General features: G+C 54.6%; 35 protein-coding genes. 1 reads left to right on the top strand and 34 read right to left on the bottom strand.

Features of this window, described 5'->3' with window-relative positions:
• On the bottom strand, positions 1-154 hold a 154-nt coding region (locus VMN77_09605), incomplete at its 3' end, for an endonuclease/exonuclease/phosphatase family protein (protein HTN44034.1).
• Between the two features lie 502 nt (positions 155-656).
• On the opposite strand from VMN77_09605, the gene VMN77_09600 reads away from it, so the two are divergent.
• Positions 657-1223, top strand: a complete 567-nt coding sequence (locus tag VMN77_09600; GenBank protein HTN44033.1) for a YqhA family protein — start codon at positions 657-659, stop codon at positions 1221-1223.
• Between the two features lie 75 nt (positions 1224-1298).
• Here VMN77_09600 and VMN77_09595 read toward each other — a convergent pair whose 3' ends face one another.
• The 33 genes from VMN77_09595 to VMN77_09435 all read right to left on the bottom strand — a co-directional run bounded on the left by VMN77_09595 (position 1299) and on the right by VMN77_09435 (position 40622).
• The gene (locus tag VMN77_09595) at positions 1299-1601 is read right to left on the bottom strand and encodes a hypothetical protein (GenBank protein HTN44032.1); all 303 of its coding nucleotides are present in this window, start codon (positions 1599-1601) and stop codon (positions 1299-1301) included.
• Positions 1602-1769: 168 nt separating this feature from the next.
• Entirely contained in the window at positions 1770-4064 is a 2295-nt protein-coding gene (locus VMN77_09590; protein ID HTN44031.1) for a hypothetical protein, read from the bottom strand.
• Positions 4065-5218: 1154 nt separating this feature from the next.
• The gene (gene purF / locus VMN77_09585) at positions 5219-6625 is read right to left on the bottom strand and encodes an amidophosphoribosyltransferase (protein ID HTN44030.1); all 1407 of its coding nucleotides are present in this window, start codon (positions 6623-6625) and stop codon (positions 5219-5221) included.
• 3 nt (positions 6626-6628) lie between these two features.
• The gene (gene purL, locus VMN77_09580; GenBank protein HTN44029.1) at positions 6629-8899 is read right to left on the bottom strand and encodes a phosphoribosylformylglycinamidine synthase subunit PurL; all 2271 of its coding nucleotides are present in this window, start codon (positions 8897-8899) and stop codon (positions 6629-6631) included.
• Positions 8896-9597: a phosphoribosylformylglycinamidine synthase subunit PurQ gene (purQ, locus tag VMN77_09575; protein ID HTN44028.1), complete on the bottom strand. Its 702-nt coding sequence runs from the start codon at positions 9595-9597 to the stop codon at positions 8896-8898. The genes purL and purQ overlap by 4 nt, the downstream gene beginning before the upstream one ends.
• A gap of 222 nt (positions 9598-9819) precedes the next feature.
• Positions 9820-10200, bottom strand: coding sequence for a response regulator (locus VMN77_09570; GenBank protein HTN44027.1), 381 nt, complete (start codon positions 10198-10200; stop codon positions 9820-9822).
• A gap of 16 nt (positions 10201-10216) precedes the next feature.
• Positions 10217-11059: a GAF domain-containing protein gene (locus VMN77_09565; GenBank protein HTN44026.1), complete on the bottom strand. Its 843-nt coding sequence runs from the start codon at positions 11057-11059 to the stop codon at positions 10217-10219.
• A 66-nt stretch (positions 11060-11125) separates the two neighbouring features.
• A complete protein-coding gene (locus VMN77_09560) occupies positions 11126-12178 on the bottom strand; it encodes a chemotaxis response regulator protein-glutamate methylesterase (protein ID HTN44025.1) in 1053 nt (350 codons plus the stop codon).
• 13 nt (positions 12179-12191) lie between these two features.
• Entirely contained in the window at positions 12192-13058 is an 867-nt protein-coding gene (locus VMN77_09555; protein HTN44024.1) for a CheR family methyltransferase, read from the bottom strand.
• A 20-nt stretch (positions 13059-13078) separates the two neighbouring features.
• On the bottom strand, positions 13079-15088 hold the full coding sequence (locus tag VMN77_09550; protein ID HTN44023.1) for a HEAT repeat domain-containing protein: 2010 nt from the start codon (positions 15086-15088) through the stop codon (positions 13079-13081).
• 14 nt (positions 15089-15102) lie between these two features.
• Positions 15103-16161 (bottom strand): response regulator, encoded by a 1059-nt coding sequence (locus tag VMN77_09545; protein ID HTN44022.1) that lies wholly within the window; start codon positions 16159-16161, stop codon positions 15103-15105.
• Positions 16162-16281: 120 nt separating this feature from the next.
• Positions 16282-18564, bottom strand: a complete 2283-nt coding sequence (locus tag VMN77_09540) for a HAMP domain-containing methyl-accepting chemotaxis protein (GenBank protein HTN44021.1) — start codon at positions 18562-18564, stop codon at positions 16282-16284.
• Between the two features lie 3 nt (positions 18565-18567).
• Complete coding sequence (locus VMN77_09535; protein HTN44020.1) at positions 18568-19053, bottom strand: chemotaxis protein CheW; 486 nt, start codon at positions 19051-19053, stop codon at positions 18568-18570.
• Positions 19054-21192 (bottom strand): methyl-accepting chemotaxis protein, encoded by a 2139-nt coding sequence (locus tag VMN77_09530; GenBank protein HTN44019.1) that lies wholly within the window; start codon positions 21190-21192, stop codon positions 19054-19056.
• 98 nt (positions 21193-21290) lie between these two features.
• Positions 21291-21746: a chemotaxis protein CheW gene (locus VMN77_09525; GenBank protein HTN44018.1), complete on the bottom strand. Its 456-nt coding sequence runs from the start codon at positions 21744-21746 to the stop codon at positions 21291-21293.
• Positions 21747-22026: 280 nt separating this feature from the next.
• Positions 22027-22956, bottom strand: coding sequence for a diguanylate cyclase (locus VMN77_09520; protein ID HTN44017.1), 930 nt, complete (start codon positions 22954-22956; stop codon positions 22027-22029).
• A gap of 75 nt (positions 22957-23031) precedes the next feature.
• Positions 23032-23298 (bottom strand): MerR family transcriptional regulator, encoded by a 267-nt coding sequence (locus tag VMN77_09515; GenBank protein ID HTN44016.1) that lies wholly within the window; start codon positions 23296-23298, stop codon positions 23032-23034.
• Between the two features lie 119 nt (positions 23299-23417).
• A complete protein-coding gene (locus VMN77_09510) occupies positions 23418-23873 on the bottom strand; it encodes a hypothetical protein (GenBank protein HTN44015.1) in 456 nt (151 codons plus the stop codon).
• Positions 23874-23953: 80 nt separating this feature from the next.
• On the bottom strand, positions 23954-24916 hold the full coding sequence (locus VMN77_09505; GenBank protein HTN44014.1) for a hypothetical protein: 963 nt from the start codon (positions 24914-24916) through the stop codon (positions 23954-23956).
• A gap of 366 nt (positions 24917-25282) precedes the next feature.
• Positions 25283-27337 (bottom strand): chemotaxis protein CheA, encoded by a 2055-nt coding sequence (locus VMN77_09500; GenBank protein HTN44013.1) that lies wholly within the window; start codon positions 27335-27337, stop codon positions 25283-25285.
• A gap of 21 nt (positions 27338-27358) precedes the next feature.
• Positions 27359-27730, bottom strand: a complete 372-nt coding sequence (locus tag VMN77_09495) for a response regulator (protein ID HTN44012.1) — start codon at positions 27728-27730, stop codon at positions 27359-27361.
• A 40-nt stretch (positions 27731-27770) separates the two neighbouring features.
• Complete coding sequence (locus VMN77_09490; protein ID HTN44011.1) at positions 27771-29024, bottom strand: DUF4388 domain-containing protein; 1254 nt, start codon at positions 29022-29024, stop codon at positions 27771-27773.
• Positions 29025-29030: 6 nt separating this feature from the next.
• Positions 29031-29273 (bottom strand): phosphoribosylformylglycinamidine synthase subunit PurS, encoded by a 243-nt coding sequence (purS, locus tag VMN77_09485; protein ID HTN44010.1) that lies wholly within the window; start codon positions 29271-29273, stop codon positions 29031-29033.
• A 55-nt stretch (positions 29274-29328) separates the two neighbouring features.
• The gene (purB, locus tag VMN77_09480) at positions 29329-30621 is read right to left on the bottom strand and encodes an adenylosuccinate lyase (protein HTN44009.1); all 1293 of its coding nucleotides are present in this window, start codon (positions 30619-30621) and stop codon (positions 29329-29331) included.
• A complete protein-coding gene (locus VMN77_09475) occupies positions 30618-31127 on the bottom strand; it encodes a M17 family peptidase N-terminal domain-containing protein (protein ID HTN44008.1) in 510 nt (169 codons plus the stop codon). Before VMN77_09475 ends, purB begins: the two co-directional genes overlap by 4 nt.
• 21 nt (positions 31128-31148) lie before the next feature.
• Positions 31149-31568: a transcription antitermination factor NusB gene (gene nusB, locus VMN77_09470; GenBank protein ID HTN44007.1), complete on the bottom strand. Its 420-nt coding sequence runs from the start codon at positions 31566-31568 to the stop codon at positions 31149-31151.
• A 137-nt stretch (positions 31569-31705) separates the two neighbouring features.
• Positions 31706-32173: a 6,7-dimethyl-8-ribityllumazine synthase gene (gene ribH, locus VMN77_09465; protein HTN44006.1), complete on the bottom strand. Its 468-nt coding sequence runs from the start codon at positions 32171-32173 to the stop codon at positions 31706-31708.
• Positions 32174-32203: 30 nt separating this feature from the next.
• A complete protein-coding gene (locus VMN77_09460) occupies positions 32204-33433 on the bottom strand; it encodes a bifunctional 3,4-dihydroxy-2-butanone-4-phosphate synthase/GTP cyclohydrolase II (protein HTN44005.1) in 1230 nt (409 codons plus the stop codon).
• A 173-nt stretch (positions 33434-33606) separates the two neighbouring features.
• Positions 33607-35016 (bottom strand): type I glutamate--ammonia ligase, encoded by a 1410-nt coding sequence (gene glnA / locus VMN77_09455; GenBank protein ID HTN44004.1) that lies wholly within the window; start codon positions 35014-35016, stop codon positions 33607-33609.
• A 105-nt stretch (positions 35017-35121) separates the two neighbouring features.
• A complete protein-coding gene (gene glnD, locus VMN77_09450; GenBank protein ID HTN44003.1) occupies positions 35122-37746 on the bottom strand; it encodes a [protein-PII] uridylyltransferase in 2625 nt (874 codons plus the stop codon).
• Between the two features lie 161 nt (positions 37747-37907).
• Positions 37908-38246 (bottom strand): P-II family nitrogen regulator, encoded by a 339-nt coding sequence (locus tag VMN77_09445; GenBank protein ID HTN44002.1) that lies wholly within the window; start codon positions 38244-38246, stop codon positions 37908-37910.
• A gap of 114 nt (positions 38247-38360) precedes the next feature.
• Entirely contained in the window at positions 38361-39767 is a 1407-nt protein-coding gene (locus VMN77_09440) for an ammonium transporter (protein HTN44001.1), read from the bottom strand.
• Positions 39768-39794: 27 nt separating this feature from the next.
• Complete coding sequence (locus VMN77_09435; protein HTN44000.1) at positions 39795-40622, bottom strand: hypothetical protein; 828 nt, start codon at positions 40620-40622, stop codon at positions 39795-39797.
• Between the last annotated feature and the right edge of the window lie 76 nt (positions 40623-40698).

Here is a 40698-nt window from a genome sequence, read left to right as displayed (position 1 = left end):
CATCGATGCCCGATAAGGCCTCAAGGACCTGTTTGTCCTGAGCTTTGGTTTCCTGAAGGCAGAACATGTCCGCGTTCATGGCCTCGATGGAAGCCGGAAAATCCTTTTTCATGGCTGCACGAATGCCGTTCACATTCCAGGAAACAACACGCATCGATCAGACCCCCATTCCCTCTTTGGTTTCATAAAGCTCCGGACGGATCCTAGCCAGGATTTCCTCCTAAAACCCATATATCTATATATAATGATACAGATCGAATATAATCCAAAATTTGGCTTCCAGGATAAAGGCTGGGACGGGTTCTGAAATGGAGTTCTCAACTTCACGGCGGGCGGCCCTCCGGTAGCGGTGCGACGGAAAATCGGTAGACCTCGTTCACAAAAATCATTGTGCCCCCGGCGCGGGCGACGAAACCGAGATCGAGTATAACGAGTTTGAAAATGTGCGTCAAGCGAGGTTCGAAAATGTGTGATGCATGTGTCTTCCGTCGTAATCGACGGCGTGATGAAAGGAACGCTACAATCGCCGAAAGGACGCACTGGAGATGGCCAAAAAAACCGCTGGGTTTTCATTATGTTAACCCAATAAAAACGACCCCCGTCCGATGTATACTATGAGGTGGAATAAGCGATAATACCTGCGAAAGGAGGTCGTTATGGCTAACGGAAAATCGAGTACACTGGGACTGAAGCACGTTTTCGAGGGCGTGGTCTGGCAGAGCCGCCTAATCATCGTTTTGGCTGTCGTCGCCAGCCTTGTCACCGCCATGCTCACGTCGTTCATGGCTGCGGGGAATGTCTTCAACCTGGCCTATGGCTGGCTGCACCAGTTGTTTTCGGGAGGATCCTTTCTGGGGACGGATACCGACTTCCACGCCACGCTGGTGGCCCAAGCCATCGGCGGCGTCACCGATTTCCTGCTGTCCATGCTCCTCTTCATCCTCGCGTGGGGCTTGTACGAGCTGTTCATCAGCAAGCTGGGTCCTTCGGACGCATTAACCCCCCGCAGCTCAAACATCCTGGTGATCCGGACCTTGGACGATCTGAAAGACCGCATGGTCAAGGTGGTTATGCTGATCCTGGTCGTCCTATTCCTCGATCACGCGACGCACGCGACACTCCAAGACACCACGGGCTTCTTCTTTCTCGGAGGGGGTATTCTCATGGTGGCGCTGGCGCTCTATCTGAGCAACCGATCTGACGCGGAATCGGAGAAGAAATAGAGATCGAAATACAGGGGCGGATCCCACGATGGGGATCCGCCCCTGTTTATTTCATTCGACTAAAATTATTCCTCCCTACAGTCCTGACTGCGCTTGCGCGGCTTGGTTCGTCAACTGGCTGGCGGCCGCCGGAGCCAGCATATCCCCGCTCAGGCTGCTGACCTCCTGGGCGAAAGCCGTAAGAAGCTGGCGGGCGGTGGCATTATTTCCTTGATCGGCCATCGTTCCCGCAGTTTGAAGCGTATCAATCAGATCGCTTGCTACCGCTTCATTGAAGATCTGATTAGATTGCAAAAGCTGATTGACCGAGGCCACGAGATCGTCGATCGGTGCGTAGGCCCGCGCCGTCGAGGGTCCCAGGCTGCAGATCATAAGCACAAAAAGACCGATTGCCAAAGGTGCCGAGTGTAATCTTAAGATCCTATCCATTGTATCTCTCTCCTTTCCGTCATCCGAACGGACTACGGCGTAATACAAACTTCCCTATCCGAAGCGGTTATTCAAGGCCGGGAAACCGCTTGAAGGAGCAGCCCGATGGCTGCAATTTTAATGGGCAAACTCAAATGCACGGTTGTTGCCGTAATCGACCACCCAGACGTCACCCAATGTATCGATCGCCACACTGCTCGGGAGGCAGAAGGTGCCGGCGCCGAGACCCCCCTTGTTGCATTGGCTCGTGGTGAATCCCGTCTGGCCGAAGACCCGATCCGCCGTGGCGTCGGTCGTCAGGGGGGTGTTGTATTCGAGCACCCGGTTGTTTGAGCGATCGACGACGTACAAGTTTCCGTTGCCATCCACCACCAAGCCCATCGGATTATAAAGCGTGATGGCCGAAGGCGTGATGCTTCCCCGGTTTCCGGCCGTCGCGGTGAAATTGGCCTGGCCAAAGACCCGGTTGGCCGCCATCCCGGTGCCCAGGGACGCATTATATTCCAGGACACGATTGTTTCCGAAATCGGCCACGTAAAGATTGCCGTTCGCATCCAACGTCACGGCGTACGGCTGCTTCAGGCCGGCGGCGCCGGTCCCGGCCGCCAGGGTGGTGAAATTCGCCTGCCCGATGACCAGATCGGCCACCGCATCCGTGGTCAATGGGGTATTGTACTCCGCCACCCGGTTGTTTCCAAAATCGGCCACGAACACATTGTCCGACGCATCCAGCGCGATCCCGGTGGGAACGCAGAGGCTGGTGGCGCTCGCGACCGATGAGCTTGGATTGCTGCAGCCGCCGGAGGTCAAATTGGGCTGCCCGATCACTTGATCCGCGACCGTGTCGGTGGTGAACGGCGTAAAGTAGATTGCGACCCGTCCGTTGCTCTGATCCACGACATACAGGTTCCCGGCGCTGTCCACCGCAATTCCCCTAGGACCGCACAGCGTCGATGCGGTGGGCGGACCGGCCTGGTTGCAGGAGTTGGAGGTGAAGTCCGGCTGTCCGAACACGATTTCGGCGGGGGCGCCGCTGGTCAGGGCGGACTCATTGGCCCAGCCCAGCACCCGGTTGTTGCTGAAGTCGGAGATATAGACATGGTTCGGAAACACGCTTCGATCGATCGCCACGGCAAAGGGAAGATTGCAGCCGACCGCGTTGGTGGAGGAAAGCCCGGCGTCGGGATTTTTGCTCGTAAAGTTTGTCTGGCAGAGAACCAGGTCCGCGATGGCATCGGAAGGCGGCCCCGGAAGGTCAAACTTGGCGGTGCAGCTCTTGTTCCCGTTCATCAAAACCGAGCCGGTGCCGCATTCCACCGCATCGGGACCGGTCCAACCGATAAAGTACGAGCCGATATCGGCGATGGCCGAGACAGTAGCGATCTGGCCGTAATTGTAGGTGCCGGTCCCATTCACGGTACCGGAGCCGGATCCTGTCGTTGTTATGGTCAACGTGAATGTATCGATAGTGAAATTTGCGGTGCAGCTCTTGTCGGCGTTCATCAAAACGGAGCCGCTGCCGCATTCCGCAGCGTTCGGACCGGTCCATCCGGTAAACGTGGAGCCGGTGTTGGCGGAAGCCGAGACGGTGGCGGTTTGATTATAGTTGTACGTCCCCGCGCCGTTGACGGTGCCGGAGCCGGTGCCCGCCGTGGTCAGCGCGAGCGTGTAAGTATTGAGGGTGAAGTTGGCGGTGCAGCTCTTGTCGGCGTTCATCAAAACGGAACCGCTGCCGCATTCCGCAGCGTTCGGACCGGTCCATCCGGTAAACGTAGAGCCGGTGTTGGCGGTTGCTGAAACCGTCGCGGTCTGGCCGGAGTTATAGGTCCCCGCGCCCGTCGTCGTCCCCGATCCGGTTCCCGCGGCATTGATCGTCAGGGTGTAGGTGTTGAGGGTAAAGGTCGCCGTGCAGCTCTTATCAGAATTGATGGTCACATGACCTGATCCGTCACAGTCTCCCGTCCAGCCCGAAAAGGTGGACCCCGCGTCAGGTGTCGCCGTCAGTGCAACAACCGTCCCGTTATCATAAGTCTTGGTGCAAACTAATCCACAGTTAATTCCCGGAGGACTGCTTGTGACGGTACCGCTCCCTGTGCCAAACCTAGAGACGCTCAAGGTATAGAGGGCCTCGGCATTCAAGCCCGCCAAGGAGAACTCAAAATTTTGTCCGTTGGGAATTGTGTATCCGGGTTCCGGTGCGGTAAATGTGATGTAATCCGCATATTCGTCACTATGAGGCGGCGTCGGGACAGGAAGGGCAAGCACGCCGTTCGTCGAGCCTGGAACTTGACCGGCATCGGCCAGGAAGGCGACCCAGTCCCCATCGACCTCATTTACGGTAAACTTGTAAGCGCCTCTTTCCAGATATCCATTTTCATTAAAGAGGTTTGTGATATTGAGCTCGCTAAGCATGTGCTTTATATAATGCCAATTCCCAGGTCCTCCCGGGTCGTCGGCGTTCAGGAATCTCACGACCAGGAACTCGGGTCTTTCAATCTCATCGATTTCGCCGGTTTTGACACCGAATCCATCGTGATATCCATTATCATCTACCGATTTCCAATACAGGGGCGCCGGAGTATCGACCAACGGATTTAATATCCCATCTTTGGGGTCGGCATCCTTCCAACCTTCAATCCTAATCTTGACGTCGCCCACCGTTTTCTCGCAAGAAGTTTGAGAGTCGCAATCACTGAAGAGCGGGTCCGTAAAATTGATGGAAGCAGCCAGAGCGGGGACGGCTGGCATATAGGCAGCCAAGATCAACAGAAATCCGAACGGCTTACATAATTTTAGTGATTTTCTGAACATGGCACCCCCCCGCTGTTGTTTGAAAAGCATTCTTCTGGATTCGTAATGAAAAATCGTAGCTCCGTAATTAAGTTCAGCAATAATTAATTAAGGTCCAAAAAATGCACAAGCCTTCCCACGCGCGTCAGCACGAAGGAAGGCTTCCGATAGGCTTGCCCGTTATCTTATCGCCAGTCACAACAGAACGGGATTTGCCCATTCATGAGCCCCGGCCCCCCGGCTGGGCTATTGAATCCGATTCAAGTAAAACCTTTATTTAATCGCCGGCCACCCTCCTTTTCAATAACGTCCTGACATTATAAGAACTTGCCTCAGCGGTATAGATTTTAGCTCAAAATTCGGGCAACGGCTATCTGTATGTGCTTTTTTTGACCATTTGTCAACTACACAAAAGTAGGTTTTTTAGGGTATATCGCCAATCTGTATACTCTTTTTGAAAGCATCACTTAAAGCACAAAAGCCTTCTTCCGGGGCTCGGCACGGAAGAAGGCTCGCTAGGTTTTCCCGTTATACTTAACCGCCATGTAGGGGGCATGGACAATATCCTAATAAGAAACCGGGACGATATCGACCCCGGCCAATCACGGGAGGCCCTATTTCCCGTGATAAAGGTATCGATTTCTTATTTAAGTGTTCTTCGAGTGTGTCTATATTTGAAAATCGACTGGAGTATAAACATATCCCGATGATTAATGTCAACTACCCAAAAGTGGTGTTTTGAGGTCCTTGAACCGGAGGGGAGACCGCGGGAATACTTATTGGGCCTTGGGATCGAACAGTCCGATCTGAACCGTTTCTTCCTGGGTGAAGGGAATCGGATATTTTCCGCTGAAGCAGGCGGTGCAGTAGCGGTTGGTCTTGTGCGGCACGGCATCCAGCATCCCCTCCAGGCTGAGATAGGCCAGGCTGTCGGCCGTGATGTAGGCCCGGATCTCCTCGATGCTATGGCTGTAGGCGATCAGCTCCGAGCGGGTCGGCGTGTCGATACCGTAGTAGCAAGGCGAAATGATCGGCGGCGAGCTGATCCGCAGATGGACCTCGCGCGCGCCCGCCTGACGGATCATTTTGATGATCTTCCGGCTGGTCGTTCCCCGGACGATCGAATCGTCCACGACCACGACGCGCTTTCCCTTTAAGACGTCCTGAACGGCGTTCAGCTTGATTTTGACACCGAAGTGACGGATCGCCTGCTCCGGCTCGATGAAGGTCCGGCCGACGTAGTGGTTTCGGATCAATCCGTTTTCGTATCGGAGATTCCCGGCCTCGGCGTAGCCCAGCGCGGCCGGGACGCCCGAATCCGGGACCGGGATTACAATATCGGCCGGAACCGCCGTCTCCCGGGCCAGATGCCGTCCCAAATTTTTCCGTATCTCGTAAACAGGGTGATCGAATACCCGGCTGTCCGGGCGCGAGAAATAAACATATTCGAACACGCAGTGGGCCGGCTCGGTTTTCGGAAAGGGTTTGTAAGAGGTGATCCCGTTTTCATTGATCAGGACCAGCTCGCCCGGTTCGATGTCGCGGAGAAACTCGGCATCGATCAGGTCGAACGCGCAGGTCTCGGAGGCCAGTACCCAGGCGTCCTTCACCCGGCCGAGCGAAAGCGGACGCAGACCGTAGGGATCCCGCGCCCCGATCAGCCCGTGGTCCGTTAGGATCACCAGCGAGAAGGCTCCCTTCACGCGGAGGAGCGCCTCGGTCAGCCGGCCCATCAGGTCCTTCTCCTTGGACTGTGCGATGAGATGGATGATCACTTCGCTGTCGGAGGTGGACTGAAAGATCGCGCCGTAGGCCTCGAGCTCGTCCCTCAGGAAGGCGGCGTTCGTCAGGTTGCCGTTGTGGGCGAGGGCCAGCGTCCCGAGCGCGAAATTGACCATGATCGGCTGGACGTTTTTCAGGCTGTTTTCCCCCGCCGTGGAGTACCGGTTGTGGCCGATGGCCATGGAACCCTTCAGGCGGTCCAGCCGTTCCTTGTTGAAAAGATCCGAGACCAGGCCGATTCCCTTTTCCTGGTAGAAGGCCTTGCCGTCGGAGGATACGATCCCGGTCGCTTCCTGGCCGCGATGCTGCAGGGCATACAGGCCGAGATAGGTCATATTCGCCGCGTCCTTCGAACCGGCGATTCCGAAGACTCCGCATTCTTCGTGAAATTTATCGAACATAAATCAGCGTTCCGTCTGCCCTTCCTGGAAATACGACTCGATTGTCCCTTCCCAGGCCGTTCGCATTTCTTCGAGCGGGAGGTCGATCAAAGGGCGGCTGTCTCCCTCCGCGCGGATTGTCAGGCGTTGTCCCTCAACCCGCCCGATCACGGCCATGGACACCCCGTGCTCCGCGCAGCGCTGCTCGAGTTCCGGAAGGCGGTCTTCGGCCACGGTGACGATGATTCTGGACTGGGATTCTCCGAAGAGATGGGCGTCCCGGCGGATCGGAAGATCCGGAAGAACCACCGTCGCCCCCCACGATGATCCGGAGGCCCTTTCAGACGCCGTTTCCGACATCATGACCGCCTCGGCCAGCGCAATTGCCAGCCCGCCTTCGGAGCAGTCATGGGCTGATTTGATTATACCAGCCTCGATCCCGTCTAAACAACATTTTTGTACCGCCTTCTCGGCGGACAGGTCCAACAACGGCGGGAGACCTCCCTCGCGGGAATGAATCCGGCTGAGGTATTCCGTGCCGCCGAGCTCTTCCTTGGTCTGCCCCAGGAGGACCACCCGGTCGCCTTCGTCCCGGAATCCCGGCCGGACCGTCCGCTCGACCTCTTCGATCAATCCCACCACGCCGACAATCGGCGTGGGATAGATTCCCAGGCCGTTGGTCTCGTTGTAGAAGCTCACGTTACCGCTCACCACCGGAATTTCCAGTTCCCGACAGGCATCCGCGATGCCTTCCACCGACAACGCGAACTGCCACATCACCTCCGGCCGTTCGGGGTTCGCGAAATTTAGGCAATCGGTCAGCCCGATCGGGCGGCCGCCAGCGCAGACGATGTTCCGGGCCGCCTCGCAGACCGCGATAACCCCTCCCCGATATGGATTGAGGACGCCGTAGCGGCTGTTGCCGTCCACGGTCAAGGCCAGCGCCTTCCGGGTTCCCTTGATCCGGACGACGGCCGCTTCAAAACCCGGCCGAATTACCGTGTTGGTGCGAACCATGTGGTCGTACTGACGGTAGACCCACCGTTTGTTCGCGATCGTCGGCGATTGCAGCAATTTCATAAGCACGGCGCCGAAATCCGAGGGCTGTGGAAGCAGCTCCAGGTTGATGCCCTGGAGGGCGTCGAGATACGGCGGGATCTGCATCGGCCGTTCATAGACGGGAGCGTCGTCGGTAAGGGCGCGGATCGGGATATCGGCGACGGTTCGCCCTTCTTCCTTGATGACCAGCCGCCGTGTGTCCGTCACACGTCCGATGGCGGCCGCGTCCAGGTCCCACCTCTCGCAGATGCTGAGGATTTCCTTTTCGAGTCCGGGCTTGGCGACCAGGAGCATCCGTTCCTGGGATTCAGAAAGCATGACCTCATAAGGAGTCATTCCCTCCTCGCGCCGCGGGACGCGGGACAGTTCCAGCTCGATGCCCGTTCCCCCTCTGCTGGCCATTTCGACCGATGAACTGGTGAGTCCGGCCGCGCCCATGTCCTGGATCCCGACGATCAGCTCCCCCTTCATGATCTCCAGACAGGCTTCCAGCAACAATTTCTCGGTGAACGGATCGCCGACCTGGACCGTCGGGCGCCGGTCTTCGATTGATTCATCGAAGCTTTCCGAGGCCATAGTCGCCCCGTGGATTCCGTCGCGACCGGTTTTGGAGCCGATATAGATTACCGTGTTTCCGACGCCCCGGGCCGACGCCCGGAAGATCCGATCCTTGTGGGCGATGCCCAGGCAGAAAACATTGACGAGCGGATTCTGATTATAGATCTCATTGAAGTAGATCTCGCCCCCGACGGTGGGAATTCCCATGCAGTTTCCGTAGCCGGCGATTCCGGAAACCACGCCCTCAAGAAGGTAACGGTTTTTCGGGCTTTCCAGAGGCCCCAATCGAAGGGAATTTAAAAGCGCAACCGGCCGCGCTCCCATGGTGAAGATGTCCCGCAGTATCCCGCCGACGCCGGTCGCGGCGCCCTGGTAGGGTTCGATGTACGAGGGATGGTTGTGACTTTCGATCTTGAATACGGCGACGAGGCCGTCGCCGATGTCCACGGCGCCCGCGTTTTCACCGGGACCCTGTACGACGCGCGTCCCGGTTGTGGGAAGCTTTTTCAGATGGACCTTCGAACTCTTATAGCTGCAGTGCTCGCTCCACATGACCGAGAACAGACCCAACTCAAGCCGATTAGGTTCCCGGCCCAACAGAGAAAGGATTTTTTGATACTCCTCCCGGGTCAAACCATGCTGTTCCACCCCCTCCGGAGGAATGACCCGACCGCTCATGGGCGCCCCACAGTGTGGTATTCCAGAATGGATTGGAATATGGATTTTCCATCGGTGTTGCCGTCGAGGCCCTCGGAGCACCGCTCCGGATGCGGCATCATCCCCAGGACGTTGCCGGCCCGGTTGCAGATGCCGGCGATTCCGTCCAGCGAACCGTTGGGATTGGCCTCATCGGTGATCCGTCCGTCGGCCGAGCAGTAACGAAACACAATCTGGCGATGTTCGACCAGGGCCCGGTGGGTTTCCGGGTCGGCATAGTAATTGCCCTCGGCATGAGCGATCGGGAGCCGGAGCACCCGGCCGGGCGCGATTGATCCCGTGAACGGGGTTTGGGCGTTTTCGAGGCGAACGAAGACGTCTTTGCAGATAAATTTCAGCGAACGGTTTCGAAGCATGGCCCCGGGCAGCAGTCCGGCCTCCAAAAGGATCTGGAACCCGTTGCAGATTCCCAGGACCGGACTCCCGGCCCGGGCGAAATCCCGCACGCTTTTCATCACGGGGGAATATTGGGCGATCGCCCCCGTACGAAGATAGTCGCCATAGGAAAACCCCCCCGGGATCACGAGGGCGTCATAGGCATTGAGGGATGTTTCTTTGTGCCAGATGAAATCGGCCGTTTGGCCGAGGAGGTGCTTGAGGACATGATAGCAGTCATGGTCGCAGTTCGAACCCGGAAAGACCAAAATTCCAAACCGCATGATCGCTCCAGAACCTATTGATGGGGGCTCATGCCGGAAACTGGGGAATCCGGACGCCTCACCCACCCGGCGGCGTCCGTCCCTCGGCGCTCCTCACTCCTCGCGCCCCGAACCCCCCGATGCTCCCACACCCCGCGCTCGGACGGGCCAAGCCCGAACCTCGCTTTCATTGGCCAAGGCGGATCAAGTCTTCCCCTCTCGCTCGCGCGGCGCGCGGGGTGCTTAATCCCCGATTTTCAACAATTCCTTTACGGTTTTGAGCAGTTCATTAGTCTGGATGGGTTTTGGAAGATACGCATTGGCGCCGAGGTTCATTCCTTTTTCTTTATCCGCTTCGGTGCCTTCCGTGCTGACGATGATCACCGGGGTCTGTTGGTGATTGGGGTCTTTTCGCACGATGCTGAGCAGTTTTAGCCCGTCCATGAGGGGCATGTTGATATCGGCCACGATCAGGCTGAATTTGTTTTCCGAAAGCTTCTTGAGGGCTTCCACGCCGTTTCCGGCCTCCACGATTCGGGCGCCGCGGAGTCGCTTCAAGCTGAACGAGATCAACTGGCGCATCGTGGGGGAATCTTCAACCACCAGGAAATTATAGTCGGCCATTCCGCGCTCTCCGTCTTTATTTGCCTTTGCCGCTTAGAAGGTCGATGAAGCCCTGGATCGTCGAGAGCTTCCGTTCCGATACCGAGTAAAGCTTGGAACTGAAGATCGCCGTGGCCGCGTGTCCGGCGAGCATGGAAAACAGTTCGTAGTCGACCCGGTTAAGTTTTTTACTTTTCTGCTCGAGCAATGAAAAAATGGCCAGAATGCCGATAATCCGATCTTTGATCTTCAGCGGGATGCAGACGATCGGATCCAGGTCGTGAGCGGGCTTGAATCCCTCTACGTCGGGCTGGAAATAACTCTCCCCCGTCTTTGCGACGTCGCCGATTACCCCATCTCCAACCTTGATTTTTCGAAAGCGTTTTTCATCCACGCTTTCGGCCACGACCGCAGTCAGTTCGTTCATCACTTCATCGAGAACCAAGATCGCGAAGCGGTCGGCTCCGACCAGGTTGATTACGATCTCCTGAAGGATCCGGAGCACTTCATTGAAATCGAGCGTGGAGTGCAGCTGATAGCTGGCCACATAGAGGTTCGCCAGATTGTTGTTTTCTTCCTCGACCTCGACATATTTTTCCGCGAAATCCTTATTCTCGGCTTCCACTTCCTTAAAACGATCCAAAAGCGCCTGTTTCTCTTCCTTGAGTTGTTTGAGGGTCTCTTGAAGCTCGTTGAGATGACCCTCGCCCTCCATCCCCTTCTTGAGTGTTTTGGCCTCTTCCTCCAGTTGAACGATTTTGTACCGGAGGCGTTCGTTTTCCTTGAGAAGGTCCTGGGTGAACTCTTCCCCTTTCCGGAATATTTCCAGGAATTCCTTTGATTTCTTAAATAATTCCGGTCCCGACTCCGGTTTTTCCATGGGTGCCTCTTTTTAGGTTTTTAATACTATCATGTTTTTTATACCGGAACAAGAGGGTGCATTTTTTCATGACAGACAGAGCCGCGCGATCTCAATTGGGATTTGGTCCAAGGGAAGAACCTTGTCGACCACCCCCAGCCTGATGGCCTCCTTCGGCATTCCGAAAACCACGCAGGTCTCCTCGGCCTCCGCGATCGTCGCCCCGCCCGCTTCCTTGATCCGCTTCATCCCCAGTTTGCCGTCCGATCCCATACCCGTCAGAAGAACACCCAAAATCTTGTCGCCGTAGATCTCCGCGGCCGCGATCATCATCTGGTCCACCGAGGGTGCATATTTATCGGTATCGGACCTGGATTTCAAGCCGATCTGCACGCCGTTCGGGGTGGGATGAAGTTCCATATGGGAGCCCCCCGGGGATATGTATACCCTTCCGGGTTCCAGCCGGTCCGAGACCGCGGCTTCTTTGACGGGAAGAAGGGCGAACTTGGCCAAGCGTTCAGCAAAGTAGAGGGTGAACCCGGGAGGCATATGCTGGGCCACGATCACCGCGGCCGGAAAATTTTTCGGCAGTTTTGTGATGATGGATTGAATGGCCGGCGGACCTCCGGTGGAGGCTCCGATGGCCACCACCTGCACCCTCCCCGTGTCCCGGCCGCCTGCCGGAATCGCAGGCACGGCGGCCTCTACCGCGGCCTTTTTGTGTTTCCGTCCAAGTTTGTCGGATGAAACGGTCGCGGCCGTCTCGACCTTTGAGACAAGTTCCCCCCGAAGGTTCATGATCTCCAGAGACGCGCGCTGGGTCGGTTTGCCGATAAAATCGACGGCCCCCCATTCCAGCGCCTTGAATACGTTGTTGCTTTCCGAGCGGGAGCTGATCACCACGACCGGGATGGGCATATTGGTCATGAGCCAACGCAGAAAGGTGAAGCCGTCCATGGTCGGCATCTCCAGATCCAACGTGATGACATCCGGCTTGACCCGGCTGACGAACCGGATGGCCTCGCTTCCGTTCGGTACCGTGCCGATGACGTCCAAACGAGGGGAACTCTTCAAAATTCCCGTCAGGGTCTGCCGGTAAAACGCCGAGTCATCGACGATCAACACTTTTATTCGATTCATTCGTCTTCGCCTTTTATCCGGAGGTCCCCGAGGTTCGTTCGAGTTTCTGATAGACCATGTCGTGCTTTAAATGCCGAAGCGCAAACGCCGTGGAAATGTTGATCAACGATTCCGAATGGCCCAGGAGCAAATATCCGTTGTCCTTTAATTTCGCGTGAAACAGATTGATCACCTTTCGTTTGGACACCAGATCAAAATAAATGATCACGTTGCGGCAAAAGATAATATCCATGGGATTGATGAACGCGATTTTGTTCGTATCCATCAGGTTGAGATGCAGAAAAATCACATTTCTCTTTACGGCGTCCGTGATACGAAAGGCGCTCTCTTCCTTTGTGAAATACTTCGAGACATACTTCGGATCCGTCGACCGGAACGCGGTGGGTTGATAAAGGCCGCGCCGGGCCGATTGGAGCACCCGCTGGCTGATATCCGTGGCAAAGATCTCGATCGTCCAATCCTTCAACTCTTCTTTTTCCAGGAGCAACATCGATACAGTGTAGGGCTCTTCGCCGGTGGAGCATCCGGCGCTCCAGATTCGGAGCGATCTGGACTTTCCTTTTTTGGCGATCAACTCCGGAAGGATTTCCTCCGAAAAGGATTTAAGCTGCTGATCCTCTCGGAAAAAGTAGGTCTCGTGGATGGTCAGCAGATCGATGACATTGGCCAGCTCTTCGTTCTTCTTGCGGTCATACTTGAGATAAAAATAATAATCCCGGAAGCTGTCGAGATGCAGTTGTTGAACGCTGTGCATCAGACGGTTTTCCACGAAGTATTTCGCCCTCTCATCGAGCACCACCCCGCTTTGTTCATACATCAGGTCTCTAAAAAGGTGAAAGACATCGTCCGGCAGTTCTAAGCTTTTGTTTTCAAGCATCATCGCGTCATCGGGATCAAGGGTTAGGGTTTTGTCGTAAATTGAGCCAAGGCCAATTGTGCGGTATGTTGAACCAAGGGATCCGGATCATGCGTCGCCAGGTTCTCAAGGAACGTTCGGGCCGTTGAATCGCCGAGCCGACCGAGCGATTGGGCGGCCGCCGCCCGGATTCCCCAGTTGGCATGATTCAAAAAGACCCGAATTCGCGGTGCGATGGTTGGATCCCCGATCTCTCCCAGGACGGCAATGGCCGATTTCACCACATCCGGATCCGGGCTCGTCGTCAATTCAAAAATCGGCTCGTTAAACCGCCGATCCCGGAATCGGCCCATCGCTTCCATCGCGGCAATCTGGACCGCCCCCACCCGATCCTTCAACATCCCGAGCAGCAGCGTCCGGACCGCTTCATCTTTCCTATCCCCCAAGGCCCTGGCCAGGGCCACCCGCACCCAAATGCTTTCATCGGTCAGCAGGGGATCAATATGCCTTAGGAAGTCGATTTCCCGGTGGTGGGCCACGGCGGACAACGCGGCCAACCGCACCGTGGAATCCTCATCCGCCAGCGCGAGCACGAGATGGGATACCGCGGCCGAACTCCGGAATTCGTCCAAGGCCTCCACGGCGAATCGGCGGACGACCGGGTCTTCATCTTTAAGACAGAAGGAGATTTTGGGAAGGGCCTCCGCCGCTTTCATCCGGCCGAGCACTTTGATCGCGTTGCATCGAAGCGACGCCTTTTTACTGTTGAGCAAATCCATCAACCGGGAGAGGATGTCCCCGCCCTTGAACAGACTCAGGGCCTGTATCGCGGATTCCTGAACGCTCACGTATTCGTCTTCCAGGAGATCCATGAGGGCTTTTGCCGCCGACCCATCCTGAATCCGGCCCAGACTTTGAGCCGCCGTTTGTCGAACATGTCCATTCGGATCGCTCAGCAGTCGGATCAGCGCATTCACGGATCGTCGGTTGCCCCTGTCTCCAAGCAATCGGGCGATCCCTTCGCGGGTCACCTCGTTGGCCGTGACCAAGGCCTGAAGCAATACATCGCCTATGCTTTGTTTCATCCGGTCCAGGGCTTCCAGGGCTTCCGCACGCAAAGGGCCGTCGATCATTTTCACGATCTGCGCCGCCGCCGTTGAATCCTCCATCCAGCCCAACACGATCACGGCCGCACGCCGAGTCTTTTCATCCGAATGGTCTAAAGTCCCGGACAGGAATAAGGCCGTTTTCGGGTCGTAGTCCGGACGCAGACGTTCGATGATCCCGGCCCGTCGCTCGGCCGGCGCCCGCTCGAAGTGATCCACCAGCGCTTTGAGCGCGGACTCTTTGACCCGCGCGGCACCCTCCCTCAGGCCGTTCACGATCGGGTCCAGCACGGCGGGGTTCGCAAACGTCCCGAGCGCCTCCAGGGCGGCCCGTTCCACCCCTTTGCGTCCGGAGATACGGATCAAGGGATCTACCGCCCGTTCATCGCCCAGGCGCTCCAGCGCCTTCGCCGTCGTGAAGGAGACCAGCGTGTTTTCGGTCTGTAACAAGGGGATCAAGGCCTCCACGGCACGAGTCTCCTTGAATCGGCCCAACGACTCGATGGCGGCCAGCCGCACATTTTCATCGGGGTCTTCCAACAACCTCAACAGGTCCGGAACGGATCCGGCATTGGCGGTCTCGCCCAGAATTTCGATGATCATCTTTTTCACGTCCTTATTGGCCTTTCGCACATGCGTCAACAGCGGGGAAAGGGTGATCGGACCGATGTGATTCAAGGCTTCTTCGGCCGCGTTCCGTTTCCCGACATTGCCCTCTTGGTAGAGCACCTGGATCAATTGCTCCACCAAGGCCTCGTTCGGCTCCAAACCGGAAACCGCCACGACAGCCGTTTTCCGAACCCGCCACTCCGGGTCCCCCATCATGTCGATCAGGTAGGTCGAATACTTCGGATCCTTGGACCGGGCTAGTTTTTCAATCGCATGGAGACGGACTTCCGGATTTTTGTCCTGCAGCTCTTTGAGACTTTGCTGGATCTCTTTCTCCACAACGTGCCTCGGGGTTAGGTTCGTTTTAGCAGGTCGATTTTTCTTTTCCGGATGAATTCGTCGATGGCCTCCCGATAATAATCCGTCGAGGAGGAAATCTCGGCCGGGACCCGGCTTTCATAGAGTTTTTTCCCCTCTTCGATTTCATCCCGCAGCAGTTCGTAAACCGTGCCGTTTCGGATGCCGTCCTCGATCGCCCGCTGATTGTAAAGCGCAATATCCGATATAATGATTCGCGCCAGTCGCTTCGCGGCGTCGTGAGCGGCCTGATTTCCAACCGTCCGAGGCATCGCCTGAGTTTTATTCAAATCCGGCGCCGGCGATGGACCGGGCACGGCCTTGCGCCCTTCCTCCAACATGTCATCCAAAACCTGTTCAATGGACGGGGGCCGTTGCGCGGCGGCGATTTTTGGAGAAGGGTTCCCTGGAGCGGACCGCCCGGAAGCGGAAGGCGAAGATTGAACCGGCGACTCGATCGCCGCGGGTCCGGGTCCGCCGGTCCGGCCCGTTGTATCATTGACGCCCAAGAGGCGTTGAATCTTGGGCAGGAGCTCGTCTTGAATATGGTGTCGCTCGATATAGTCGTCGGCGCCATACAACGATTCCGGCTCCCGTCTATATCGGGTTTTGTCGTGTATCGCGGCCAGCAGGATGACCCGGATATCTTTCAGGTCGTTCCTCTTTTTGATCAGGGTGGCGATCTCGAAGCCGAGAATGTTGGGGAGTCCGACATCCACCAGGACCACGGCGGGTCGCTCCCGTTCCAACAAGGCCATAATGTCCTGACCTCCATGGCCGATCACCAATTGAAACCCGGCCGTCGTCAATACTTCGCCGATCATCTCGTTGCTGGCCTCTCCTTCTACGATCGCCAATACCTTATCCTTGTGAATCGAAGTCGACGGCGTTGAATGCGGACCGTCCGAAATCCGACCCGAATCGGAGACGAGCGTGACCCCCAGAGAGACCGTCAGGACGGCCTGACAAGAGTCGCAGATCATTTGGATGTCTTTCTTCAACGGGATCTGTTCAAGCTGAATGGAATGATGACATTTCGGACAGAGGGCTGCCATTTCAAATCTCCATAAAATGACGTGGACGGATTTAGTAATTCGATCCGTCTTAGAAGGAACTCAACGACCCGTCGGCCACCGCCAGCGTTGCTCGCTCACGGACGTCTGGCACAATGGATATCACAGCTTAAACTTTTCAACCTCGCCGGACAGTTGCGTGCTCTGTTTCAACAGCTCTTCAATCGCCTTTCCCACATTGCCGATCGCCGCCATATTTTGTTCGACGACCGGTTTAATCACACCCAACGCTTTCAATATCTTGGCGCTCTCATTGACTTGTTGCCCGGTGGCCTGCGCGATTTCCTTGACCTGGTTGGCCACCCGCTCGACTAATTCATTGATTTGCCTGTTGCCGATGGATTGTTCTTGGGTGGCGTGTTTCACCTTCGCCGCGATATCCTTCATTTTTTCGATGGCGCCGATCATCAGCTCCGACCCTTTGAATTGTTCATGAGTGGCATGGACAATTTGTTGGACCATCTCGGTAATGTGATGCATGGAATCCCAAACCCGTTTGACCCCGTTGGTTTGTTCATCGGTGGCCTTGGCGATTTCTTGTATTCGCCGGGTCGATTGTTGAGAACTGGACAGAATTTTGTTCAGCGCCTCTCCGGCCTCTCCGGCCAGGTGCACCCCTTCCTCGACGCTCTTGGTCCGGTGATTGATCGCCAGCACGGCGTTCTTGCTTTCATCCTGAAGGGAGCGAATAATATCATGGATTTCTTTCGTCGAAGTGGCCGTCCGATCCGCCAGCTCCTTGATTTCCTGAGCCACGACGGAAAAACTTTTTCCGTGCTCGCCCGCTTGGGCCGCGATGATCGCGGCATTGAGCGCCAAAAGGTTCGTCTGCTCGGCCACTTCCCCGATGACGTTCAGGATTTTTCCAATGCTCTCGGTCCGGGCCTTCAGGTTCACAATCACGTCGTTGACCTGTTGAGAAGATACCTGGATCTTATGGATCCCCTGGATCGTCAACTCCGTCGCCCGGCGGCCCCGTTCGGCGTCCTCCGTCACTTCCTTGGATATCTGGACCGTGTCCATGACGTTCGAGCGGATCTGCTTAATCGAGGAGTCCATCTGAACCATGGAGGAGGCGGTTTCCTCGGCCGCCGCGTTCAGGCTGGATACATTTTCGTCAATCTGTTTGGAAGACGAGGACATCTCCAGGATGGAGGCCGTCGTGTCTTCAACCGTGGAGGATAATACCGCCGCACTCCGAGCGATTTCGTCGATGGAGGAGGACATTTGCAAGATGGCCACGGCGCTCTCCTCCGCGAGGGCGGACAGGGATGCGGCATTCGTCGCGACCTTATTGATGGAAACGTTCACGGCTTCCACGGCCACACCGGTGCTTTCAATGGCGCGGATTTGGACTTCCCCCCCCTCGGTCATCTGACGGGTGCCGGTGAAAACCTGCTGGGAAACGGTCTTCACCTGTTTGGCGATCCGGGAAACCTGTGCCATGATGTGGTGAAGTTTTTCAACAAATCGATTGAACCACCGGGCCATGCCTCCGATTTCATCCTGATAATTGACTTCGATCCGCGCCGTGAGATCCCCTCCGCCTTCGGCGATCTCCTTCACCCGTCCGCCCACGGTATTCACGGGGGCCAAAACGATTCGTTTGATCATCGAACGGAGCAGGTAAACCAGAACGAGAACGGTTCCGACGAATGCGAGGGACAAATTACGCTGACTCTGTTTTAAAGCCGCGTTCACCCCTTCCATCGAGGTGGAAATCATCAAAATGCCGCGGATGGAGTATCCGGTTCCATGGCACAAGGCGCATTTCGGGAAGTTGGGAAGCGGCCTAAGATAGGTCATGACCGGTACCCCGTCGATCTCCTCAAAGTAGGTCGTATCCAGCATCCCTCGTTTAAGCGCCTCTTCCTCTTTCGTTGTTAGGTTTGTATTATTGAGAGATTGTACAATTTTACTAAAGTACTCTTTGAACGCTTTCCGATCGGTTCCGGAGGCCACGTTGCTTTTAAGGTCCGCGTGATCCCGCTCCCATTCCGGTCTATAAAGGGTTGTGACTCGTTGTTTCACGTCATTCAAGGTTTTGAAGTCCATGAAGCCTTCATCCCGGCCGCGACCTTCCCCGACATACGGGGCGTCTCCGCGTACGATCTGTATGCGTTTTATTCCCTCAAGTTTCTTCATGTCCTCCATGAGAAAGCGGACGATATCCGCCCGAAAGGCCATCATGTCGCGGTCCAGGGCTTCATGAATGGTGTCGGCCACCAGTTTGGACTTTAACCGCTCATCTTCAACAAAGCTCTGTCTTTCCTTCGATGAGATGATGAAAAAAATCCCGGAAAAACTGATCACAAGGATAAAAAGAATCAAGGCCAGGATTTTGAATTCGAGTCGGCGGTTGATAAAATGGTATATGGATTTCATCCGTCAAATCTCATTGAGTTGCGCGTGTTCATCATCCGTCATCAGGGAGTCCAAGGATAAGAGGAAGACCAGCCGGTCGTTAATTTTACAGACTCCCTGGAGGTATTTTGAACCGCCCCCGTCCATGATATTTTGAGATGATTGAATCTGCCGCTCGTCGATTTTTACAACCTGTTTGACCTCATCGACCACGATGCCGATCATTTTATTTTTGAAACGGACAATCAAGATATGATTCCGCCGCACGGTGTCTTTCGACGGCAAACGGAGTCGTTTTTTGAGGTCCAGCACCGGAATGACCGTTCCGCGCAGGTCGACCACCCCTTCGATAAATCCGGGTGTTTGGGGCAATGGCGTGGCCGGTCTATAATAAATAATTTCGATAATCTTTGAGATGTCGACGGCGTACTCTCGGTCATCGATCTGAAAAGTGACGACCCGAAGTTCGATCGTTTTGTCCTTGCTGTCCGCCTGCGGCATCGATGCCATTTAGGATTTAACCTTAAATCGTCCGATGGATTGGTTAAGGTGCTCCGCCTGTAGGGCCAGTTCCTCAACGAGTTTATTCATTTCCATGACCACGGTGAGACTCTGCCTCGATAGGTTCCGGCCGTCTTCGACCGATCGCATGATCACATCGCTGCCCCGCTTCTGCTCGTTGATGGCCCGGGCGATCTGTTGAACGCGTTCCGTGACGTTTTCCACGGCCTCCGTGATCTGACGGCTTCCCTTGGCCTGTTCTTCCGTGGACATTTTCACCTGACGGGTCATGTCCCTCATTTTCTCAGACGCCTGCATGATTTGCTGGCTGCCCCGACTCTGTTCTTGCGTGGCTTTGGAAATCTGTTGCACCATGGTGTTGATCCGCTGAATGGATTCCGTGACCTGCCGAACCCCTCGTGTCTGTTCCATGGTCGCGCGCTCGATCTCACGGGCCATGCCGGTCGACTTGGTGGCGATTTCGAGGATTTTCTTGAGGGCCTCGCCGGCTTCCAGGGAGAGGCTGACCCCTTCCTCGACGTTCTTGGCGCCTTCCCGGACGGAGTCGACGGCGTCCTTGGCCTCAACCTGAACGTTGGAGATCAATTGCGCGATTTCTTTGGTGGAGGTGCCGGTCCGGTCCGCCAGGTTTTTAATCTCATCGGCTACGACGGCGAATCCTTTCCCCTGCTCGCCGGCCTGGGCCGCCAGGATCGCGGCGTTGAGCGCCAATAGATTCGTCTGTTTTGTGACCTCGTCGATCACGGTCAGGATGCGGCCGATTTGTTCCGAACGCTCACCCAAACGGTTGATGACATCGGCCGATTTAACGACCGTCTCTTGTATTTTGTTCATGCTGGTGATGGTTTTCTCAATGGACCGTACTCCAAGTTCCTGCGCGTCCTTTCTAACCTGTTCCGAAAAGGTGGCGGATTCCTTGGCGTGGTTTTCGACCTCCCGCAGCGAACCGTTGATTTGATTAATGGTGGACGCCGTTTCCTCCGCCGCGGACGAAAGAATGGCCACGTTATCCGCCACCTGTTTGAGCGACGCGGACATTTCAATGATGGACGACGACGTGTCATCGACGGCGGCGGCCAGTCCTCCGGCATTGTTCGCCACTTCGCCGACCGAGGAACTCATTTCCAGGATGGAGGAGGACGTCTCTTCGGCAGAGGAAGACAGAATATCGACACTTTCGGCAATCTGCTTGATGGAAGCGTTCATTTCCTCGATAGAGGCGGCCGCGTTTTCGGAGGAACTCGCCTGTGTTTGGGACCCTTCATGCATCTGTTTGCTGCTGCCCTTAATCTGTCCGGAAATCTGGGCCACATTGTACGCGACTTCCTTGATTTGCTTGATCATCTGACTGAGATTCCCGGACATTCTGTCGAACGTTTCTCCCAAAACCCCCACCTCGTCCTGCGAGTCGACATGAATCGTTTCCGTGAAGTCGCCGTCCGCGATCTTGACGGCGGCCGTGGCCATCTGCTCGATCGGTTTGATGATCCATCGAATAAAGAACGCCGATACCGTGATCCCCAGGGCGACCACCAGGACCGTTATGAGAACACCCACCGTTAAAAGGGATGTGATTCTTTCATGCAACCATCCGACCGAGAGACCTACGCGCACAACCCCGATAAGTTCCCCCGAAGCCGTACTGCTTTTTCCGGATTCTCCCCCTTGGTCTTGATTGATGACGATCGGAGCCGCGGCATCGTAGGTTTCCTCTTTGTTTTCCGCGTAGGTATCTTGAACAAGGGGTTCCCTCGTCTCCAAGGCCTTTTTGGAAATTTCATCGGTCAACACTTGGCCGACTTGGCTGGAAACGGTGTGAGCCAAAATTTTCCCTTTGGAATTAAGGATCATCACATAGCTCACATCGGATCCGGATTCGATTCCCTTCACGAATCTTTCCAAAATGGTGGTATCCTCGATCGAAACCCCGTATGTGCTGTTGTAAGCGAGATTTTTGGCCAGATCGATCCCGCGGCGTTTCAGTTCGTCTTCGAGAGAAGTCTTGGTCCGATTGATGAAAAATAATCCAAGACTGGCTCCGGATACTATGAGGAGCAAACTGATTAACGCTATGAATTTAAAGCGCAGGCTGTATTTCCCGGCCTTCATTTTCGACATCTGTCCCATCGTTCCCTCCAGCCGTTCTGCTTATTGAAGCGCGCGTCACCGCCGTGACCTCCTGTTTCTCCTTGAAAGACTGCATTCTCGAAAATACGCAAGCCGTTTTACAGCGTCACCGCTTTGATCAGATCCAGCAGGATGATGAGTCGTCCGTTGACCAGGGTCACCCCCTTCAGGTGTCCGGCGGTCGTCCCGTCGACCGTTGCCGGAGGCGGTTCGATATTCTGCCCCTTTACCTTCACGACTTCGGTCACCCGATCCGCGATGATGCCGATCAGGCCTTTTCTCATTTCTACGACAAGGACACGTGTATTCCGAGTCGGTGGGGATTCCGTCAATCCAAGACGGGTCCGTAAATCGTAAATCGGTATAATGGTTCCCCGGAGGGAAATGATCCCCTTGATAAAGGACGGTCTCCTTGGAACATGGGTGATATCCAACGACCGGATGATCTCCTTTATCGTGAGAATATCGATGGCATACTCTTCATCGGCCAGTTGGAACGCCAACAATTCCAGGACCCCTTCCCCTTTGTCCGTCGGGTTCCCCGACGCCTCCATAGTCCCCCGGCCATTCTCCTCCCCCGTGGGAGAGACCGGGGGCTCTGACGGAATCGTTTCCGACGGCCCAGCGACCGTTTCTTGTGAGGTTCCAGCCACGGGTACTTCCTTTGGCAAAACCGTCGTCCGGTCGGGGTTCATAGAAGCGCGATCCGCCTCATCGGCCGAAATTCGAGAACCCCCCTCCAATGTTGCGAGCGGAAGATCTGGGCGGCGTCCGGGCTTATCGGCCTTCCGCCTCGGCTTGGTTCCTTTTGACCGGGTGGCGTATTTTCTCATGTTAATCGTTGATTCCCAGGGAAATGATTCGATTACGCCCATCGGCCTTGGCCTTGTACAGAGCCTTATCGGCTTGTTCCAAAATTCCTTCGGTTTCGGTGTCATCGCCGGGCATGACCGTAGCCAAACCCATGCTTACGGTAACGCGAATCGGCCGGTGGGTGGCCGACGGGCAAAAGGAATGAAATTCGATGGCCTGACGGATCCGGCCAGCCAGTTCCAGCGCGCCCTGCGGATCTTTTTGCTGGGGGAGCACGAGAGTGAATTCATCGCCTCCGTAGCGGGCCGCGAAATCGTAACGGCGTATCATTTCTCCAAGCAACATTCCTAATTCTTTTAATACCCGGTCCCCCCCAAGATGTCCGTGCGTATCATTGATCTTCTTAAAGTGATCCACATCCATCATGATGCAGGACAACATGAAGCCGAATCGTCTACTCCGGTTCTCTTCCCGTCGCAAGAACTCGATCATATATTTTTTATTGTATAAGCCGGTGAGTTCATCGACGATCGAGAGGCGCTCGAGCTGTAATATCCGGGTCTTCAACTTGTCCTGAAGCCCCTTCAATCGGAGCATGGTGGCTACGCGCACGTTCAATTCGACGGGATGAACCGGTTTCACCAGAAAATCCCATGCCCCCGATTCCAATCCCTTCACCCGGTCTTCCAATTCGGAACGCACGGTGAGCAAAATGATCGGGATGTCGTGTAAGCGTTCGTCCTTGCGGACCGTTTCGACCAATTTAAATCCATCCATTTCGGGCATGATGATATCGGTAAGAATGAGGTCGACCCTTTTATCCGAAAGGACTCGTAGGGCTTGCAGGCCGTTTCCGGCCTCAAAAAAAGTCTCGAAAGATTCGTCCTTGAGGAGCGTACGGATGATCCCTCGACGCGTTTCCTTTGAATCGTCCACAATCAGAATATTCATTCCCATCGGGATGAAATCCTTTAACCGGACAAAGATGATCGGGTCAACGAAAACTGGACCCTAAATGTGATCCCACTAACTTTCCTGAAAGAGATGCGGATATTCTTTCCTGACTTTTTCCAAAGCGCGGCTGACCAGGAAACCTTCATCCGTTAACAGCTTGACCTGTTTCAGGATCTCGATGTCCTGCGCATTGAATCGTTTAAAAAACTTTAAACCGTGTTGTTCCAACCGTGGAGCCACGATGCCGATCAAGATCCAATATTCCAACTGTCTGGAGGATATACCGACCTGGCGGCAGACATCGGTGGTACCAAAGGCATCCGCATTAAGTCTGGACATCGTCATAATTCCTCACACACTTGTAAAGTTTAGCACATCATACAGAATTGTGGGATTGGAGCCGATTAACACCTAACACATTGTAATGCTGATAGAAGATATGCGATGGGGGTCTACGACTAACGAACAGGAATGGTGATAAGGATTTTAAGATCGGCTTTTGCGGCCGTGGTTTCATCCAACCAGACGTAACCAATCGCACCGTCCGTGTCTTGGACGGCCGAGATCACGTCGGCGGAATTATTTTTTGGCATGGGCGGAATGCCGCCTTCCCGGAATAATCGATTATTCCAGTACGTCACGTACTCATCTCCCGAGAAATTCATGACCTTGTTTAAAAAATTACCCCGGATGGGTTGGGTATCACGCTGATCAATGGGCTTGATTCGGACGCCTCGAATGAGTTGTCTTTCGCCCCGATAGATTTCCTTGACCTCCTCGAGAGTCAGGGCGTCCGAAGGGAATGATTTGCCCGAAATCACGGCGATCTCTTTGAGATCCGCCGCCGCACCGGACCCGACCATGCCGAGGACATAAAGGGCGAGCAGTAGGGCCACCCCCCCCCATTTGGCCATAAGGCTGGAACCAGATTTTCTAACATTTACCCGGTTGTTTATCGTTCCGTTATCCAATTTGGTAGTCCCTTCGTTTAAATTTAAAATGCGAAGGCCCATTGGACTGCGGCCTCATTATAGTTGTTTGTGGGTGTGTTGATAAATTGAATTTCGGCCTTGATCGAACTGCTGGGAATCAGATTAAAACGAATGCCGGCAATAGTTTTGCTAATGTTCTGGGTGCCCAGGGCAACAAAATACGGATCATTGGCGAGAACCGTTGTACGCTCAAACCGGCTATACGGAATAAATCGGTTTATCCTTAACCCAAGCTGGGCATACCAAACATAGTCCAAATAGCTTTTACCATGGTAATTGGAGTCACGGAACTGATATCCCTCTGACAGGAATTCGATGTTATGCGCAAGATAGGTAAGGTTTGCGCCGTAAATTTGCTGGAAGACAACATCGGTCGTCGTTCCATCGGGCGAAACGATCGTCACCGGCGTGAGCCCGTCCGCTTGATAAAATCGAAGCTGCTGAATATTTCCGGAGACCCCTACCCCGAGGCCACGAATCCCTCCCGGCATATACCGGAACATAAAGGACCCCGCCTTGTTTTTGCTGTCGTCGCCCGTGCTGTTGGGGGACAGGGAGCCGCCGGATGTGGTCAAGGGATCAACATTTTGTACACGGGGACCGTTGCCCCCCATGAGGTCGTATTCAATTTCCCCAATACGGGTAACGAGGTGACCTCCCACCGCCAACCCGACAATATGCGTCGGAACAATGCCGCCGTCATCCTCAAATTTAACAAAGTCGGGCCTGTCAACGGTCGTGTAAAGCTGTTTCCCATGATGGTATGTCATGTTCCAATAACTGAGAACGTTATGAAAACGTCCGGCCTGAACTTTAAAGGCATCGTTAAAAAGATAGCCGATCTGGAGTCGCTCCACATCCACGCTGCCTTCATTCGTGTTCGGGTCGGAATCAAAATTAAACTCGGTCAAGAAGTCCACGCGATCCGAGAGGTTGGCCCGCATAAAAAGATCCAGCTCGCCCAACGCAACCGTGCCGTTGGTGTTGGGATCCGCGGCGTTTGCAGGCTGTTTGTGCCAATCGTATGTATAGGTGACGTCCGAGAAGCCTTGAAGTTCGAGTCCAAAGACGATGGAGGGAAGCGTAAGAGAATTGGTGATAAGCAGGGTGAAGATGAGAATTTTTTTTCGGAATATCCCGAGACGACCCTGTTCTTTTCCCAATTCGATACTCCTTCTTTTAATTTTGTTAATTTTTTGTGATTAATATTTTAAATGATCATTGGCAACTATTTTTCAATTTAGCAGTCTTTTTTATTTTGTCAAGAAACGGGAGGAATTAATTCAATCGGCTGGGCAGACTGTTAATGATTGGCGATCAAGGATGTGGGGTTAAATTACGGCGGGTTGTCCAGTCTTTTCCTTGGCTTCAGGGGTGTTCTTCTTTTCACCGAATTGGGTTTTTGTGGCCTCTTCTATCAAGGCGGCGACATCGAGGACTAAGATCGTCTTCCGGTTTCCCAGTTCGGTCGCCCCGGCGATTCCCGGTGTTTCGCGGAGAAATTCACCCAGGGATTTAATGACGATTTCCTGTTGACCCTCGATGGCGTCCACAACGAGGCCGATGCGTTTTTCGGCCAGTCCGACCACAATGACGTAGAGACGATCTTCTCCGAATTCCGTTGCAGGGAGATGAAAGGCATCCCGAATTCTGAGGAGAGCCAGGGTTTGATCACGGAGTTGGGTGACCTCGCGTTTTTCGACGGTTCGGATGTCGGCGGATTGAATCATCAGGCTCTCGGACACCGAATTGAGCGGAATGGCGTAAATCTCGGTCCCGACCCGGACGACGAGGGCCTTGATAATCACCAGCGTGATCGGGAGAGTGATTGAAAATTTGGTTCCTTTCCCCATTTCGGTTTCGACATCCACCAGTCCGCTTAGCTTGCTGATATTTTTGGCCACCACATCCAGTCCCACCCCGCGTCCGGAGACCTCCGTGACCTCCTCCGCCGTGCTGAAACCGGGGGCGAACAAGACATTGATCAGTTCACGCTGGTCATATTCCTTGTTTTTATCCAGGAGGCCGCGTTCAAGCCCTTTTTTATAGACCTTGGCGAGATCAACTCCCACCCCGTCGTCTTCAACTTCAATGACCACGTTATTTCCTTTTTGAATCGCCCTCAGATTGATTATCCCGATTTCGGGTTTTCCCGCCTTCACGCGATCTTCCTTCAATTCGATCCCATGATCCAGGGAATTTCGAATCAGATGCATCAAGGGGTCCGCAATTTCCTCGATCATGGATTTATCCAGCTTCGTTTCTTCTCCAGTAATCTGGAGATCGATCTCCTTTCCCAGCTCGCGCGAGAGTTTCCGGACGACCCGAACCAAGCGGTCAAATACCTGGCCGATCGGGATCATCCGGATTTCGACCAAACCCTCTTGCAGGTCTCCGACACGACGATCCAGGGCCTGATACGCTTTTTGGAGTTCGACCCCTGTTGTGGTAAAGCCGTGGTTCTGAAGCATCTCTTTGCTGATCTGTCCGATCACCGCTTTGTTGAGAACCAATTCACCCACGACATTCAACAAGGTATCCAGTTTGGCGATGTCGACACGAACGGTGGGCGTGATGCTCCGAATCGACTCCTTATCCTCTTCCGGGACCGTGGGTGCCAGGGTTTCATTGGAGCGTTCCCTTTCCGACTTTAAATTGACCTGGCGGATCTCAAGTTGTTCCTGAGAGCATTGAGATTGAAGAGTATTTAGATCCATCTTCGTGCCGATGATCAGTTTAAAGACGATGCCCGCTTCAGGAGACATGCCGGGGCTGGGTAATGTGGTGATGATTTCGCCGAAGGATTGCACTTTCGTATTTAATTTGGCCAGGTCTTTGTCGAAGGTTTCCAACGGAAACCGCACGGTGAACTCAAAGAGGTTTAGTTTCAGGCGGATGTTTTCGTTCAGACGATGGGTTTCATATTCCGTAAGCACTTTCAGCAGGGTCGAGTCGATCCCCACCGTTCCCGCCGGAGATGGAGATATCGGCCCTCCCGACACGACTTGCCGAATTTGTTGAAGCATGGGCATTATATCCGCTTCCTCGCCTTTTCCTGCGTTTGCGGATTCGATTAATCCCCGGAGCAGCTCCATCCCTTTAAAAAGGGTATCCATGACCGCCGGGGTCAAGAGGAGTTTTCCCATTCGTAGGCTGTCCAGCATGTCCTCCAGATGATGGCTGATTTCAGAGACCTTTTTCAATCCAACCATGCCGGACATGCCCTTCAAGGTGTGAGCCGCCCGAAATATCGCATTTAAGATATCCGGCCTCACGGCTGTCTTATCTTCGGTGTTTTCCATCGCGAGGAGATTCTGGTTGAGTCCCTCGATGATTTCTTCGGCCTCCGCGACGAATTCTTTCAATGGGTTTTCCGGCTTAGCCATATGTCCCTTCCTTTGAAGGCGTTATCCGTGGGTAACTTTCTTGACGATCGTCTTAAGTTTTTCCGGATCAAAGGGCTTGGTGATGTACTCCGCCGCACCAAGGGCTATCCCTTTTTTCCGGTCTTCATCCCCCTGTTCCGTCGTGACAATAATCATCGGGATATCTTTATAGGCCGAATTATTCTTAACAAAATTGATGATTTCAAGTCCGTTTATATCCGGCATATTAATATCCGTGATGATCAGGTCAAATTGGTGGGCGGGAAGCGCTTTGAGTGCTTCAAATCCGTTGCCGGCCTCTACGGTTTCATATCCCGACAACTCTTCAACGGTGGAGGAGATCAACGACCGCATGGCCGCAGAGTCTTCGACCACAAGGACTTTTTTAGGCATCGGGCAACCCTCTTTCCGTTACGGAATCCCCGTCTCTTATTTACGGCCTTGACGATTGTGTGTCATGCAGCTTCCTCTCGAGCAAGGCCTTGCCAAACGCAAAACCGGTTACCTTGATAAATGCTTCCAAACCCTCGGTATCCCCGATCTTTTCCTTGGTGGGAATATTATCCCCGTAGAGGAGCGCGATGACACGCCCCTCGCAAATCAATGGGGCCACGAAGATTTCCGCCGGCCATTCTTTTCCGAGCTGGTCCACAAAATACTGATGCCATTTGGACTGCGGCAGCTGGCTTTTATAGATGGCCTTTTTCTCGACCACCTCCCTGAATACGGAGGAATCCGATAGCGGGATGGAAATCGAGCGGACCCGCTCTTGCGGCGAGCCTTCCGGAAGAACGAGTCCAAATTGCCCGAGTCCTACGATGTCATCCTTCCGGACCAGAAGAATGACAGCCCGGTTCATAATCTCGCTCGCAAATCGTAACACGAGGAGCGTGATTTCGCTGCTGGTGGACGGGCCGGAAAGTTCGGCAATCATCGAGGTTAAAAGCGTGAGATCTTTCCGGTGTACTGCTGTCCCCCCCGAAAGGCCCGATGGCGGGGAAACGGGTCCGGCCGAAGGACCTCCTTTGGGAGAGGTCGAGGCAGGGGCCTTTGCGGGGGGCGTCGAATCGACCGGATGGCGGGACGGGACCGTCTCGGAAGATCGAAACGGCGGAGCCGCCTGGGTCATTTCGAGTTCCTCGGGCACCTTTGGTGAGGGAGCGGCCGGAACCGGTTTGGGGAGAACGGGTTCCGCGGTTGTTTTCTGTTCCTCGTCCTGTAGTCGGGCGCCTTCCAGAAGCAGAAACTCGGTGTTTAAACCCTGGCGGAGAATGACCTCTTCCTCCGTCGCGGGTCCAAGCTCAAAATGGAATGATCCGGTATTCCACCCCAACAGATCCTTCACGATGAGAATGATGTGCTCACGGATTTCCCGTTCAAGCGCCTCTTGATTGAGGGCCCCCATTTCCACCAGAAGGGTTCCGATGGGTTTCATGGACCCCCGACCCTTCTGAACCCGCAACGCATATTCAAGGTCGTCGTTTGTGACGATGCCCTTTTTTACGAGCGTGTAACCCAGACGGCTTCGGGTATCTGATGTGGCGTAGATGACCTGGCCCTGATTAAAAACCAGTCTTCCCGTCCCCTCCTTGCGGATCAGTGTCAGCACACCGGATCGCTTACTTAGGCTGATGATCTGAAAGATGTCGCTCAATCCCAGATCTTCTAAACGTCCTTCTAGGCTCATGCCGATTTATTCCTCAATGTCAAATCGGAAGTCTTCGATGACGGTATTGGTCAGCAACTTCTGACACATTTCGGCCACCTGCCGTTTGGCGTCCTCAAGGGGCATGGGCGACAGCTCCATTTCAATATACTTTCCCAGACGGACATCTTTAATCGCCGTATATCCCAGGTGATGAAGCGACTGTTGAACCGCTTTGCCTTGAGGATCCAAGATGCCGTTCTTGAGCGTGACGTAAACTCTGGCCTTCATGAAACAATGCGGCGTATCTCCCCGCCGCTCCCTCTGCCCCCTTTTCTCCCCACCTTCAAGAAAACACCCTTTTATAGATGAGATCGATATGACGCAGGTAGTAGTCCGGTTCAAAACAATCATCGATCTCCTGGGCTTTCAAATACTTTCGGATAAACGGGTCCGTCTTAATCATATCCATAAAGCGCCCTTTTCCTTTCCAGGCAGCCATGGCCAGCCGCTGGACCGCTTCATAGGCCTCTTCCCGCTGAGCGCCGCGCTTCGCCAGTTCCAAGAGAATTCGCTGAGAATAGACCAGGCCACCGCTGCGATCCAGGTTGGCCTTCATATTTTCAGGATACACCAACAGTGTATCAATAAGGTCCGTTAAACGAGTTAATAAATAATCGACCAGGATGGTGCTGTCCGGAATAATGACACGTTCGACCGAAGAATGACTGATATCCCGTTCGTGCCATAACGCCACATTTTCCATCGCGGCCTGGGCGTTAGACCGGACGATCCGCGCCAAACCGGACAGATTTTCGGCCCCGATCGGGTTTCGTTTGTGAGGCATGGCCGAAGAACCCTTTTGCCCTTCCGCGAAAAATTCTTCAACCTCCAAAACCTCCGTCCGTTGGAGATGTCGAATCTCGGTTGCAAATTTATCCACACTGCTGGCCACGAGGGCCAGGGTGGTCAGATAATGGGCGTGCCGATCCCGTTGAATGATTTGATTAGATATGGGAGCCGGTATTAACCCGCATTGCCGGCAAACAAACTCTTCAACCGACGGGTCCAGGTGAGCGTAGGTCCCCATCGCGCCGGATAATTTTCCATATCGGGTCATTTCCTTTGCCTGTCGCATGCGTTCCAGGTGCCGCAGGACCTCGGTATACCATAGCGCGAGTTTCAACCCAAAAGTGATCGGTTCCCCGTGCACGCCATGGGACCGACCCACCATCACGGTCTCTTTAAATTCCATCGCCCGACGTCTGAGGACATCCCGCAAATGTTCCAGGTCCTGAATAATCAGGTCTGCGGCTTCCTGCATCAATATGGCCAGTGAAGTGTCCAGGATATCCGATGACGTCAGACCGAGATGAATATAGCGCGCTTCCGGACCCACTTGCTCGGCCAGCATGGTAAGAAAGGCGATCACGTCGTGTTTGACAACCCGCTCAATTTCCTCCATCCGTTTCGGGTCGACTTGGGCCTTCTGGCGAAGGACCGAGACGATTTCCTTTGGAATATCCCCGCGCTGGGCCAAGCCCTCGCAGGCCAACAGTTCGATCCGGAGCCACGTTTCCAGCTTGTGCCGGGGTTCCCATATCGCTTTCATCTTGGGCAATGTATATCGATCGATCATGCGTTCCCCGTCAGGTCCAACACGCGTTGACGAATGCGTTGAGCTTTCTCCTCCTCCGGAACGAGGAGGGATAAATCCATGGGACCCCCCGGACCGGGGCGTAAACTATTGAGAATCACCTCAACGGTCTTGGCGTCTTCCGGGGCTCGGCCGGTCTGGCCGAACAGCTCGACGGCGCAGTCTTTTATATGAAGTTGAGAGAGGGTACGCCCGACATGGGAATAGATATCTTGAAGAATGATCGGCGTCAATTCTTCTCTCTTTCCCAATCCGATGATGAGGATCTTGTGCGCTTGAAGTTTTCGTTGCGTGGCCAATAATGTCGTTTCCTTTAAATCTCCGCAAATCCGATTGCGGAGAATCAGCCGGGAGAGGATCCCATTATAAATCCAGTCCAGTTCGGCGGCCAGACCGGTTAAGGGACGGTCGTCTCGGAAGAACCCGGCTACGAGCACCTCGGCGTGGATCTTCGTAACCTTCTGGGCAAGAACCTTGATCGACGACATGGTTGTTATTCGCGGGCGACTTCAGGCCCCTTTTTTCGCGAGGGATTCCTCCTTGATGATGTGATCCAATATACCATTCACGAAAGCACCCGATTCCTCGTCCGAGTATCGTTTGGCTATCTCGATGGCTTCGTTGATCGTCACCTTGGCCGGAACATCCGAGAGCATTAAAAGTTCAAAGATGGCGCATCGGAGAATATTCCGATCGATAATGGACATTCGGTTTAGGGTCCAATGCTGAGCGTGCTTTTGTATTAATCGATCGATATCCGTCTGGTGCTTGAGAACGCCGTCCACCAGAGAGTCCGCGAAGATTCGGATCTCCATCGGCGCCGGATGAAGTTCCCAGAATTGATTTCGCCAATTCGGCCCGTCTTTGTTCACATCCAGCAGAAAAAGCATCTGGAGCGCCAGCTCTCTTGATTTCCTTCGATGACCCATACGATTCTCAAAGAACTATTCAAAGGAGCTCGCGTCGCCCCCTCCATGGGCAGGGCCACCGGACCCTCCCCCGTCTCGCTCGCGTGGCTCGCTGGGAGCCCCCAGGGGAAGCGGAGGCTTGTCCCGGCAGAATTTATCTACTTCAGTTCCTGCAGGAGTTCAACCATTTCAAGCGCCGTTTTTGCCGCGTCCCCGCCCCGGTCGAACCGTTTTGGATCGGCCCGCTGCAGGGCCTGCTTTTCCGTCTCTGTTGTCAATACACCGAAACTGATCGGGATGCCCGTTTCCAGCATGACGCGCTGCAATCCCTGACTCACGGCCTGGCTGATATATTCAAAATGGGCGGTCTCTCCCCGGATAACCGCACCCAGACAGATCACGGCATGGAATGCATGCGACTGGGCCAGTCGTTTCGCCGTCAACGGGATCTCAAAGGCGCCCGGGACTTCGGCAATCTCGATGTCCTCTTCCTTGACGCCGTGCTTGCGCAAACTTGTCAGAGCGCCTTCCAAAAGCTTTGAGGTCACCTCGTGGTTAAACTTGCTGATGACGATTCCGAAACGATGACGGCCTCCCCTGAGTCGACCCCCATGAACTTTGACCATGATCCGACCCGATCGCCGAAATCGCGTGTGTCACACCTTGTCCAAAAGATGGCCCAGTTTCTGTTTCTTGGTCCTCAGATATCGCACGTTGAGATCATGCGGCGCCATCTCGATGGGCACCCGTTCGACGACGTTGAGGCCGTATCCATCGACCCCGACAATTTTCCGGGGATTGTTTGTTATGAGACGTATTTTTCTCAGTCCAAGGTTCACGAGGATTTGTGCGCCGATTCCGTAGTCTCGAAGGTCTGGTTTAAACCCGAGCTCCAGATTGGCCTGAACCGTGTCCATCCCCTGATCCTGCAAACCGTAAGCCTTGATCTTGTTCAGGAGGCCGATCCCGCGTCCTTCCTGATTGAGGTACAGAAGCACCCCCCGTCCGGCCTGTTCAATCATTTCAAGCGCTCGATGGAGCTGCTCGCCGCAGTCACAGCGATTAGAAGCGAAGACATCTCCGGTCAGGCAGCCGGAGTGAACACGAACCAGCACCGGCTCTTCCGCATCGATCTTCCCTTTGATCAGGGCAATATGGATGCCTTGGTCGATTTCGTTTTCGTAAGCAATGAGTTTGAACTCGCCATACTGGGATGGAAGCCTGGCCTCGCTCACCCGGCGTACGAGGGATTCCCGTTGCATCCTGTATTGGATAAGATCCTTGATCGTGATAATCTTGAGTTTGTATTGTTGGGCAAACTCCATGAGTTGCGGAACGCGGGACATGGTACCGTCCTCGTTCATAATCTCACAAAGCACCCCGGCGGGATAAAGACCGGCCAATCGTGCCAAGTCGACAGAGCCTTCCGTCTGTCCCGCGCGTTTTAGGACCCCCCCCTTTTGGGCTTTAAGCGGGAAGATATGGCCCGGTCGGGCCAGGTCTGAAGGCCTCGTTTTGGGGGCGATCGCGGCCAGGATAGTTTTCGAACGGTCCGACGCGGAGATTCCCGTCGTGACCCCCTCCCTCGCGTCGATCGATACCGTGAAGGCCGTCCCGAAAGTTGCGGTGTTCTCGGAGACCATCGGGGGGAGTTGAAGCTCATCCGCCCGCTCCGGGGTGAGGGTTAGGCAGATTAAACCGCGGCCGTATTTGGCCATGAAATTGATCGATTCCGGGCTGACCGTTTCTGCGGCCATGACAAGATCGCCTTCATTTTCACGGTCCTCGTCGTCCACGAGGATCACCATTCGACCCTGTTTTATGTCCTGAACAGCCTCGTCAATGGAATGAAATTTGAAATCGGCACCCATTTTTCGTTCCGCCATCGAAAACGATTTACTCCCGCTGTGGAATTTTTTTTCTAATCGTTTATAACTATATAAGATAAAAGGTGTTTTGTCAAACAAAAAATCCCCTGAAAAGGTTTCCCTTCCAGGGGATTTTTTTGTTTTCCGGTGATGGTGGAATGTCGAAACGGCCCTCTTCGGTCCCGACCGCGTTAAACGTCGTAGTAGAGAAAGAACTCGTACGGATGGGGTCTTAATCTCATCGGATCGACTTCCTTTTCCCGCTTGTATTGAATCCAGGTTTCAACAACGTCGTTTGAAAAAACGCCGCCCTTCAAGAGGAAGGCATGATCCTTTTCGAGATTGTCCAGGGCATCATCCAGGCTGCCCGGCATGGTCGGGATTTTCGCCGCTTCATCGGGCTCCAAGTCATAGAGGTCTTTATCCATCGGGAGGCCCGGATCGATCTTATTTTCGATACCGTCGATGCCGGCCATCAACATGACGGCAAAGCTCAGGTAGGGGTTGCAGGCCGGATCCGGGAAGCGGACCTCGATCCGTTTGGCCTTCGGATTCGCGGAATACATCGGTATCCGGACGGAAGCCGATCGGTTCCGACTGGAATACGCCAGAAATACCGGGGCCTCGAATCCCGGCGTGAGCCGCTTGTAGGAGTTCGTCGTCGGATTGGTAAAGGCCGCGATCGCCGGGGCATGTTTTAGAATACCGCCGATGTAATGCAGGCAGGTTTTGCTGAGCCCGGCATACTCCTTTCCGGCGAAGAGAGGTTTTCCATCCTTCCAAATGGATTGGTGCGTATGCATTCCCGTACCGTTGTCGCCGAAGAGCGGTTTGGGCATGAAGGTCACCGTCTTTCCGTGCCGCTTGGCGACATTCTTCACAATGTATTTGTAGAGCATCATCTTGTCGGCCATGCGGACCAGGGAATCAAAACGGATGTCGATCTCGGCCTGACCGGCGGTGGCGACCTCGTGGTGCTGCTTCTCGACCTGAATACCCGCCTTTCTCATCTCAACGATCATCTCCGTACGGATGTCTTGCTGACTATCCATGGGAGGAACCGGGAAATACCCTTCTTTATGACGGGGCTTATATCCCAGGTTTCCCCCGTCTTTTCCGGCGTTCCACACCCCCTCTTCCGATTCGATAAAGTAGTAACCGCTGTGAGTGTTTTGATCAAAACGGGCCCCGTCAAAGATGAAAAATTCCGCTTCCGGTCCGAAATAGGCCACATCGCCGAGCTTACTTTTCAAAAGGTAGGACTCGGCTTTTTTGGCGATGTAACGGGGATCGCGGCTGTAAGACTCTTGAGTAATCGGATCCAAGATATCGCAAACCAAACTCAGGGTCGGCGCTTGACAAAATGGATCGATCATGGCCGTGTTCGGATCGGGAATAACCAGCATGTCGCTGTTGTTGATCGCCTGCCAGCCACGAATGGAAGAACCGTCAAAACCGGACCCCTCTTTGAAAAGAGCCTCGGTCAGTTCATCCACCGAGATGGTGAAATGTTGCCACGTCCCGGGGAAATCCACGAACTTCAAATCCACCGCTTCGACTCGATTCTTTTTTGCATACTCCAAAACTTCTTTGACGTTCATGAAAACCTCCTTCGATTAAATAATCCTGGTTCCTCATCCAAACGGTTCAGGGTCATCATCAACCCTAAGGGACCGTTCTTTCCTAACACCCTTTTCTCGGGATCGTCATTGAACCCGAGCCGTTTCCAAAAATTGTTCAATGCCTTGTGACAGTGTTTCTTTAAGATGCCGGATTCTATCAGGATCCGCTATCTTTTGTCCAGTCCGGTCAACCACATGAAAGACATCCACGATCTGGTCCAGATGGGTGGCCACCTTGGCCGTTTGAATCGACAACCCGAGAGCAAACAGGGATTGAGCGATGACGGACAGTAGTCCGGTCCGGTCCGGGGCGAACACCTCGATGATCGTATATTTATCAGAAGTGCTGCTGTCCACCGCGATCTGAACGGGGGCGATCTTTGGAAAGGCCTGGGAATACGATCGGATTCTGGTCACGATTTCAGCCGGGTGCTCCGGCTCTTTTTCACCCAGGAGAACGACGGTGATCGCATTCCGAAGGTCCCGAAGACGATCGGGACCGGACGGGCCCGAAAAATCGGGATCCTGAACCTGAAACCTGTCCACCACGACATTGTTCGACCACGTAGTAATAGTTGCGCCAAGAATTTGAAGACCCTTGGCCGCCAGCACGGACGTGATCTTGTAGAAGATTCCCGGGGTGATGTCGTCGAACGTGTAGACGCTGTAATCGGTCAGATTTCGTTCGGGATCGTCTTCGGCGTAAACGGCGACGGTTTTGGGTTGAAGTTCATGAATCCTTTCGAGGTCCAATGCGATGCGCTCGGGAGGCGTGGCAATTAGATACCGCGGCGTCATCGCGGCGAGCTGGTTGTCCAACCATTCCGAATCGTAATGAATCCGGAGCCGGGAATGAAGGGTCTGCCGGATCTGTTTGATCTTTTCTTCTTCGGCGACCAGCGTCGTCTCTCCGGTTAAAATCTCCCGGGTTTTCGTAAAAAGTTCGGTGAGCAGATCCTTTTTCCATGCGTTCAGCGTACCGGGCCCGACCGCCGTGACGTCCGCCATGGTGAGAATATAAAGCATCCGAAGGGTCTCCGGAGTGCCCACGGATTTTGCAAACTGCAGAAGCACATTGTCGTCGGCTAAATCCCGGCGGAAGGCCACGTGCGTCATGATCAGATGCTGACCCACCAGAAAAACGAGTTGCTCGGTTGTGGCGGAATCGAATCCCAGCCGCTGCCCGGTCTCCAAGGCGAGCGACGCCCCGATTTGCGAATGGTCGCCGCCCAGACCTTTTCCAAGATCATGGAGCAACAGGCCCAGAAACAGGACTTCGCGGGAGCGGGTTTCTCGGAAAGCGCGAGCCGGTCCGCCCTCCTGTACGAGAAGTTTTTCCGCCTCTTCCACCGCGCGGAGACAATGTTCGTCGACCGTGTACTTATGATAAAGGTTGAATTGCATCAACCCTCTTACCCTTCTGAACGCCGGCAGGATTTGTTCGAGAATGCGGAACCGGTGAAGGCCGCGGAGGGTTTCGGAGATCTTGGCGTTCGCCGACAAGATGGACAGGAATACCGCATACGCTTCCGAATTCGAGAAATGATTCGGATCCCACTGACCCATCATGTCCGTGAGTTGGCGTTGCGTTTCAGCGGATAAGCGGGCGTCATTCTCCTGGGCCAGGCGGAACAGGGTCAGGACCCGATCGCCGCGGCTTAACACCTCCGACCGAAACTCGGAAAGGATCGAGAGCTCTTGACCGGACAAGACAAAATAGCGGCCGATTTTCCGATGAGACCAACGGTCACGAAGCCGACGCCATACGGTTCTGGACGTCATTCCATCAAGGTATCGGCCGGTGATCTCGGCGATGGCCGTCGTCTGATCATAATATCTTTGCATGAACTGTTCGACGCCCAAAAGATGGGGATTGTCGCGGTACCCCCAACTCGCCGCCAGCCGAACCTGCTCCTCGAACGTGAGCGTATCCTGGCAGCGGCCGGAAAAGAAGTGCATTTCGTTGCGGATGCGCCACAAAAAATCCTGAGCCTCCGAGAGGGCGCGAAAATCCTGCTTGGACAGGACGCCGTGTTCTTTCAACTGTTCAAGTGAGGAAGTCCCGTAACGAGCCTGCGCGGCCCATCGCAACAAATGCAGGTCCCTTAACCCTCCGCGACTTTTCTTGATGTGGGGCTCGAGAAGATGGATCGTCGTTCCGTACTGTTCACATTCCGCATCCCGGCTGCGGATTTTGGCCTTGATAAAAAGGCCCGGACGATTGGAAGCAACCTTCCGTTGATATCGCGATCGGAACTGGTCGAACAGCGCCCGACCCCCCGTTAAAAAACGGGCCTCCATTAAAGCCGTGCGAACCGTCAAATCGGCTTTTCCGATGGCCACGCAATCATCGACGGTCCGCGCGCTGTGCCCCACTTGAAACCCGACATCCCACAGATTTTGAAGGAGTGTGCCGGCCATTTTCTGAATTTCTCCCCGGAGGGAGGGACGGTGGAGAAACATGATATCGATATCGGAATAAGGTGAACGCTCTCCCCGCCCGTACCCTCCCAGCGCCGCGATCGCCAGCCCGTCATCGAATTTCCAGCGCTCCTGCGGGGGCACAGTTTGTAAACCATCGCGATAAATCCGTTCGATCACCTCGTCCGTCAGATCGGTCAGCGCGGCGATCACCTGCTCGCCCGTCGCGCCCTGGGCATGATGCCGTTGGATTTCGACCAGGCGTTCTTTAAGGTAAGCCTTGAGCATGTTTATTTGAACAATCCCCGGCCTTTCAGCCGGGGATTGTTCGATCCGGATGGAAAAGGTCCTATTTTGATTCGCTCGCTAATCCTGCCCTCACAGAGGAGGGGGTTCGCTCGCTGTACGGATTCATTTTAAACCTCCGGAGCTATCATATCACGAACGGATCACAAAGCGGAGTCCCCCGACTCCCCGGTTCGAATCCGGACCGCCTGGGATAAATCGGTCACGAAAATCTTCCCGTCGCCGATGGTTCCGGTCTTCGCCTTGCTCATAATCGCCTGGATGGCCCGATCGGCCACGGCGTTGGCCACCACCACCTCGATCTTGATCTTGGGAACGAATTCGATCGTGTATTCCGCCCCGCGGTAGGTTTCCTTGTGACCCTTCTGACGACCGAACCCTTTCACCTCGCTGACGGTCATTCCCTGAATGCCGATTTCGGACAGAGCCTCTTTCACTTCATCAAGTTTAAAGGGCTTGATGATGGCTTCGATTTTTTTCATCGTATTTCTCCTTTAGTTAGTGGCGGCCCGGGAGGGAAGCAGTCCTTGGACTCCCGATGCCCCAACCTCCCGCGCTCGCACCGGGCAAGGGGGATGGGTGTCGATTTTACGATATTAAAGGACATACCCATTTTCGTTGTGCTGGCTTAAATCCAGCCCCATCCGCTCTTCATCTTCCGAAACCCGCAGACCCATGATTATATCAACTACCTTTAGAATAATAAAGGTGCCGACGAGGGCCAGGATCCAGGTCGCCCCGACGGCCATAATCTGCGGAATCATCTGGTGGGCGTTTCCGTAGAACAGACCATCGGCCCCGGCCGAGTTGACGGCCTTGGAGGCAAAGAGTCCCGTGGCGAGCGCGCCCCAAGTCCCACCGATGCCGTGGACTCCGAAGGCGTCGAGCGAGTCGTCATAGCCCAGTTTCCCCTTCAGGACGACGGCCGCAAAGTAACAGAAGACGCCGGCCCCGATTCCAATGATGATCGATGGGATGGGCCCCACGAAACCCGAAGCCGGCGTAATGGCCACCAGACCGGCCACCGCTCCGCTGGCCGCGCCCAAGACAGTGGGCTTGCCCCGATGAGCCCATTCCGCAAACATCCAGGCTAACGCGGCCGCGGCCGTGGCGGTATTCGTAACCACGAACGCACTTGTCGAGAGTGCACCGGAGGCGACGGCGCTACCGGCATTGAAACCGAACCAGCCGAACCACAATAAGGAGGCCCCGGTCAAGGTTAAAGGAATATTATGGGGAGCCATTACCTCTTTTCCATACCCCAAGCGCTTGCCGAGGTACAGGGCGCAGGCCAGACCGGAAACCCCGGAGCTGATATGCACCACGGTCCCGCCCGCAAAGTCCAGGGCGCCGAGGTTACGCAGGAAGCCTCCGACGCCCCAAACCCAGTGTGCCAACGGGTCATAGACAAAGGTGGCCCACAACAATGTGAAGACCAGAAAAGCGCTGAATTTTATTCGCTCGGCAAAGGCCCCGACGATCAGCGCCGGTGTAATCACGGCAAACATCAACTGAAAGACCATGAAGGCCTGATGCGGAATGGTCCCTGCGTAATCCCCGTTCGGGTCCAGTCCCACGCCGTTCAGCCCCGCCCATGCGAGACTCCCGATGATGTGTCCCTTGTCCGGCCCGAAGGCCAAGGAATACCCGTACAGGACCCATTGAACGCTGATCAAACAGAGGATGATAAAACTGTGCATCATGGTTCCGAGCGCATTTTTCCGACGCACCATGCCGCCATAGAACAGGACCAGACCGGGAGCGGTCATGGCCAGGACCAAGGCCGAGGAGGTCAGGACCCACGCGGTATCGCCCGTGTCGATTTTGAGCGGCGCCGGTGCGGCCGCCGGCGCGGCGGCCGGCGCTTCAGAGGGGGCGCCTGCTGCTCCCGGTGTTGAGGGAGGCACCGTTTCCTGGGCTGAGCCGAGCCCGGGGATGAGTGCAAGAACAGCCAGGAGCAGCAGGACACCAGACAGTCCGAACAACATTCTGTGATTTCGCATGATAGGTTTCTCCTTTACGGTAATTCATTAGAAGTTAACGTCGAGTTGTGTCGTCCATTTCATCGGACCGTTAAAGGCGGGTTGATTATACCAAACCGGGCCGACTAAGATGCTGGCATTGGGGGCAAAATAATAATAGACCCCAACCCCTCCCCCGCCGAATGCATTTTGCCCCGTTGCCCAATCGGCGGCCAATTGAACTTTATCCTTCACGATGTAACGGTCCCAGGCAAACATCATCCCTTTGTTATTCTTGGCTCCATTGTTGTCGATCAACAGATTTTCATTGCCGTAATACCCACCGATATGCACTCTACCAATGGGCCCAAGCGTCTTTCCAACAATCAAGTCGGCGATGTTATAGTTTGTTGCACAGCCCAATCCGCAGGTGGTGGAGTCATGGGCAGTTCCAATATTAAACATGCCCACCGCAATTCCTGGAGATCCTTTAAAAAGGGAATCCTCCGGGGTTCCGAATTTAAAATTGAACGACAAGGGAACATCTTTTCCGTACTCGACAGTGGAACTATTATCATTGATGACACCAAACGGACTTGGTTCGATCAAATCCACGCCCACCTCGAGTTGAATCTTCTCATACGGCAACACTCCTATCGTAAGTCCCACGTCTGTGCCGAAAGCCCCGGGTTGTGCACTGAAGTCACCAGGTTTGCTGTTATTCGCATTCCTTAACACGGTAAAGTAATTGTCAACCCCGAGATGCAGAACCCCGTAGGGCTGAACGTCCATGACGTCCGGCGTCCAGTATTCTGTCGAGGGCGTTGCTAGGGCAATCCCTGTTTCAATCATCAACAAGCTGAAGCCGATTACGATTAAACTGATAAATTTTTTCATTTCATTCCTCCTTTGCGGATTAAAAAGCAAATCGAACTGTTTTTGGATCTTTTACGTCCCAGGTGGCTTCGTTGCC

It is taken from the genome of Nitrospiria bacterium (assembly GCA_035498035.1).
Taxonomy (GTDB): domain Bacteria; phylum Nitrospirota; class Nitrospiria; order JACQBZ01; family JACQBZ01; genus JACQBZ01.
Note: the sequence above shows the minus strand (reverse complement) of the source record. Positions and strands in the feature narration are given on the sequence as shown.

Coding starts and splice junctions, on each gene's coding strand:
- purB (HTN44009.1), bottom strand. CDS start 30,621: ATGATCGATCGATATACATTGCCCAAGATGAAAGCGATATGGGAACCC.
- VMN77_09460 (HTN44005.1), bottom strand. CDS start 33,433: ATGGCGGAACGAAAAATGGGTGCCGATTTCAAATTTCATTCCATTGAC.
- VMN77_09570 (HTN44027.1), bottom strand. CDS start 10,200: ATGGCCGACTATAATTTCCTGGTGGTTGAAGATTCCCCCACGATGCGC.
- VMN77_09435 (HTN44000.1), bottom strand. CDS start 40,622: ATGAAAAAATTTATCAGTTTAATCGTAATCGGCTTCAGCTTGTTGATG.
- VMN77_09535 (HTN44020.1), bottom strand. CDS start 19,053: ATGGCATCGATGCCGCAGGCGGACAGCAAGGACAAAACGATCGAACTT.
- VMN77_09495 (HTN44012.1), bottom strand. CDS start 27,730: ATGCCTAAAAAAGTCCTTGTGGTCGAAGACTCTGCGGCCATGCGGTCG.
- VMN77_09565 (HTN44026.1), bottom strand. CDS start 11,059: ATGGAAAAACCGGAGTCGGGACCGGAATTATTTAAGAAATCAAAGGAA.
- VMN77_09500 (HTN44013.1), bottom strand. CDS start 27,337: ATGGCTAAGCCGGAAAACCCATTGAAAGAATTCGTCGCGGAGGCCGAA.
- ribH (HTN44006.1), bottom strand. CDS start 32,173: ATGGTCAAAGTTCATGGGGGTCGACTCAGGGGAGGCCGTCATCGTTTC.
- VMN77_09525 (HTN44018.1), bottom strand. CDS start 21,746: ATGGAGGCGTCGGGGAACCCGACGGACAAAGGGGAAGGGGTCCTGGAA.
- nusB (HTN44007.1), bottom strand. CDS start 31,568: ATGGGTCATCGAAGGAAATCAAGAGAGCTGGCGCTCCAGATGCTTTTT.
- VMN77_09555 (HTN44024.1), bottom strand. CDS start 13,058: ATGATGCTTGAAAACAAAAGCTTAGAACTGCCGGACGATGTCTTTCAC.
- purF (HTN44030.1), bottom strand. CDS start 6,625: ATGTTCGATAAATTTCACGAAGAATGCGGAGTCTTCGGAATCGCCGGT.
- VMN77_09545 (HTN44022.1), bottom strand. CDS start 16,161: ATGGCAGCCCTCTGTCCGAAATGTCATCATTCCATTCAGCTTGAACAG.
- glnD (HTN44003.1), bottom strand. CDS start 37,746: ATGCTCAAGGCTTACCTTAAAGAACGCCTGGTCGAAATCCAACGGCAT.
- VMN77_09445 (HTN44002.1), bottom strand. CDS start 38,246: ATGAAAAAAATCGAAGCCATCATCAAGCCCTTTAAACTTGATGAAGTG.
- VMN77_09475 (HTN44008.1), bottom strand. CDS start 31,127: ATGTCGTCGATCAAGGTTCTTGCCCAGAAGGTTACGAAGATCCACGCC.
- VMN77_09540 (HTN44021.1), bottom strand. CDS start 18,564: ATGAAATCCATATACCATTTTATCAACCGCCGACTCGAATTCAAAATC.
- purL (HTN44029.1), bottom strand. CDS start 8,899: ATGAGCGGTCGGGTCATTCCTCCGGAGGGGGTGGAACAGCATGGTTTG.
- VMN77_09590 (HTN44031.1), bottom strand. CDS start 4,064: ATGCTTAGCGAGCTCAATATCACAAACCTCTTTAATGAAAATGGATAT.
- purS (HTN44010.1), bottom strand. CDS start 29,273: ATGAAGGCCAGAGTTTACGTCACGCTCAAGAACGGCATCTTGGATCCT.
- VMN77_09510 (HTN44015.1), bottom strand. CDS start 23,873: ATGGCCAAATGGGGGGGGGTGGCCCTACTGCTCGCCCTTTATGTCCTC.
- VMN77_09600 (HTN44033.1), top strand. CDS start 657: ATGGCTAACGGAAAATCGAGTACACTGGGACTGAAGCACGTTTTCGAG.
- VMN77_09490 (HTN44011.1), bottom strand. CDS start 29,024: ATGAGCCTAGAAGGACGTTTAGAAGATCTGGGATTGAGCGACATCTTT.
- glnA (HTN44004.1), bottom strand. CDS start 35,016: ATGAACGTCAAAGAAGTTTTGGAGTATGCAAAAAAGAATCGAGTCGAA.
- VMN77_09440 (HTN44001.1), bottom strand. CDS start 39,767: ATGCGAAATCACAGAATGTTGTTCGGACTGTCTGGTGTCCTGCTGCTC.
- VMN77_09520 (HTN44017.1), bottom strand. CDS start 22,956: ATGAATATTCTGATTGTGGACGATTCAAAGGAAACGCGTCGAGGGATC.
- VMN77_09530 (HTN44019.1), bottom strand. CDS start 21,192: ATGGGACAGATGTCGAAAATGAAGGCCGGGAAATACAGCCTGCGCTTT.
- VMN77_09515 (HTN44016.1), bottom strand. CDS start 23,298: ATGTCCAGACTTAATGCGGATGCCTTTGGTACCACCGATGTCTGCCGC.
- purQ (HTN44028.1), bottom strand. CDS start 9,597: ATGCGGTTTGGAATTTTGGTCTTTCCGGGTTCGAACTGCGACCATGAC.
- VMN77_09560 (HTN44025.1), bottom strand. CDS start 12,178: ATGAATCGAATAAAAGTGTTGATCGTCGATGACTCGGCGTTTTACCGG.